The 57450-nt window shown below is 70.2% G+C and carries 49 protein-coding genes, 1 tRNA gene and 2 pseudogenes (1 of these 52 only partly in view); 26 read left to right on the plus strand and 26 right to left on the minus strand.

Annotated features, from left to right (window positions below; translation table 11 throughout):
• The first annotated feature begins 80 nt into the window (after nt 1-80).
• Together I4Q55_RS29000 and I4Q55_RS29005 are read left to right on the plus strand one after the other, a co-directional pair.
• The gene (locus I4Q55_RS29000) at nt 81-1010 is read left to right on the plus strand and encodes a dihydrodipicolinate synthase family protein (protein WP_206792006.1); all 930 of its coding nucleotides are present in this window, start codon (nt 81-83) and stop codon (nt 1008-1010) included.
• 101 nt (nt 1011-1111) lie between these two features.
• Nucleotides 1112-2494, plus strand: coding sequence for an MFS transporter (locus I4Q55_RS29005; protein ID WP_206792007.1), 1383 nt, complete (start codon nt 1112-1114; stop codon nt 2492-2494).
• 143 nt (nt 2495-2637) lie between these two features.
• On the opposite strand, the gene I4Q55_RS29010 is transcribed toward I4Q55_RS29005, so the two are convergent.
• From I4Q55_RS29010 to I4Q55_RS29025, 4 genes are all read right to left on the minus strand, one after another.
• A complete protein-coding gene (locus I4Q55_RS29010; RefSeq protein ID WP_307793343.1) occupies nt 2638-3477 on the minus strand; it encodes a S1 family peptidase in 840 nt (279 codons plus the stop codon).
• A 166-nt stretch (nt 3478-3643) separates the two neighbouring features.
• Nucleotides 3644-4297 carry a response regulator transcription factor gene (locus tag I4Q55_RS29015; protein ID WP_307793337.1) on the minus strand — a complete coding sequence of 218 codons (654 nt, stop codon included), beginning with the start codon at nt 4295-4297 and terminating at the stop codon, nt 3644-3646.
• A gap of 4 nt (nt 4298-4301) precedes the next feature.
• Nucleotides 4302-5864 carry a sensor histidine kinase gene (locus I4Q55_RS29020; protein ID WP_206792009.1) on the minus strand — a complete coding sequence of 521 codons (1563 nt, stop codon included), beginning with the start codon at nt 5862-5864 and terminating at the stop codon, nt 4302-4304.
• 54 nt (nt 5865-5918) lie between these two features.
• The gene (locus I4Q55_RS29025; protein ID WP_206792010.1) at nt 5919-6734 is read right to left on the minus strand and encodes an SGNH/GDSL hydrolase family protein; all 816 of its coding nucleotides are present in this window, start codon (nt 6732-6734) and stop codon (nt 5919-5921) included.
• Between the two features lie 89 nt (nt 6735-6823).
• Between I4Q55_RS29025 and I4Q55_RS29030 the strand changes: the two genes are divergently transcribed.
• Together I4Q55_RS29030 and I4Q55_RS29035 are read left to right on the plus strand one after the other, a co-directional pair.
• On the plus strand, nt 6824-7417 hold the full coding sequence (locus I4Q55_RS29030; protein WP_206792012.1) for a PadR family transcriptional regulator: 594 nt from the start codon (nt 6824-6826) through the stop codon (nt 7415-7417).
• Nucleotides 7418-7684: 267 nt separating this feature from the next.
• Nucleotides 7685-8260, plus strand: a complete 576-nt coding sequence (locus I4Q55_RS29035) for a GNAT family N-acetyltransferase (RefSeq protein ID WP_206792014.1) — start codon at nt 7685-7687, stop codon at nt 8258-8260.
• 124 nt (nt 8261-8384) lie between these two features.
• Here I4Q55_RS29035 and I4Q55_RS29040 read toward each other — a convergent pair whose 3' ends face one another.
• Both I4Q55_RS29040 and I4Q55_RS29045 read right to left on the minus strand, forming a co-directional pair.
• The gene (locus I4Q55_RS29040; protein WP_206792016.1) at nt 8385-10142 is read right to left on the minus strand and encodes a cell wall metabolism sensor histidine kinase WalK; all 1758 of its coding nucleotides are present in this window, start codon (nt 10140-10142) and stop codon (nt 8385-8387) included.
• A complete protein-coding gene (locus tag I4Q55_RS29045) occupies nt 10132-10818 on the minus strand; it encodes a response regulator transcription factor (RefSeq protein ID WP_206792018.1) in 687 nt (228 codons plus the stop codon). Before I4Q55_RS29045 ends, I4Q55_RS29040 begins: the two co-directional genes overlap by 11 nt.
• A 78-nt stretch (nt 10819-10896) precedes the next feature.
• Here I4Q55_RS29045 and I4Q55_RS29050 point away from each other — a divergent pair, with 78 nt between their 5' ends.
• The 7 genes from I4Q55_RS29050 to I4Q55_RS29080 all read left to right on the plus strand — a co-directional run bounded on the left by I4Q55_RS29050 (nt 10897) and on the right by I4Q55_RS29080 (nt 16327).
• Nucleotides 10897-11478: a hypothetical protein gene (locus I4Q55_RS29050; RefSeq protein ID WP_206792019.1), complete on the plus strand. Its 582-nt coding sequence runs from the start codon at nt 10897-10899 to the stop codon at nt 11476-11478.
• Nucleotides 11468-12541, plus strand: a complete 1074-nt coding sequence (locus I4Q55_RS29055; protein WP_206792022.1) for a peptidoglycan-binding protein — start codon at nt 11468-11470, stop codon at nt 12539-12541. The genes I4Q55_RS29050 and I4Q55_RS29055 overlap by 11 nt, the downstream gene beginning before the upstream one ends.
• Nucleotides 12538-13221 (plus strand): ABC transporter ATP-binding protein, encoded by a 684-nt coding sequence (locus tag I4Q55_RS29060; protein WP_206792023.1) that lies wholly within the window; start codon nt 12538-12540, stop codon nt 13219-13221. Before I4Q55_RS29055 ends, I4Q55_RS29060 begins: the two co-directional genes overlap by 4 nt.
• Nucleotides 13218-14390 (plus strand): ABC transporter permease, encoded by a 1173-nt coding sequence (locus I4Q55_RS29065; RefSeq protein ID WP_206792024.1) that lies wholly within the window; start codon nt 13218-13220, stop codon nt 14388-14390. Before I4Q55_RS29060 ends, I4Q55_RS29065 begins: the two co-directional genes overlap by 4 nt.
• Nucleotides 14391-14661: 271 nt before the next feature.
• A complete protein-coding gene (locus I4Q55_RS51005; RefSeq protein WP_206792127.1) occupies nt 14662-15042 on the plus strand; it encodes an HAD family hydrolase in 381 nt (126 codons plus the stop codon).
• 103 nt (nt 15043-15145) lie between these two features.
• On the plus strand, nt 15146-16057 hold the full coding sequence (locus I4Q55_RS29075; RefSeq protein WP_206792025.1) for a hypothetical protein: 912 nt from the start codon (nt 15146-15148) through the stop codon (nt 16055-16057).
• A gap of 63 nt (nt 16058-16120) precedes the next feature.
• Entirely contained in the window at nt 16121-16327 is a 207-nt protein-coding gene (locus I4Q55_RS29080) for a hypothetical protein (RefSeq protein WP_206792026.1), read from the plus strand.
• Nucleotides 16328-16531: 204 nt separating this feature from the next.
• On the opposite strand, the gene I4Q55_RS29085 is transcribed toward I4Q55_RS29080, so the two are convergent.
• From I4Q55_RS29085 to I4Q55_RS50655, 5 genes and pseudogenes are all read right to left on the minus strand, one after another.
• Nucleotides 16532-18124, minus strand: coding sequence for a flavin monoamine oxidase family protein (locus I4Q55_RS29085; RefSeq protein WP_206792027.1), 1593 nt, complete (start codon nt 18122-18124; stop codon nt 16532-16534).
• A gap of 227 nt (nt 18125-18351) precedes the next feature.
• Nucleotides 18352-18702: pseudogene (locus I4Q55_RS29090) on the minus strand (DNA-binding protein); the annotation flags it as partial.
• Complete coding sequence (locus I4Q55_RS29095) at nt 18690-18839, minus strand: hypothetical protein (RefSeq protein WP_206792028.1); 150 nt, start codon at nt 18837-18839, stop codon at nt 18690-18692. The pseudogene I4Q55_RS29090 and the gene I4Q55_RS29095, both read right to left, overlap by 13 nt.
• A 130-nt stretch (nt 18840-18969) precedes the next feature.
• A complete protein-coding gene (locus I4Q55_RS29100; protein WP_206792030.1) occupies nt 18970-20196 on the minus strand; it encodes a serine hydrolase domain-containing protein in 1227 nt (408 codons plus the stop codon).
• A 276-nt stretch (nt 20197-20472) separates the two neighbouring features.
• Nucleotides 20473-20631, minus strand: a complete 159-nt coding sequence (locus I4Q55_RS50655) for a response regulator (RefSeq protein WP_206792032.1) — start codon at nt 20629-20631, stop codon at nt 20473-20475.
• 918 nt (nt 20632-21549) lie between these two features.
• Between I4Q55_RS50655 and I4Q55_RS29110 the strand changes: the two genes are divergently transcribed.
• Together I4Q55_RS29110 and I4Q55_RS29115 are read left to right on the plus strand one after the other, a co-directional pair.
• Nucleotides 21550-21795 (plus strand): hypothetical protein, encoded by a 246-nt coding sequence (locus tag I4Q55_RS29110; protein WP_242546944.1) that lies wholly within the window; start codon nt 21550-21552, stop codon nt 21793-21795.
• Nucleotides 21796-22041: 246 nt separating this feature from the next.
• On the plus strand, nt 22042-25779 hold the full coding sequence (locus I4Q55_RS29115; RefSeq protein WP_242546945.1) for a glycoside hydrolase family 2 TIM barrel-domain containing protein: 3738 nt from the start codon (nt 22042-22044) through the stop codon (nt 25777-25779).
• Between the two features lie 627 nt (nt 25780-26406).
• Here I4Q55_RS29115 and I4Q55_RS29120 read toward each other — a convergent pair.
• From I4Q55_RS29120 to I4Q55_RS29135, 4 genes are all read right to left on the minus strand, one after another.
• Nucleotides 26407-26485: transfer RNA gene (locus I4Q55_RS29120), tRNA-Val, on the minus strand.
• 207 nt (nt 26486-26692) lie between these two features.
• Nucleotides 26693-27937 carry an exonuclease domain-containing protein gene (locus tag I4Q55_RS29125; RefSeq protein ID WP_206792034.1) on the minus strand — a complete coding sequence of 415 codons (1245 nt, stop codon included), beginning with the start codon at nt 27935-27937 and terminating at the stop codon, nt 26693-26695.
• A complete protein-coding gene (locus I4Q55_RS29130) occupies nt 27934-28638 on the minus strand; it encodes a DUF6218 family protein (RefSeq protein ID WP_206792035.1) in 705 nt (234 codons plus the stop codon). The genes I4Q55_RS29125 and I4Q55_RS29130 overlap by 4 nt, the downstream gene beginning before the upstream one ends.
• 353 nt (nt 28639-28991) lie before the next feature.
• On the minus strand, nt 28992-29336 hold the full coding sequence (locus I4Q55_RS29135; protein ID WP_206792036.1) for a hypothetical protein: 345 nt from the start codon (nt 29334-29336) through the stop codon (nt 28992-28994).
• A gap of 1231 nt (nt 29337-30567) precedes the next feature.
• On the opposite strand from I4Q55_RS29135, the gene I4Q55_RS29140 reads away from it, so the two are divergent.
• Together I4Q55_RS29140 and I4Q55_RS29145 are read left to right on the plus strand one after the other, a co-directional pair.
• Entirely contained in the window at nt 30568-31473 is a 906-nt protein-coding gene (locus I4Q55_RS29140) for a restriction endonuclease (protein WP_206792037.1), read from the plus strand.
• Between the two features lie 241 nt (nt 31474-31714).
• Nucleotides 31715-36001: a hypothetical protein gene (locus I4Q55_RS29145; protein WP_206792038.1), complete on the plus strand. Its 4287-nt coding sequence runs from the start codon at nt 31715-31717 to the stop codon at nt 35999-36001.
• Here the strand turns inward: I4Q55_RS29145 and I4Q55_RS29150 are convergent.
• Nucleotides 35985-37334: a hypothetical protein gene (locus tag I4Q55_RS29150; RefSeq protein ID WP_242546987.1), complete on the minus strand. Its 1350-nt coding sequence runs from the start codon at nt 37332-37334 to the stop codon at nt 35985-35987. The genes I4Q55_RS29145 and I4Q55_RS29150 overlap by 17 nt on opposite strands.
• 659 nt (nt 37335-37993) lie before the next feature.
• On the opposite strand from I4Q55_RS29150, the gene I4Q55_RS29155 reads away from it, so the two are divergent.
• From I4Q55_RS29155 to I4Q55_RS29165, 3 genes are all read left to right on the plus strand, one after another.
• The gene (locus tag I4Q55_RS29155; protein WP_206792040.1) at nt 37994-39931 is read left to right on the plus strand and encodes an ATP-dependent endonuclease; all 1938 of its coding nucleotides are present in this window, start codon (nt 37994-37996) and stop codon (nt 39929-39931) included.
• Nucleotides 39928-41589, plus strand: a complete 1662-nt coding sequence (locus tag I4Q55_RS29160) for a UvrD-helicase domain-containing protein (protein WP_206792042.1) — start codon at nt 39928-39930, stop codon at nt 41587-41589. Before I4Q55_RS29155 ends, I4Q55_RS29160 begins: the two co-directional genes overlap by 4 nt.
• Nucleotides 41590-41791: 202 nt before the next feature.
• Nucleotides 41792-42238 carry a helix-turn-helix domain-containing protein gene (locus I4Q55_RS29165; protein WP_206792044.1) on the plus strand — a complete coding sequence of 149 codons (447 nt, stop codon included), beginning with the start codon at nt 41792-41794 and terminating at the stop codon, nt 42236-42238.
• A gap of 130 nt (nt 42239-42368) precedes the next feature.
• On the opposite strand, the gene I4Q55_RS29170 is transcribed toward I4Q55_RS29165, so the two are convergent.
• The 8 genes and pseudogenes from I4Q55_RS29170 to I4Q55_RS29205 form a co-directional block, all read right to left on the minus strand.
• Entirely contained in the window at nt 42369-42632 is a 264-nt protein-coding gene (locus tag I4Q55_RS29170; protein ID WP_206792046.1) for a hypothetical protein, read from the minus strand.
• A complete protein-coding gene (locus I4Q55_RS29175) occupies nt 42629-43726 on the minus strand; it encodes a fatty acid--CoA ligase family protein (RefSeq protein WP_242546989.1) in 1098 nt (365 codons plus the stop codon). Before I4Q55_RS29175 ends, I4Q55_RS29170 begins: the two co-directional genes overlap by 4 nt.
• Nucleotides 43624-43839: pseudogene (locus tag I4Q55_RS51010) on the minus strand (AMP-binding protein); the annotation flags it as partial. The pseudogene I4Q55_RS51010 and the gene I4Q55_RS29175, both read right to left, overlap by 103 nt.
• A gap of 411 nt (nt 43840-44250) precedes the next feature.
• Nucleotides 44251-44865: a DJ-1/PfpI family protein gene (locus tag I4Q55_RS29185; protein ID WP_206792048.1), complete on the minus strand. Its 615-nt coding sequence runs from the start codon at nt 44863-44865 to the stop codon at nt 44251-44253.
• Between the two features lie 2 nt (nt 44866-44867).
• Entirely contained in the window at nt 44868-45563 is a 696-nt protein-coding gene (locus tag I4Q55_RS29190) for an alpha/beta fold hydrolase (RefSeq protein ID WP_206792049.1), read from the minus strand.
• Nucleotides 45560-46342, minus strand: coding sequence for an ABC transporter ATP-binding protein (locus I4Q55_RS29195; protein ID WP_206792050.1), 783 nt, complete (start codon nt 46340-46342; stop codon nt 45560-45562). The genes I4Q55_RS29190 and I4Q55_RS29195 overlap by 4 nt, the downstream gene beginning before the upstream one ends.
• Nucleotides 46342-47385, minus strand: a complete 1044-nt coding sequence (locus I4Q55_RS29200) for an iron ABC transporter permease (protein WP_206792051.1) — start codon at nt 47383-47385, stop codon at nt 46342-46344. The genes I4Q55_RS29195 and I4Q55_RS29200 overlap by 1 nt, the downstream gene beginning before the upstream one ends.
• Nucleotides 47363-48397, minus strand: a complete 1035-nt coding sequence (locus I4Q55_RS29205) for an ABC transporter substrate-binding protein (protein ID WP_206792052.1) — start codon at nt 48395-48397, stop codon at nt 47363-47365. The genes I4Q55_RS29200 and I4Q55_RS29205 overlap by 23 nt, the downstream gene beginning before the upstream one ends.
• A gap of 72 nt (nt 48398-48469) precedes the next feature.
• On the opposite strand from I4Q55_RS29205, the gene I4Q55_RS29210 reads away from it, so the two are divergent.
• On the plus strand, nt 48470-49417 hold the full coding sequence (locus I4Q55_RS29210; protein ID WP_206792054.1) for a GlxA family transcriptional regulator: 948 nt from the start codon (nt 48470-48472) through the stop codon (nt 49415-49417).
• A gap of 33 nt (nt 49418-49450) precedes the next feature.
• Here I4Q55_RS29210 and I4Q55_RS29215 read toward each other — a convergent pair whose 3' ends face one another.
• Nucleotides 49451-49903, minus strand: coding sequence for a sigma factor (locus I4Q55_RS29215; protein WP_206792056.1), 453 nt, complete (start codon nt 49901-49903; stop codon nt 49451-49453).
• An 87-nt stretch (nt 49904-49990) separates the two neighbouring features.
• Between I4Q55_RS29215 and I4Q55_RS51015 the strand changes: the two genes are divergently transcribed.
• On the plus strand, nt 49991-50275 hold the full coding sequence (locus tag I4Q55_RS51015; RefSeq protein WP_374194496.1) for a zf-HC2 domain-containing protein: 285 nt from the start codon (nt 49991-49993) through the stop codon (nt 50273-50275).
• Here the strand turns inward: I4Q55_RS51015 and sigC are convergent.
• Nucleotides 50158-50727, minus strand: a complete 570-nt coding sequence (gene sigC / locus I4Q55_RS29225) for an RNA polymerase sigma factor SigC (RefSeq protein WP_206792059.1) — start codon at nt 50725-50727, stop codon at nt 50158-50160. The genes I4Q55_RS51015 and sigC overlap by 118 nt on opposite strands.
• Before the next feature lie 77 nt (nt 50728-50804).
• Between sigC and I4Q55_RS29230 the strand changes: the two genes are divergently transcribed.
• From I4Q55_RS29230 to I4Q55_RS29255, 6 genes are all read left to right on the plus strand, one after another.
• The gene (locus tag I4Q55_RS29230; RefSeq protein WP_242546946.1) at nt 50805-51521 is read left to right on the plus strand and encodes a zf-HC2 domain-containing protein; all 717 of its coding nucleotides are present in this window, start codon (nt 50805-50807) and stop codon (nt 51519-51521) included.
• A 73-nt stretch (nt 51522-51594) separates the two neighbouring features.
• Complete coding sequence (locus I4Q55_RS29235; protein ID WP_242546947.1) at nt 51595-51819, plus strand: hypothetical protein; 225 nt, start codon at nt 51595-51597, stop codon at nt 51817-51819.
• 285 nt (nt 51820-52104) lie between these two features.
• Nucleotides 52105-53448, plus strand: a complete 1344-nt coding sequence (locus tag I4Q55_RS29240) for a PepSY domain-containing protein (protein WP_206792061.1) — start codon at nt 52105-52107, stop codon at nt 53446-53448.
• Nucleotides 53445-54056 (plus strand): DUF5134 domain-containing protein, encoded by a 612-nt coding sequence (locus I4Q55_RS29245; RefSeq protein WP_206792062.1) that lies wholly within the window; start codon nt 53445-53447, stop codon nt 54054-54056. The genes I4Q55_RS29240 and I4Q55_RS29245 overlap by 4 nt, the downstream gene beginning before the upstream one ends.
• Nucleotides 54057-54126: 70 nt before the next feature.
• Complete coding sequence (locus tag I4Q55_RS29250; RefSeq protein ID WP_307793338.1) at nt 54127-56037, plus strand: cytochrome c oxidase assembly protein; 1911 nt, start codon at nt 54127-54129, stop codon at nt 56035-56037.
• 8 nt (nt 56038-56045) lie between these two features.
• Nucleotides 56046-57450: the 5' portion of a cation-translocating P-type ATPase gene (locus I4Q55_RS29255; RefSeq protein ID WP_206792063.1), read on the plus strand. Its footprint extends 839 nt past the window's final position; 1405 of the gene's 2244 nt are visible here — the first part of the coding sequence; its start codon is at nt 56046-56048; the stop codon falls past the right edge of the window.

A 57450-nucleotide genomic window follows, 5' to 3' on the forward strand; every position in this document is an offset into this window, starting at 1 on the left:
GGTTGACGTCGGGGCAGCCGTGGCGCATCGTGTGGGAACGTTCCTGCAACCGTTCCCGTCGATGTCGGAAAGGCTCGAGAATGTCTTCGGAGCACACCCTTGACCTGCGCGGACTGGTGCCCGCCCCCGTCACGCCGTTCACCGTGGACGGCGCGGTCGACCACGCGGCTCTCGCGTCCTACGGCAAGTGGCTGGCCGGGTTCGAGGGGGTGAAGGGCCTGGTCTGCCTCGGGCACGCCGGCGAGGGCACCTTCCTGACCCAGGACGAGCAGGTCGCCACCATCCGCACCCTGGTCGAGGCGGTCGGCGGCACGGTCCCGATCATCGCCGGGATCACCGGCGAGGGCACCGCGGTCGCCGCCGAGGAGGCGGTGCGCGCGGTGAACGCCGGCGCGTCCGCCGGGCTGGTCTACCCGTCGCACGGCTGGCTGCGGTTCGGCTTCCAGACCGGCGCGCCGCAGGACCGCTACCGGGCGATCTTCGAGACCTCGGGGCTGCCGCTGATCCTGTTCCAGTACCCGGACGTCACGAAGGCCAGCTACGACCTGGCGACCCAGCTGGAGATCGCGGCGCAGCCGGGCGTGTTCGCCACCAAGAACGGGGTGCGCAACATGCGCCGCTGGGACACCGAGATCCCGGTGCTGCGGGCCGAGCACCCCGAGCTGCAGATCCTGTCCTGCCACGACGAGTACCTGCTGCACACGATGTTCGACGTCGACGGCCTGCTGGTCGGCTACGGCGGCCTGGCGCCGGAGCCGCTGCTGGAGCTGATCGCCGCGGGCAAGGCGCGGGACTACCCGGCCGCCCGCGCGGTCCACGACCGGCTGCTGCCGGTCACCAAGGCCGTCTACCACCGCGGGTCCCACATGGAAGGCACCGTGGCGCTCAAGCTCGGCCTCAAAGCCCGCGGTGTCCTGCCGACCGCGACCGTGCGGTCGCCGCTGATCGACCTGTCCGCCGAGGCCGAAGAGGAGATCGTCCTCGCGCTCAAGGCCGCCGAACTCCTCTGAACGTCTGCCGGGGCGGCAGCACGCTGCTGCCGCCCCGCGATCCGGTGACAATGCAGTCCCGAAGGACTCCGCGACGAGGCGGAGAGCGAGGAACGATCCCCATGACCACCATTGCTGCGGGCGGAGGGACGGCGGCGACCGCGACCGCGGCCCTCCTCGCCCGCCTCGAGCGGCTCCCGATCACCCGCCGGCTCCTGCTGATCCGCGTCATCATCGGCTCGGCGACCTTCTTCGACGCCTACACCGTGCTGGTCATCGCCTTCGCGATGCCTCAGCTGGTCACCGAATGGGACCTCAGCCCCGCCCAGGTCGGCGCCATCCTGTCGGCCGGCTACGTCGGCCAGCTCATCGGCGCGGTCACCTTCGGCTGGATCGCCGAGAAGTTCGGCCGGATGAACACGCTGCTGATCACCATCGTGCTGTTCGTCTCGATGGACGTCGCCTGCCTGTTCGCCTGGAGCGGCACGTCGATCCTCATCTTCCGGTTCCTGCAGGGCATCGGCACCGGCGGCGAAGTCCCCGTCGCCAGCGCCTACATCAACGAGTTCATCGGCGCCCGCAAGCGCGGCCGGTTCTTCCTGCTCTACGAGGTCATCTTCCCGGTCGGGCTGATGTTCGCCGGAATCGCCGGCTACTTCCTCGTGCCGGTCTACGGCTGGCGCGCCCTGTTCGTCGTCGGGCTCATCCCGGCGGTGCTGACCATCCCGCTGCGCCTGCTGATGCCGGAATCACCGCGCTGGCTGGCTGCCAAGGGCCGCGTCGAGAAGGCCGACAAGGTCGTCTCGATGCTCGAAAACGAGGCCGTGAAGCAGGGACACGTCCTGGCCGAGCCAGACGTCCGCCCGGTTGACCCGAAGGTGAAGACCCGCTCGGACTGGCGCGAGCTGTTCCACGGCATCTACCGCAGGCGCACCCTGATGATCTGGGTGCTGTGGGCGACGGTGTACCTGGTCAACAACGGCCTGGTCACCTGGCTGCCCACCCTCTACAAGCAACTCTTCCACCTGCCCTTGCAGACCAGCCTGGCCTATGGCTGGGTCACCTCCGGCGTCGGCGTGCTGGCCTCGGTGGCCTGTGCATTGCTGATCGACAAGGTCGGCCGGAAACGCTGGTACTCCTGGGCATTCCTGCTCGCGATCGGGCCGCTGGTCGCCCTCACCGTTTCCGGTGCCACCACAGCGATCCAGGTTCTGATCATGGCGACGCTCGCCTACGCGATCCTGCAGACGATCTCGTTCTCCCTGTACCTCTACTCCGCCGAGCTGTATCCCACGCGGCTGCGCGCGATCGGCACCGGCTTCGGCAGCGCCTGGCTGCGCGCCGGCTCCTCCGTCGGCCCGCTGCTGGTCGGCTGGATCGTCGCCGACCTCGGCATCCGCTACGTCTTCTCCGCCTTCGCCGCGGTCGCCCTCATCGGCGGAATCGTCACCATCCTGTTCGCCATCGAAACCGGGAACAAGGTTCTCGAAGAGCTTTCACCGTGACCGAGGACAGGCTCGGCGGTGTGGAACAGCTCGTCGAGACGGATTCCATCGGTAGCACTGCGGAAGACCCGTGCGGTGCTGGACATCCCCCGCGCACCGCACGGGCCGGGCCGCGCACCCCCGTGCGCAGGGCGGTGGCGAAGTCAGCCGCCGATGCCGGCTCCGACGGCGAGGAGGGCGGCGGTCACCGGCTGGAAGAACGTCACGCCGCCGGTCCGGCAGTTGCCGGAGCCGCCGGAGGTGATGCCGACGGCGGAACCGTCGCGGGTGAACAGCGGTCCGCCGCTGTCGCCGCCCTCGGCGCACACCGTGGTCCGGATGAGCCCGGTGACCCGGCCTTCGGGGTAGTTGACCGTGGCGTTCAGCGAAGTGACGCGGCCCTGGTGCAGGCCGGTGGTGCTGCCCATCCGGAGCACCTGCTGATTGACCTTCGCCGCGGCGGCCCTGGTGATGGCGACCGTCCGGCCGCCGCCGACGTCGACGACGCTGGGTGCCTCGGTCGCGGTGTTGTTGTACGTGAGCAGGGAGAAGTCTCCGGTGCCGGGGAACGTGGCCTGCTGGACGGTGGCGACCGATCGACCGTCCGGCGTCAGGGACCATTGCCGTCCGGCGGTGGCGCAGTGGCCGGCGGTGAGGATGCCGGGGTTCCCGTCGCTCGTGGTCACGTTGAACCCGAGGGAGCACCGGGCCCGGCCGGTGAAGATGGCGTCGCCGCCGCCCGCGAACAGCTTGAGGACTCCGGGGGTTCGCTCGACTCGGAACTGCTGCCCGCGGGTGGCCGCCATCAGGCGGTCCCACCTCTCGCCCTGGACGGTGCTGTCGGCCGTGACGACCGTTTGCCCGGTGTCCGCGTCGATCGCCCACGCGGTACCGGTCATGGCGCGCGCCGCGGCGCCGCTGTCCGCGGGCCCGGTGCCGGCCGCGTCCGCATGGGGGATGGCGATGGCGGCCGTGGCGGCTGCCACGATGGCGGCGGCCGCCACCAAGAGCTTGACTCTGCTCGGCTTTCGGTGCCGGGAAGGCATTTCGCAGACCTCCGTGCTCGGTGATCGGGTTCTCACCCGGCTCCACGCGGGGACTGGCCGAGGTGTTCAGCGGTACGGCGTTCCCGAGACGATCCGCCGGTGTCAAGTCGCCGGTCGTCTCGGATCAGGCAGCCGGCAGGATGCCCGCTTCGTGCGCGATGATCGCGGCGCGGACCCGGTTGTCGCAGCCCAGTTTCGCGAGGATCCGGCTGACATAGGTCTTGACGGTGCCCTCGCCCATGAACAGCTGGCCGGCGATTTCGGCGTTGGACTTGCCGAGCCCGACCTGGACCAGGACCTCCCGTTCCCGCTCCGCCAGCGTGCCCACGAGCCGGCGCGCCTCGCCGTCGTCGGTGGTCACGTACCGGTCGATGAGGTCCTTGGTGATCCGCGGGGACAGGACGGCGCCCCCGCGGGCCGCGGCCCGCACCGCCTGGATGAGCTCCTGGGGGCCGGTGTCCTTGAGGAGGAACCCGGCCGCGCCGGCGCGCAGGGCCCGCGTGATGTAGCCGGGCTCGCCGAACGTGGTGAGCATGACGACTTTGACCGCCGGTGCCCGGTGAGTCAGCTGCTCGAGCGCGGCGAGGCCGTCGACGCCGGGCATGCGGATGTCGACGAGTGCCACGTCCAGTGGCAGGCGGCAGGCGAGGTCGACGGCTTCGTCGCCGTCGCCCGCCTCGGCGACGACTTCGATGTCTTCGGCGTGCCGCAGGACGAGCCGGATCCCGGCGCGCACCAGGTGCTCGTCGTCGGCGAGCAGGACGCGGATGCGGTCCACGGCGTCAGGCCGCCGGCAGGGGGAACCGGGTCTTGTCGACCAGGACGTCGGAGCGGAAGCAGTAGCGTTCGATCATCGTGGCGCCGTCCTCGGTGTAGGTGAAGGTGTACGAACAGTCCACGCCCGGGAGCGTGGGAGGTTCCGCGCCCCGCGCGGCCCGGTGGGCCAGCGAGTCGTCCGGGCCGACCGAGTCGGTGACCTGGCCGCGGGTGACGCCGAGGCCGATCGAGTCGAACCGGTCGACCATGCCCGGTGCGTAGGAGAGCATCGAGAACACGACCACCAGGATCGCGACCGCCCCGGCCAGGCCCGTGGCCAGCACCACCGCCTGGCCGAGGCGGCCCCAGCGGTCGTCGGGTTCCTCACCGGTGCCGGGTTCGGCGCGGCCGGCGCCGGGTGGGGGGATGGCCAGCGGCACTTCGGCCGCCAGCCGGAACCCGCGGCTCGGCAGGGGACCGGCGGTGAGGGTGCCGCCCAGCAGCCGGACCCGTTCCGCGACGCCGACCAGCCCGAGGCCGGAGCCGGTTGTGCCGGTCCCACCGCGGCCGTCGTCGACGATCTGCACGCGGACCCGGGCGGGTCCGTGGTCCACGACGACGTGGGCTTGCGCGCCGGCCGCGTGCCGGTGGAGGTTGGTCAGGCCTTCCCGGACGATCCGGTGCACCGCTTGCCGGACCGGCAGTGTGCTTTCGGTCAGGTCGTCGCCGTGCCAGGTCAGGTCGACCTCGGTGCCGCCGGCCTGGGCCTGGCGGACGAGCCGGCGGACGTCGGAGCGGGTGCCGGTGTGGTCGATCGGCTCGGTCGCGCCGGCTTCCCCCTGACGCAGGATGCCCAATGTCGCACGTAGCTCGTCCATCGCGATCTGCACGGTGTCCCGGATCAGCCGGGCCGGCTCGGTGGCCTCGACCGGGCGTCCCGCGTCGAGCTCGAGGCTGCCGGCGTAGAGGGAGATGAGGCTGAGGCGGTGTCCGAGCAGGTCGTGCATCTCCTGCGCGATGCGGGACCGCTCCTGGAGCCGGGCAGCCGATGCGGCAAACCGGGTCTGTTGCCGGAGGACGTCGATCAGCCGTTCCCGCTGGGCGAGAAGCGCCTGCACGACGGTGGGCCCGACGACGCACAGCACCGCGACGAGCCCGAACCCGCCGAGCGCGAGCTGCCACTGAAGGCGCGACCCGATCAATATCAATCCGATCGTGAAGGGGATCAGCGCGGCTACGGCCAGTGCAGTACCCCGCGACCGGGCCGACCGGGTTCGCGCAGCCACGCCGTAGGACGTCATGGCCAGCGTGACTCCGGCGGCCGGGTACCGCCCCACCAGCAGCGCGGCGGCGAGGAGCGCGAGCACCGGAAACCGGCGGCGTGCGGCGGCGAGCACGATCGCGGCACCCGCGACGAACAACCCGGTGCCGGGTTGTTCCCAGGGGGCCGGAGTCCAGGTCACGGCGATGTACTGCGTGGCCAGGTAAGTGACCCCGCCGACGAAGACCAGCGAGGCCAGTTCCGGGCCGCAAGCCGCGGCTCGTGAGGTGAGCCGAAGTGCACCGGGCGAGAAAGGGAATCCCGTCATACCCGGTTCCACGTACCGCACGCCAACGGCGGTTCGCCGGAACGTGCCGAGTTGTCAGCGACACTCAGCTCTGTGGTCCTTGATGCGGTGGAGTTGAGGGTGTTTGGCCGTGCGCTGGTCCCCGGAGGACTGGCCGCGCAGGCGCCTGCCGAGCCAAGGGCCGAGAAAGGTGGCTGCCCAACGCAGTTCGGCGGTGGCGCGCCAGTGCGTCGACGGTGGGGCGGGCAACGGTGGTGCGGGTTCGTTCCAGGAATCGTCGCTGCCCGGCACCTGGAGGGCGTGCGCGACCGCGTCGGCGATCAGCTGGTGCCCCAGGGGGCTGCAGTGCAGCCGGTCCTCGCTCCAGAACCGGCGGTCGGCGACGGAGGGGTGCAGAGCGATTTCCGCGACGGCGACTCCGTGCCGAGCGGCTGCGGCCCGGATCCGGTCGTTGATGTCGAGGATGCGGGAGCGAACCGGTCGGGCGAGGGGGATGATCCTGGTGAGGTCGGGAAAGGTCACGGTCGCCACGCGGGCCCCGGATTCGGTGAGCGCGGCGAACATCGCTTCCAGGTGACCGGCCACCGTGGCGGTCTCGACTCGGAGCCGGAGCAGGTCGTTCACTCCGGCGACAACGGTGGCCAGGTCGGGACGCAGCGCCAGAGCCGGCCCCAGTTGCCCGGACCGGACTTCGTCCGCGCGGCGGCCACGGACGGCGAGGTTGGCGTACTGGAGATCGGGGTTGTCGATGGTGAGGCGTTCGGCGAGCCGGTCGGCCCATCCCCGGAGGCCCACGATGTCGTCACCGTCCCCGACGCCTTCGGTCTGGCTGTCACCCAAGGCGACGTAGCGCAGGTACTTGCCGCCGGGCACGGGTTCCTCGGGCCTCATCACGCCACCCTCCTAGTCATAATGTTGACTAATCATAACCATGGCTATGATGGCGTCGGCCCCCATGTCGACGACGAGGAGACGCGCCGGTGAGTCTGCGGCATGCTGTGCTCGCGGCGTTGCTGTCCGGCGAGTACAGCGGCTACCAGCTGGCCAAGGCGTTCGACGTGGGCGTCGCCAACTTCTGGTACGCCCGGCCGCAACAGCTCTACCTGGAGCTGTCCAAGCTCGAGAAGGACGGGTTGATCAGCGGCCGGGAGGTGGTCCAGCGAACCCGTCCCACCAAGCGGTTGTTCAGGGTCACCGACGCCGGCCTCGCCGAGCTGGCGGATTTCGCCGCCGCCGTGAGCAAGCCGTCGTTCATCCGCGACGACCTGCTGGTCAAGGTCCAGGCCGTCGACCACGTCGACGCGGCACCGGTGATCGCGCAACTGGAACAGCGAGCCGCGGCAGCCGCGGCCAAGGTGGAGATCCTCGACAAGATCCTGCGGCGGTTCCGCGGGGACCTCGACGAGGAGACCTACCTGCGTCACGGATCTCCGATCGGGCCCTACCTGACGTGCTTGCGCGGCCGGCGGTTCGAGCAGGAACACCACGACTGGTCTGTGCGGGCCGCCGCGCTCCTGCGCGACCGGGCGACGCGGGACGGTCAGCCGGCGCCCACCTCGGATCCATCCCGGTAGCGCGGCATGATCGGCGCTGGATGGCGCGCTCCGCGAGTTGCGGCGCCAACCTGGTGCTGCGCAGAGCCCGGAGGGCCGACCCCGGGACTACTGCAGGCGCAGCAGCTCGGACAGCGCCGATGATCGCGTCTTACATCTCCCCAGGGCAAGCGGGAGCCTGCTGCACCCGGTCACACGGGGCACACCGGTTACGGTGTCGGGGCATGGTGTCGCCGGCGGACCTCGGGGCCGCGGGCGTCATCGAATCCACGAGTGAAGGAGCGGCGGGTGGGTGTCGACGGGACCGTCCCGGGCGGGGGGCTGGTGCAGCTGGTCGAGGCGCGGCCGGACGAGTACTCCGGCTTCGCGCGGCGGCTTCAGCGTGCGTTCACCGATGCCGCCGTGCACGAGCTCGGCGTCGACCCGGACGAGCCGATTCCCTCGGACGAGGACGTGTGGCAGACGCTGCGCGAGCCGGGCGCCGAGGTGCTGCACGTGGTCCGGGAGGATCGTGTGGTCGGCGGCGTGGTCGTCTCCATCGACGAGCACACCCAGCTGAACTCGTTGGATTTCTTCTTCGTGGACGGCGATCAGCAAGGCCGGGGGACGGGGGTCCTGGCGTGGCGTGCTGTTGAGGCGAGGTACCCGGAAACGCGGGTGTGGACCACCTTTACGCCCTACTTCGAGCGGCGGAACATCCATTTCTATGTGAACAGGTGCGGTTTCGCGATCGTGGAGTTCTTCCACCCCGGCCACCCGGACCCCCATGATCACCGGGCCTCGCCGGGTGATTCGCAGGACGGGGACGGGACCGATCACATGTTCAGGTTCGAGAAGGTGATGAGCCCGCAGCGTTGCCGATGAGGCGACCGCGGCCGCGCCGGGATGAGTCAAGCTGCCGGTCCGTGGCAAATTCCAGGGTGGGGTTGTAGGTCAACTCAGCTCGTGCGGCTGAGCGCTGCGCGGTCGCTCGTCGAGAAGCGGCAGCTCACCGATCACCGCCTTGGCGTTCCGCGGGGCCGGACCGTGGTAGTCGCAGGGTGAACACCGCACCCGAGGGCGAGCTGACGGCGACCGTGCCGCCGTGCGCGGTGACCAGGTCCCGCACGATGGCCAAGCCCAGTCCGCTGCCTCCGGTCTGCCGGGCACGGGACTTGTCGGCGCGCCAGAACCGGTCGAACACGAACGGCAGGTCTTCGGGCGGGATGCCGGCTCCGGTGTCGGCGACTTCGAACACGACTTCGTCGCCGTCGGCCGCCGCGCGTACCGTGACCTGGCCACCCGGTGGGGTGTACCGCAGCGCGTTGCCCACGAGGTTGCCGATGGTCTGGCGCAGGCGTACCGGATCCGCGATCAGCACGAGGTCCGGGTCGGCTACGGCGGCGGTGAGGGTGACGTCCGGGGCGTCCGGGGCGTGCGCGACGACGACTTGGTCGACGAGGTCGGTGACTCGCATCGCTTCGGGATGGATCCGCAACTGCCCCGCGTCGGCGTCCGCGATGTCCCGCAGATCTTCGATGACGTGGTGGAGCAACGCTGTGTCTTCCAGCAGGGAGTGGGTCAGCGCGCGGTCCAGTGGGAGGTGTCCGTCCTCGGCTGCTTCCAGCCGGCCGCGGACGGCGTTGAGCGGATTGCGCAGTTCGTGGGCGATGTCGCTGATCATCGTGCGCCGTTGCTGCTCGATCTCTTCGCGGCGCTTCACCAGCGTGTTGAACGCCTCGGCCAGGTAGCCGATTTCGTCCCGGGAGGTCACGGGGGCGCGCTGCTCCCGGCGCACGGCTTCGGTGAGCGCGCGCAGCGGCCGGGCCAGCCGGGAGGTGACGGCCACCATGACGAGCACGGCCAGGCCGACCACCCCCAGCGTCAGCAGGGTGATGCGCGCGGAATTCGTGGCCGACAACGGGAACCCGGACTGGGGCTCTCCGCCGGGACCGAGCACGAACAGCAGTGCGGGCGGGGCGACGTACCCGGCCAGCTGTGCCCGGCGTGAGGAGTCCACACAGGACTTCGCCGTCAGGGTTTGGTTGCCTGTCATGGCGAAGCCGAGCGTGACCACGGCGGGCTCGGTGGCGCCTTGACGGTTCAGGCAGGTGGCGACCAGCGTGTTCAACTCGGCGAGCGCCCTGGATTCGGTCGGGGTGGGCTGATCCAGTGCGTCCGTGTCGCACTGGGTGCGGACGAAGCCGCCACTGGGCGGGCTGACGACCGGCCGTCCCGACGGCAGTTCCCGGACCTGTGCGGGAACTCCCGTGTCCTGCAGGCAGAACTGCGCCAGGGCGGCCGCGGTCTGCAGGCTGACGCGTTCGTCTGCGGTCAGGGCGTACGGTCCGACCACGCGGGAATCGATTCCGCCGGGTGAGGTACCGGGCAGCAACGCCGGGTCCACGTGGAGCGGGTCGACCACCGCGCGGGGTTGCTCGGGCAGCGCCACCGCGCCGCCGGCGGAGTCGGCGATCGCTGCCCGCGCGGGCGTCGTCAGCACGATCCGGCGGCCGGTTTTCGCCGCCAGCAGGCGGACGGTGTCGCCGGCGCCGCTCCAGGCCGGGTTACGCGACGCGTAGCCGATCAGCTCGTTGTAGATGGACGCGTCGGCGGACAACGCTCGCCCTTGTTCCCGGCGGATCGCCTCGGTCGTGCTTTCGGCCGCCAGCCATGCCGTCGCGGCGATGGAGCTGACGGCGATCAGTGCGGAGACCCCCGTCAGCCGGACGACCAGGCTGCGGTGGCGGGCGAACCTAGCCCGCATCGGTGAGCTTGTACCCGACGCCGTACACCGTCACCAAGCGGGCCGGGCGGGCCGGGTCACGCTCGATCTTGCGGCGCAGGTTGAGTATGTGCACATCGATGGTCCGCGTCGTGACGTAGGCGTCGGTGCCCCGGGTCAGCTCCAGCAGCTGCTCCCGGGTGAACGCGCGGTCCGGCTGGCCGGAAAGCACCTCGAGCAGCGCGAACTCCGCGTGGGTGCACTCCACCGGCCGGCCCGCGAGATGGACGGTGTGCCGCTGCCGGTCGACCACCAGATCCCCGACCCGCGACAGAAAGCCGGTCTGTGAACCGAATCGCGTCCGGCGCAGCAGTGTCCGCGCGCGTGCCACCAGTTCGCGGGGGCTGTAGGGCTTGGTCATGTGGTCGTCGGCCCCGAGGTCGAGACTGCGCAGCAGGTCGTACTCGGAGTCGCGCGCGGTCAGCACGAGCACGGGGACGTCGGACTCGGTGCGCAGGGTGCGGCAGACGTCGAGCCCGTCCATCCCCGGCAGCATCACATCGAGTACCAGCAGGTCGGGCCGGCGCGCGCGAGCGCACGCCAGCGCCTCCTGACCGTCGTGCACGACTTCGACGGTGTGCCCTTCACCTTCCAGGTAGAGGCGGATCACCTGGGCCTGGTGCGGGTCATCCTCGGCGACCAGTACACGGGAGGACATCGCCCCAACCTAATCGGAGAGACATCATTCGAACAGCGCCTTAACCGGATGCTGACGAGATCCGCCAAAGCTGTTCCCATGACGATGATTTCCCGACGGCTGAAGCTGGGCCTGTGCGTGGCGGCGGCGCTGTGCGCGACCGTGGCCTGCGGAGGCCCGCCTGACCCAGCGCCGAGTGTGGCCTCCTTGCCCACCGGCAAGACTTCGGCGAGCACCGGGGCGACCGCCACGGGTTCCACAGTGGACCGCCACCCGCGCCAGACGCTCAACACCACCGACGCCGAATGGTGGGGCTGGACCCAGGTGTACTGGAAGTGCCTCAAGGACCACGGTGTCCCCTACGTCGAGAAGGAACCGGGAACACTCGCGCCGAAAGACAACGACGCCACGATCCGGGGCCGGAACCCGGCCTACAACGGCGCCTTCGACCAGTGCGAACCCATCAAGCCGCTGCCCGCGCCGGAACTCTCACCCGACACCAACCCGCACTACATGGACGGCTACCGCAAGGAGATCGCCTGCCTCAACAACCGCGGCCTGAAGGTCACCCCGCTGCCCAACGGTGGTGGCTGGAACTACGACGGCCGGCCGACGATGTCCCAGGACGAGCAGGCCAAAGTGCAGTTCGACTGCCGCAAGGAAGCCTACCGTGCCGGGTAAAGCAGTGACGATCACGCTCGTGGCCGTGGTCGCGGCGGTCACCGGGGCCGGAGTCTGGTGGTTCGCCGAGCCGCCTGCCCAGCCGATGGCGGCGGCGCCGGCCACCCCCGGCACCACGCAGGTGCGCCGGACGGACCTTTCCACCAGTACTTCCGTGGCCGGTACCCTGGGCTACGGCCACACCCGGATGATCCGGGGAACCGGCTCGGGCATCGTGACCTGGCTGCCCGCCACCGGCGCGACGGTGGACCGGGCCGGTCAGCTCTACCGCGTCAACGACAAGCCGGTCACGCTGTTCTTCGGTGACACCCCGCTGTACCGCAAGCTCGACCGCCCCGACCTGGTCGGCAAGGACGTCAAACTGGTGGCGGACAACCTCAATGCGCTCGGGTACCGCATCGGCACGCAGCCGCGGGCCGGCAAGGGCGAAGCGGTCCTCACGCAATCCCTGATCGACGCGATCAAACGGTGGCAGACCGCCCAAGGCGTGGAGCCCACCGGTGTGGTGGACGTGGGAGACGTCGTCGTTTTCGGCGGCCCGGTGCGTGTGGGCGCGATCCAGGCGCAGCTCGGCGATCCGGCGACGAACTCGCTGTTCGAGGTGAGCGCCACGACCAAGTCCGTCACCGTCGAGATCGACGCGACCGATGTCGGCTCGCACAAGGCCGGGGACAAGGTGACCGTCAAGCTGCCCGACGGGAGCACCGCCGGCGGTTCGGTCAGCTCGGTGGGGACCGTGGCCAAGGGCGGTAACTCCGCCGACGGCAGCGGTGACGGCTCACCGGCCTCGCAGCGGGTGGATCTCGTCGTCGCCCTGGACGATCCGGCCAAGGCCGGTTCCCTGGACTCGGCGTCCGTGCAGGTCGCGTTCCCGGCCACGAGCAGACACGGCGTGCTCGCGGTGGCCGTCGGCGCGCTGCTGGCGCTGAAGGAGGGCGGGTATGCGCTGCAACCCCCCGGCGGCGCTCTGGTACCGGTCACGACCGGGCTGTTCGCCCAGGGCATGGTGGAGGTCAGCGGCGCCGGCGTGGCCGAGGGCATGATCGTGGTGACCGCGTCGTGACCCCGGTACTCGCCGTCCGCGGGGCCGGCATGACCTACTCGGGTGGGGTGCGCGCGCTCGACGGTGTCGACCTGACGATCCGGGCGGGCGAACTCCTCGCGATCGTGGGGCCGTCCGGCTCCGGCAAATCCACCCTCCTCACCGTGATGGGTACGCTCGACCGGCCGACGTCGGGCACTGTCGAGGTGGACGGCCAGGACGTCGCCGGCCTGTCCGACCGGGAACTGTCCGCGCTGCGCGGCCGCCGCATCGGCTTCGTGTTCCAGCAGTTCCACCTCATCGACGGCCTGAGCGCGACCGCGAACGTGGCCACCGGCCTGCTGTACGCCGGGATACCCCACCGTCGCCGCCGGGCGCTGGCGCTGGCCGCACTGGAGCGCGTCGGCTTGGCCCACCGCGCCGATCACCGGCCGAATCAGCTCTCGGGCGGCGAGCGGCAGCGGGTGGCGATCGCCCGCGCCGTGGTCAAACAGCCGGCGCTGCTGCTCGCCGACGAGCCGACCGGCGCCCTGGACACCGCGACGGGGGCGGCCGTGCTCGAGCTGCTGGGCAGGCTGAACGCAGAGGGAACGACCGTCGCCGTGATCACCCACGATCGGGACATCGCGGCCAGGCTGCCTCGACGGCTGGAGCTCCGCGACGGCCGGCTCGTCCGTGACACCGCCGGCGGTGTGCGGTGAACCTCCGTGATCTGCTCTCGGTCGGCCTGGTCGGCCTGCGCACGCGCAAGGCCCGCGCCGCGCTGTCGGCGGTGGGCATCTCCATCGGCATCGCCACGCTGGTCCTGGTGACCACGATCCCGGCGTCGAGCCGGCAGGCGCTGGCCGCCCAGCTTTCCGCGCTGGGCACCAATGTCCTCGTGGTGTCCTCGCCCGTCCAGCTCCGGCCACCGGTGCCGCTGCCACGGGAATCCACCGCCATGGTGCGCCGGATCGGCCCGGTGACCGAAGTGCAGGCGGTGGGCAAGACCCCGGCCCGGATCACCCGATCCGACCACTCGGACCCCGCCGAGGTGACCGGAGTAACCGTCCAAGCCAGCGACCTCGGGTTGCTGTCCGCGGTCCGCGGACACGTCCGATCCGGGCGGTTCCTCGACGCGGCCACCGAGCGCTTTCCCACGGTCGTCCTGGGCGCCGTCGCCGCATCGCGGCTGGGGGTTCCCGACCTGGCGCGGCAACCGGCCCCGCAGGTCTACATCGGCGGCAGCTGGTTCACGGTGATCGGCGTGCTCGATCCGCTGCCGCTCCACCCGGAGCTGGATCGGTCGGCGCTGGTGGGGTGGGCCGCGGCGCAAGCCTTTCCGGGGTTCGACGGCCACCCCAGCCTGCTCTACGTCCAGGCCGCCGAGTCCGCCGTCGAGGACGTGCGCTCGATCCTGCCCCGCACGGCCAACCCGGAGCGGCCCGACGCCGTGCAGGTGACCAAGCCGTCCGAGGTGCTGGCCGCGAAACGGGCCACCGACACGGCGTTCTCCGCACTGCTGCTGGGACTGGCCGGAGTCGCGTTGCTCGTCGGCGGCGTCGGGGTGGCCAACACGATGGTGATCTCGGTACTGGAGCGCCGCAGCGAGATCGGTCTCCGCCGGGCCCTGGGCGCCACCCGTGGCCACATCCGCAGCCAGTTCCTCACCGAGGCAGTGGCTCTGTCCGGTCTGGGCGGCGGACTCGGCCTGCTCCTGGGCATCGGCGCCAGTGCGGCCTACGTGCTCCGCCAGCAGTGGCCGCTGGTGCTACAACCGGAGACCCTGGCCGGTGGATTGGCCGGCGCGTTGCTCATCGGCGCGGCCGCAGGGGTCTACCCGTCCGTGCGAGCGTCCCGGCTCACCCCGACGGAGGCGTTGGCCCTGTGAGAGCCGGGCATCGATCACGGCGTAGACCCGGATCGAGCCGCTGCTGCCGTGTACATCCCCGATCGGAGCGCACCCAGCGATCAGCGAGGCGCCGGAACACCTCGTCGGTTTCTCCATCGGTCGCGGCACTGGCCGGGCGGGAAGGGCGGAACCTGCCATCGTGTGAACCGGTCGGCGCGCTCGACCGCGGCCTGCGCATGGGTGGCGAGCCGCGACGGCTTTGGGAGGCTGCGAAACAGGAGCGGCAAGACGGCGCTGAGGCGGGCCCTACCTGTTCGCCGCGCGCCGCCTCGGGCCGGCCCCGGACCGCTGTGTGGCGGTCGAGGACTCCGCGTCGGGCATCCGCTCGGCCCACGCCGCCGGGATGACCGTCCTCGCCGTCCCGAACCCCGCTACCGCGCGGGACCAGGCGGTGCTCGAACTGGCTCACCACCAAGCGTCCGGCGCCCGGATTGCCGCCAAGACGCTCGCCACGTTGCTCGGTTCCGAGCTGAACGACCTTGAGTCTCAGTCTGGGGCAGGTTCGCGCGGGCCGGTCGCCACCACCAGGCACTCGTGTCCGTGCCACAACCGTGAGCACACGCCGGTGAGGCCGTGGTGGGTAACGGCCGGATTGCCCGGGCGGGCCGGTCGGCCGCGGCCGGTTAACTGAATCGTGACAGACCGACGCGGGCGGGGTAAGAGAGGCCGCGGATGCTGGCCGCATGACCGAAGCCGGGGTACGGCCGAAGACCGCCGATCGATCGAGGACCTCGATGAGCCGTGAGCTGATCGAGCTCGCCGCGCTGTTCATCGCCACCGGGCTTGCCGATCTGTTCGTCAGCACGTTGGAACACAACCGCGTCGGGCCGGTCATGCTGTTCGCGCTGGGCGGGCTCATGATCGTCACCGCCGCGTGGCGCCGGTGGTGGGCCCACCGTCCGCGACCGAAGCCGGCGGGCGGCGGCGCGGACGGAGGTCCGCCGCGGAGCGGGGTGGCGTGGCGGGTGCGCGCCACGGTGCGTGACGTGCCGGGGAGCTTGGCGGGGGTGACGGCCGCGTTGGCGGCGCACCGCTACGACATCGTCTCGTTGCAGGTGCTCGCGGTACCGGACGGTGTGGTGGACGAGTTTCTCGTCCGCGCGCCGGCCGGCGCGACAGCGGCGGACATCGCCACGGTCGCCGAACTGGGCGGTGGCCGGGACGTACGGGTCGTCCCGGCGGACGTGTACGAGTTCGTCGACCTGCCGACCCGCGTGCTGACGATGGCGGCCGCGGAAGAACCGGACCTGATCCGGTTGCTGCTGGCGGTACTGGGCGATTGCGGCATCGAACGGAAACCCGCCGGCCGTCGCCGGAAAGGGGCCGGTGAAGGCATGAACGGAACGGTGATGTGGCTGCCGGACATCGAGGGCGGCGTGGTGGTCGTTACCCGGTCGCTGCTGCCGTTCACCCCGGCGGAGTTCGCCAGGGCCAAGGCAGTCCTCGGTCTCCAACGCCGTCTCGCCGCGCAGCCGGCCACCGGGACGGGCAGCCAGCCGGGCACCGCCAGTCCGGCCACCTCGAGCGTCGCCCGCGCCGGCCGTGCGGTGTTGGCGATCCTGGGCGGCATGGGCGTGCCGGTTCCCGTCGGCACGGGGACCGTGTCACCCGTGGCAAGATCCACGTTCGCGAAGAACTGGCGGTAGGCCCGGTTCCACCCCGCGTAGTCCGCGTCCGCCGCGCCGGCCGGGCGTTTGAGGTAGGCCTTCATGGTGATCACGTCGCGTGGCGTCAACCCGACCGTGGCGAGGTTGGCGACGATCCGGGCCAGCGTGTTCCACGCCTGGCCCTCGGTGATCGTGACCCCGGCCGGCAGTGTGCCGCCGGGGAACAGGGAGAGGTCCAGGTACCGCTCCGGCGTGCCCGCGGGCGCGGCCGGGTTGGCCGCGGCCGGGCCGAGGCCGCTGCTCGTGTAGACCGCCACCGCGCCGCCGACCACGACCCCGTCCGCGATGGCCGGGTTGCTGTTGCCGGCCGGCAGGTTCACCCGGGTTTCGGTCGGGCGCGGCACCTTCGGGTGGCCGGTGGCCGCGGTCGCGGGTGTCGCGCCGGCGCCCAGTGCGGCCGCCGCGCCACCCGCGACGAGACCGAGCCTGCGGCGGGAAATGCCCTTCATGTGCCTACCTTTCCGCGATGACGCGCCGGTGGATGTTGGTGACCGCGTAGCGGGCCGAGTCGATGGCACCCGCCTGCCACGCGATGAAGTAGGAAAGCCAGTCGCCGGCGAAGTAGACCCGGCCGGCGGGTTGGTTGAGCAGCGCGTACTCACCGGTCGTGCGGGACGGCCAGCCGACCCAGCCGCCCTCGATGTCCGGGATCTTCTGCCAGGCCACGGAGAACGCGCTCGCCAGCTCGGTGCGGTACTTCTCGCCGTGGATCTTCACGCCCTGCGCGACGGCCCGCGTCGTGCGGTCGAGGGGGGAGAGGGAGCCGTAGGCGGTCGCGTTGGCGCCGGTGTTGTAGTAGCCGACGACCACGCCGCGATCACCGTGGTAGCCGTAGGACGGGTACCAGACGTGGGCGAGGTCCAGGTCGGTTTCGGTGATGCCGCCGTAGATCCGGTCGTCCTGCTCCCACCAGCGGCGGCGGTACTCGAGGCCGATCTTGCCGACCGGTGTGGCGACCGGGTACCGCAGTGCGGCCGTGACCTTCGGGTCGAGGTTGGCGGGCACCCGAGCCATGACGTGCGGCGGGAGCGCGGCGACACAGTAGTCGGCGCGCACGACGTTTTCCTTGCCCCGCTTGTCCTGGTAGACCACTTCGACGCCGCGCGGTCCGTCGGTCAGCTTCGTCACCGCGGCGCCGAGCCGCACCTTGTTGCCCAGCAGGCGGTACAGGGCCATCGGGATCGCGTCCATGCCGCCGACCGGCTGCAGCATGGTCATGGCCTGGTCGTAGCCGAACTCGAAGGAGAAGTACCGGCCGACCTGGCTCGCGAGCACGGCGGACAGCGACGGCGGCGGCCCGAGCACCGTGCCGGCCTGCTCCGCCGCGCCCGGTTCCACCGAGTAGCCGCGGCGGCTGGTGCCGGTGTAGGCGTAGCCCGCTGCCTTGTCGCCGATCGAGCCGAAGCCGGACAGGAACGTGAGCAACCGGTCTTTGTCGTCGGAAGACAGCCGCTGGTCGAGCGTGCCCTGGTCGAGTGCCTTCGCCAGCAGCTCCGAGACGTATCCGTACACGTCGGCCTTGGCCGTCCGGTACTGCTGGGGCGCGACCCCCGACTGTTCGTTGTAGATGAGCGCGTTGGCGTTCTGGTTGACGAAGATCTCGAGTGGCACGCCGAGTTCGCGGCAGTAGTCGAGCGTGATGTGGGACTGTGGCAGACGTGCCGGTCCGGCGTTGAGGTACTGGCCCTTGGCGAAGCGGGCGGTCTGGGTGTTGCCGTCGAGGTCGGTCACGCTGGTGCCGCCACGGACTGTCCAATTGCGGCCGCCGACGCGGTCCTTGGCTTCGAGGACGGTGCAGTCGTAGCCGGCCTTGCCCAGCTCGTAGGCGGTGACGAGCCCGGCGACGCCCGCCCCGAGGATCACGACCTTCTTGCCCCGCTTGCCGTCCGGGAGGTCGCCCGGGGTGGGTGGCCGGTAGTCGGGAGCCGCGAGCGCCTCCGGTGCGGCGACGAGCCCGAGTGCCCGCATCGACTCGAACATCACGCCCGCGCCCCCGGCCATGCCGATGGAGCGCAACAGCGTGCGGCGCGTCACGTTTGCTGTCATGGAACTCCTTCTCGATGGTCCGAAAAGGAGCCTTGTTGACGTTTGAACCATTTCCGGTGACGGTCTCATGTCGTACTCGTTGGTAAGTACCCGGCCGAGGGGTGGATCAGGTGATCTCCGCGACACGGAGGTGCCACTGTGGAACCGGTTCTGGAAACCGATGTCGGCGAACGCCTGTCGTCGCGGCTGCCGGCGTACGGGCCTCAGCCGGAGCGTCGCTGGGTCGTGATGTCGCGGGGGCTGCCGCGCCGGATGTTCTTGACGTACTGCACGACCGGCCGGGTGATCTCGCGGTACGGGGATTCGATCACCTTGAGCGGGAGCTTCATCCCGCGTTGTTCCCATTGGTTCTGGAGTTCGCGGGTGTCGGCGTCGTCGACGTTGACGGTGATGGCGCTCAGCGTGTCCGGCCGGGTGGCCCTGGCGAAGGCGATCGCGCGCTGGCTGGGTTTGTGCAAAGTGGACACCAGGACGATCGCGTGGACGCGGCTGGGCAGCAGCTCGCTTTCCTCGTCGGGCTGGAGTTCTTCGCGGACGTGGGTGTAGTGGCGGTGGATGGCGCGCATCACCACGTACAGCGGACCGCTGGATGCCGGCGACCAGGCAGCCCCTGCCGCGTGAGCTCGGCTTCGGCCGCCGCCTGCGCGTCGGCGCCGGAGGTCGAGACGACGATGACCGACAACAGGAACGGCAGCACGGTCAGCAGGTGCGTCACGACGACGAGGGCGACGGCGCGTGGTCTTGAAAGCGGAAGCTTGGCACCTCCCTTGCCGGATTCGCCGATTCTGCCGGGACGAGGTGACGCCTGCCCACCACGGCGCCGAGCGCCGTGGTGGGCGGTGCGGTCAGCCGAGGCAGGCGCGGACGGCCGTGGCGAGGTTCGTCGCGCGCGGGTCGTCGGGGCAGTAGTTCCAGAGGTTGGTGACGTAGCCGAAGCCGGCTTCGGCGTCGGGGTCGGCGAAGGCGATCGAGCCGCCGGAGCCGGGGTGGCCGAAGGAGCCCGGGCCGAGCATCGGCAGCGGCGGGCAGGCGCGCCAGAAGCCGAGGGACATGTTGAAGGAGCGGTTGGCCGGGATGTCGAGGCCGGCCGGGATTCCGTACATGGTGGTCTTGTCGGTCTGGATGGCCGTCATCGTTTCGACGGTCGACGGGGTGAGCAGCCGGAGGCCGTCGACGTCGCTGACGGTGGCGGCGTACATCCGGGCCAGCGAGTGGGCGTCGGCGACCATGTTGGCGGCGGGGAACTCGGCCGCGCGCCAGGCCCGCGTGCGGAAGTAGCCGGTGGCAGGGTCCATGGCCCCGCCCAGGACGCCCGCCTTCATCTGGATCGCGTCGGGAGTCCACATGGATTCGACCCACTTGGTGACCGTGTCGGCGTCCAGTCCGGTCGTCGCGATCATCCCGGCGAGCAGCTCCTCCACGGTGAACGGGGCGGCGTCTTCGAACCGCGCCACGCGGGGCTCGTCTTCCGCCGGCAGCCCGATCCAGGCACTCAGCCCCAGCGGCCCGGCCACCTCCTCGGCGAAGAACGTCCCGAGGGACTTGCCGGTGATCCGGCGCACGACCTCGCCGACCAGGAACCCGTAGGTGACGGCGTGGTAGACGTGCTGGGTGCCGGGCTGCCACAACGGCTTCTGCGCTTCGAGGGCGCGGATGACCGGGTGCCAGGCGCAGGCCTGCTCGAAGGTCAGCGGGCCGTCGACGACGGGCAGGCCGGCCTGGTGCGACAGCAGCCAGCGCACCAGGATGCCTTCCTTGCCTGCGGCGCCGAACTCCGGCCAGTACCGGACCACCGGGGCGTCGAGGTCCAGCTGGCCGCGCTGGACCAGCAGGTGGGCGCAGATCGCCGCGGCGCCCTTCGTCGTGGAGGCGACCTGGGCGATGGTGTCTTCCCGCCACGGCCGGTCCGCCTCGCGGTCGGCGAGGCCGCCCCAGAGGTTGACGACGGGACGGCTGCCGACGTAGACGCTGCAGGCCGCGCCGATCTCGCCAGGGGTGTCGAAGTTCGCGCGGAACGCGTCGGCGACCTTCCCGAAGCCATGCTCGACGTGGCCGCCCTGTTCGATGGTCATGCTGTGGTCCTTTCCGGGATGCGAAGCTGCGATGACGATCTCCGGCCGCCCTGACACGGGGCAGCCACCGCGCTGACACGGCTCAGGAGAGTTGCGGCGGTAGGCCGCGTAGGCGACGACGAAGATCCCCGCGCACCGGCGAACCAGCGCAACGCCGACGACGATCACGAGCGAGATCAGGTTCGCGACCAGCGAGGTCAGCACATGCGCCCACAGCACGGCCGAGGTCGGTGAACAGCCGCAACGCGGTGTAGGCCATGCCGGGGGCGATCGTGATCAGCCGGTCAGGATGATCACCGGCAGGTGCCGGCCGGCGCGGACCCCGCGCAGCAGGTCCAGCCCGTTGCCGTCGGGCAGTCCGAGATCGAGCACCATCAGGTCGGCGTCGTGCTCGCGCAGCGCCGCGGCGGTCGACCGCGTGTCGCTCGCCGTCACGACCTAGAAGCCGTCACGACCTGGAAGCCGTCGCGGCGCAGGTGGGCCCCGGCCATGGCGACGGACGGGGCCGACCGGCGCATCGGCCGGTCCGAAGAACTGCTTTCCCGGTCGGCACGCCGCCTCCAGCTCTCGGAGCCGCGGCTGTCGCCCGAGTAGTGGACCTCGATCAGCTCCTCGTGTTCTGCTCCGGCGCGGGCCGGCGGAGGTCGACGCGGACCTCGGGGCAGGAGCGGGTGTGCTGCAGGGTGTTCTCCACCAGTTCGGTGACGAGCTCGCTGCGGCCGGTTTCAGGTGGGGCGGCGGATGGCTTCTACGGCCGTGTCGTAGAGGTCGAGCATGTCGGCCTGTCCGAGCAGGCGTGACCATGCAGCCGGGTGATCTGGCCGGCTGGGCCTCGGCCGGCGTCGCTGCCATCGCTGCCGTGGTGGCCATCGTCGCGGCGGTGGCGGCGGTCCGGCAGGCCGGTGAATCCCAAAAGTCTCGGCGTGCGGCCGGGAAGCGAGCCCAGATCGGTGACCCTCCGGGCGGCGTACCAGGCGGCGCTGAAGGCGTTCGGAGCCGCAGACCCGCCGACGGAGGAAGTGGCGCACAACCTGGAGATCGTGCTGCGCAACCGGTGACCGCCCCTCTTCGAGCCGATTCGACGGCCTGCTCGGTTGCGGCGTAAATTTCACGTCCCGCGCGGTCTCGCCGTCGGGGAGTGGCTGCCGGATCGGCTCGGTCACGCTCGCCGATATCGAGACGGCACAAGGGATCCATGGCGATCCCGGGCTGCGGCGACGTCCGGGGGATGATCACCTGTCGCCGTCGGGCGCAAGACGTCGTTGACCTGCCGCCGACCGGGTTCGTACCATCCCTGGCGACCCCATCGAGCGAACCGGTTCGACGCCGACTGCTCCCGTGGAGAGGGCACCGATGTCCAGCTCACCGCACGAGGTTCCGAGGTGCCAGGCGAACCGGCCGCTCGCCCTGCTCGTCGTCCTGGCCGGGGTGCTGATGCCGGCGGCGCGGCGGCGAGCACCTTCACCCTCGGAGCCCGCCGTACGGACACCGCCGGTCGCGCGCGGCAGGGGCTGGCGAACCAGGCCGGTGGCGACCTCGGGCCGAACCCGCATCGTCGAACGGCCCAAGGTCATCTACAACGCCACCACCCGGACGTAGTGATGTACCTGCACATCGACAACACGAGCTACTCCGATCAGCGGGTCGGGGTGCCCGACCGTTGACGAGCCCGCGCCCCAGCCGGATGTCGCGCGGTCGGCGACCTCGAACCCACCCCCGCCGATCCCGGTGCCGCTGGTGGTGCCCGCGTTGGGCGATGTCGAAGCACGGCCCGGACCGAACCGGCAGCGGAAGCTGCGGACCTGACGCCGCCATCACAGTTCCACGCACTCACGGGAGACGATGATGATCGACCCGCAGGACCAAGGACGATCCGTCCGCCGGCGCACGGTTCTCGGCGGGGGGCTCGCCGCTCTGGGGGCCGTGGCCCTGCCGGGCGGGATCGCGTCGGGCACGCCCGGCGCGGCACGCGAAGCCGCTGCGGCGTGGGTGGATCCGCCCAACGGCTACCCCGAGTGGAACAACAACATCGGAATCTTCGAGGTCAACTCGGAACCGCCGCACGCGACCTCCATGCCGTACGTCGACCTCCAGCAGGCGCTGGACGCCGACCGCACCACGTCGCCGTACCGGCTCGACCTCACCGGGACGTGGCGGTTCAAGCACGTCGCCAAGCCCGCCGACCGTGACCTGAACTTCCACCGCGCCGACGTCGACGACACCGCCTGGCCGACCATCCCGGTGCCCGCCAACTGGCAGCAGCACGGCTACGACTTCCCGATCTACACCAACTTCACCTACCCCTGGTGGGGCGCGAACGGGCAGAACGAGAACGCCCAGCCGCCGTTCTCGCCGACGCGGTTCAACCCGGTCGGCCAGTACCGCCGGCGGTTCGACCTCCCGGCCGCCTGGCAGGGGCGGCGGGTCCACCTGCACTTCGAGGGCGTCAAGTCCGGGTTCTACCTGTGGGTCAACGGAACGAAGGTCGGGTACCGCGAGGGCTCGTACACGCCGGCCGAGTTCGACGTCACCGACTACGTCCGGGCCGGCTCCAACCTGGTCGCGGTCGAGGTCTACCGGTTCCCGGACGGGGACTGGATGGAGGACCAGGACATGATCCGGCTGTCCGGGATCTTCCGGCCGGTTTTCCTGTACTCGGTGCCCGCGGTGCACCTGCGCGACTTCACGCTCACCACCCCGTTGCGGGACAACTACACCAACGCCGACCTGGCGGTGAAGGTCGCGGTGCGCAACCGCGGCGCGCAGCAGCCGGGGACGTACTCGGTGGAGGTCCGGCTCTACGACGCCAACCGGCAGGCCGTCTGGCCGTCGCCCCTGCGGGTACCGGTGAACGTGGGCGCGGTGCCGGTCGGGCAGGACGCGACGGCGCAGGGTTCCCAGGCCGTCCAGGGCCCGAAGCTCTGGTCGGCCGAGCACCCGAACCTCTACACCGCCGTGCTGCAACTGCTCGACCCGTCCGGCGCGGTCACCCAGACCGCGTCGGCACGGGTCGGCTTCCGCGAGTTCACGCTCTCGGGCGGCCTGATGCGGATCAACGGTCAGCCCGTCTCGTTGCGCGGCACCAACCGGCACGAGACGAACCCCGACCGTGGGCAGGCGTTGACCCGCGAGGACATGGTCACCGACATCAAGCTGATGAAGCGGCTCAACATCAACGCCGTCCGGACCGCGCACTACCCCAACAACGCGGTGTGGTACGACCTCGCCGACGAGTACGGCATCTACGTCATGGACGAGGCCAACCTGGAGACCCACGGCGTGCGGGACAACTACCCCGGCTCCAACTCCGCCTGGACCGCGGCCGTCGTGGACCGGGCCGTCCAGATGGTGCACCGCGACAAGAACCACCCGTCGGTCGTCATCTGGTCGCTCGGCAACGAGGCGGGCGGCGGCAGCAACTTCGTGACGATGCGCAACGCGATCCGCTCGGCCGACCCGACCCGGATCGTCCACTACGAGGGTGACAACCGGCGCGAAGTCAGTGACATCCGGTCCCGGATGTACGAGAGCCCGTCGACGGTCGAGGGCCGCGCCAGGGACACCTCCGACACCCGCCCGTACGTGATGATCGAGTACTCGCACTCGATGGGCAACTCCACCGGCAACTTCAAGGAGTACTGGGACATCATCCGGCGCTATCCGGTCCTGCAAGGCGGGTACATCTGGGACTTCGTCGACCAGGGCCTGCGCCGGCCGATCCCTTCGGGCGGCAGCGGGACCTACCTCGCGTACGGCGGCGACTGGGGAGACAACCCCAACGACGGCAACTTCTGTGCCAACGGCATCGTCACCGCGGACCGGCGGCCGGCCGGCAAGGCGGCCGAGGTCAAGCGGGTCTACCAGGCGATCACCGTCTCGGCGGGCGCGGACGTCACCAGCGGGGTCGTCAAGATCACCAATGAGAACCTGTTCACCAACGTCAACGAGTTCACCGGCCGGTGGGCGCTGGTCGCCGACGGCACAGCCGTCCAAAGTGGAGCGCTCACCGCCGCGCAGCTCGACATCGCGCCGTTGACGAGCAAGACCGTGCAGCTGCCCCTGCAGCGGCCGACCGCCCTGGCGCCGGGGGAGGAGCACTTCCTCGAACTGTCGTTCACCCTTACGACCGCCACGGCCTGGGCCGAGGCGGGGTACGAGGTGGCTCGGCAACAGCTCCCGGTGAACTTCTCCAGCCCGCCCGTCGTGCCGACGCCGGTGGCGGACGTGCCGGCGTTGACGGTCACCGAGGCCGGCGACCGCGTCACCGTCGCGGGCACGGACTTCACCGTCGTCTTCGCCAAGGCGACCGGCACGATCAGCTCGTTCGACGCGATGGGCATGCGGCTGGTCAACTCCGGCCCGGTGCCGAACTTCTGGCGCGCACCCACGGACAACGACCGGGGCAACGGCCAGCCCAGCCGCAACGGCACCTGGCGGCGTGCCGGCCTGGACCGGACCGTGACCGGGTTCTCCGTCAGCAAGCCGTCGGACCGCGCCGTCCGGATCGCGGTTACCGGCACCCTGCCGACCAGCACCACGTCGACGTACACCACGACGTACACGGTGTACGGCAACGGGGAGATCAAGGTGGACAACACCCTGCACCCCGGGGCGACCAGCCTGCCGTACATCCCGGAGGTGGGCACGATCCTGTTCCTGCCCGCGGCCCTGGAGCAGGTGCGCTACTACGGCCGTGGGCCGGAGGAGAACCACTGGGACCGCAACAGCGGGTCCGACGTCGGTGTGTATTCCTCGACCGTCTCGGGTCAGTGGACCGGTTACATCCGGCCGCAGGAGAACGGCAACAAGACCGACGTGCGGTGGGTGGCGTTGGTCAACGGCAGCGGCCGTGGCCTGCTCGCGTTCGGCGAACCGCTGCTGGAGGTGAACGCGTCGCACTTCACCCCGGAGGACCTGTCGACCGGCACCCGGCACGACTACCAGTTGACGCGGCGGTCGGAGGTCGTGCTGCGGCTCAACCACCGCCAGATGGGTGTCGGCGGCAACGACAGCTGGGGCGCGCAGCCTCTGGACCAGTACAAGCTGTTCGCCAACCGGGACTACTCCTACACCTACCGGCTGCGGCCCCTGCCGGAAGTCGGCCAGGCCCTGGCGCTGTCCCGGCGACCGGTGGAGACGGCGGGCGGCGGCAGCGGTCCGCAGACCGGCGTGTACTACCGGCTGGTGGCCCAGCACAGCGGCAAGGCCGCGGACATCAACGGCGCGTCCACCGCGGCCGGCGCGCTGCTGATCCAGTGGCCGGTGTCCAGCGGCCTCAACCAGCAGTTCGACTTCGTCGACTCGGGTGGCGGCTACTACCGGATTCGGGCGCGGCACAGCGGCCTGGTGTTGCAGGTCGCGAGTTCGAGCACCGGCGCCGACATCAGCCAGCAACCCGATTCCAACGCCGCGAGCCAGCAGTGGCGCGTGGTGGACCAGGGCGGCGGCACGGTGAGCTTGGTCAACCGCCAGAGCGGCCTGGCGATGGACGTGTTCACCGCGTCGACCGCCGACGGCGCCCGCATCTCGCAGTGGACCCCGGGTGGCGGTGCCAACCAGCGCTTCGCCCTCCAGCGCGTGTGAGCCGGTAGTCCGGGTGCGGACCGACCACCCCGTTCCGAACCATCGCTCGACCCGCGTCGTCAGGTGAGGGCTTGAAGCCCTCGGCGATCAGCCACACGCCCAGTGAGAGCTCCCACAGTGCGATCGGAAGTGCCGCGAGCCTGTGGGTCGGATCAGCCTCCCGACACATCGAATCCGTGTCGTCGTGTGGAGGGGGTCATACCGCGATGCGTGAACTGATGGACAGCCACCGGGTGCCCTTTGTGCTCTGCGCGCCGGAAGGGCATCCGTGGCGGCCGGTCGAATTTCCGGATCCGGTTCTGGCGGCCGGCGTGGGACGGCAACGAACTCGACGCCGCTGGGGCGGGAGGGCGGCGCCCGCCGATCCTGCCGACGCTGACCTTTCACGAAGCAGAAGATGAAGGGCATCGCCCGGGTCTACGACCACGTGACCACGGCGATGGTCGATCAGGTCCCGGAATCCCTGGAGGAGGGCTGGTCGCGCGGTGGCGAGCGCGGTACGGGAGGTGACCGGACGCGGGGTCCGGGGGCGTGCCCCGGCGGGGGTGTGGGGGCTCGGCCCCCACAGGGCACGACGAAGAGAGCCCTGCTCGCGTGTTCCGCAAGCAGGGCTCTCCTGCGATCGAGTGCGCGATACTGGGATTGAACCAGTGACCTCTTCCGTGTCAGGGAAGTGCAATATCTGGCTTGACCATGCGAACTGCGCACTGCCGCAGGTATGGGGCTTGGATCGCTTTCCGGAGGGGCGGGCTCAACGTCGTTGCTTCAGGTTGCCGTCGCCGGGCGATCGCCAGGCAATCCAGCGATACCTGGATAACAATGCCCGCGCCGGTGACCAACGCCTCGAGTTGGGCACCTCAACGCCGGGCCACACCTCATGCCGATTTCGACGCCCGTAGCCTCACCAGACCGTTCACCCGATGAGCCTAGCGAGCGCTTGTAGGAAGGCTCCCTCCGAGACGACCGGAACTCCGCATTCGCGGGCTCGTTTGGCCTTGCCCGACATCGAGTCCGGATCAGCGGCGGCGAGAACCCGCGTCTGCTTGCTGACCGATCCAGTGACGCGGACGCCCGCCGCGGCGGCCTCGGCCGCGATGTCGGCGCGGTCGCGCTTCATGTTCCCCGTGAGGACCACCTTGTCGCCCGGCCGCAGGACGAGTCCGCCCACCTTCCGTTCCTGCCCCGGTGCCGCTCCAGTCACCGCGTCGCGTTCGTCGTCGAGGATGGTTTCGACGACCGCCGGATCGAGTGCCAGCAGGATGGCAACCGTGAGGAGGTCGTTCCGCTCTTCATCGGTAACGATCTGATCGGCCCAGGCTTCGCGGGCCAGGTCGCGAAGGTAGCTCAGGTGCAGGGCCATGACTTCGTTTTTGTGCAGGCCGAGGTCGTGCGCGATCTGGACGAGCGCGTCGCCTTCGGTGGCCGAGATTTGGCGGTCGAGCAGGGCGTCGTCGAGCATTGCGTAGTAGGCGTCGACCGCTGGTTCGCCGTCCCGGGGCATCCGCTCGACGAGCCGGGCCAGGAAGTGCGGTTCGACGTGCCCGATCGCCGTGCGGTGCACCACCGGGGTGCGACGCCGGTCGAGGTGTGGCCAGGGCCACCTCGTGGCGTGCAGCTGGGCGTCGGTGACGCGCACAGCTTCCGGAGCGTGCCGCAAGAGGAATCGGAGCAGATCACCGGCTCCTCGCGCGTCGTCGAGGGCGGTGTGCCAGGAGCGGTCGGCCAGTCCCGCGGCCGCACAGCAGTCGATCAAGGACCGTCCGGAACTCAGCCGTGCCCGGCCGGCGGCTCCCATGGTGCACAGTCCCGCGTCGGGTTCGAACGGCGTGTCGATGCCCAGCCGGCCGAACTCGGCGCGTAGGTGCATCGCGTCGAACGTCCAGTTGTGTGCCACCACCACGCGACCGCTCAGGCGCTCCACGAGGTCGCCGACAATGTGCTCGAAGCGAGGTGCTTGCCGCGCGTCGGCCGCCCGGATGCCGTGGATGGCTTGCGGGCCCAGATCCCGGTCGGGATTGACGAGCGTCACCCACTCGTCGGTGATGGTCCCGCGCGGATCGACGTGGACGACCGCGATCTCGGCGATGCGGTGGTGCCAGCCGGTCAGGATCCCGGTGGTTTCGGTGTCGATGACGGCGTAGCCGTGCGCGGTGTTCACAGCGGCAGCCGGTTGGTATTAGCGGACTGGACGGCCGCCAACCATTGCGGCGGCAGCGGCTCGGGATCCCCGTGCTCGGCCCGGACATAGCGGCGCCGGTTCTTGACCTGCTCGGTTTCCGCCCAGACGGACACCAGCCATCGCAGTGTGCGAGCGATTGAGAGCACTTCGGACACCACCGGCGTACCGGGCGCAGCCGAGATATGGGCAACACCCTGCAGTGAAGCGAAGTCCCGGAACTCGGTGTCGTCAGGCAGGTCGTGGGTCCACTCCAAGGCAGTGATCGTCTTGCTGCTCTCGCGCGTGGTCTCGACGGTGCGGCCGAACTGCCGGCGTCGCTCGACCGTTTCGCGGAAGGCGTCCACCGGCGAGAACAGCTGCCGCTTCAACCAGCCGTCTTCGACGTCCACTTTCGCCGTCGTGGTCAGCCGCTCCAGCCAGTTCTGCAGGTCCTGTGAGTGAACGGCCGCGATCGCCCGCCGCTCGACGAAGGTTAGGATGCGTCGCGCGACGTCCTCGGAGCCGAAGGCTTCGTCGGCGGGGACGATCCAGGCACCGGTCGGCTCTCCGGCCGGGCTGACGTGCCAGGTCGCCACCGACTCAACGTCGTCATTGCCGCTCCCCACGCACAGCACGGCGCTTCCCGGCGCCCACAACGCCGCCAGTTCCTCGAATGGTTCCACCTCGACCGGGTCCGCCACTGACCGCCTCCTTCATCGACCAACATCAAGTCGTCGAGACGCGGCGGTTGTTACACGACGCCGATCGCTGTGATGAGGTTGCGACGCAGCGACGGCGGAAATTGTGCGGCTGGGTGCTGCTCGAGTGTAGGTGGTAGGCCACGGCCATCGGCGGCTTCGACCTGCGGGCGACCGGCCACGACAACCGTCCCCTGTGCCGTGCCACAACTCGATCTTGATTCGCTGCCGTGTTATCCCCGTGACGGTGATGCGATGCTCGTCGACCGTGTAGTTTCGACTGACGTATTTGATCCGCAGGCATATCCTATGCCGAGATGGTGCGAGGAGCTCACGGGTGCGTGAATGGGCCTGGGTCAGCGCTGGCTGCTTTGGCCTGTGTCGGGGCCGATGTGCACGGGGCCGACGTCGATCCGGACGTCGAGTAGACCGGCGCCGAGGATGAACAGCGTGACCAGTACGGCTATGCACACCAGCAGCCGAAAGGTGGCACCCGGACTGACGAGGATCCGATCGGCGAGATGCAGCAGGCCATGCCGCTCGTCGTCCGTTCGTCGACCACGTCGGGGCAAAGTGTCTTCGACATAGGACAGCTGTTCGGCTGAGGGGCCGGAGGGTTCGCGGTTGGACTGCCGCCCGTGCGGAGGTGGACGGTCGTCGTCCTGTCCTGGAAACGGCTCCCGATCAGCGCCTGTCGTCATCTCTGCAGTCCTCCTCCTGCGTACTCCCGTGGATGTCCGCGGCCAGATCAGCGAGGCTCCGTGACAAAGGCCGAGGTGGGCGGTCTGTCAGGGACCCGTGCATCGATGGTGTTACCGGGGCGCGGTGGCCTCGCCCAACTGTATGGCCCTGACCTGGGCAAGGACACCTTCAGCGGTGACCGAGCGACAAAGAGCTCTCGTTTTACGGTGTGCGGTCAACCGACGTCACCTCGGCCGGTGAGGACCTGGCTCTCGATCTTCACCAAGCGTGCGTTCCTGATTAGCCGCCCGGACTCCGGGCGACGTATCACCTGAACTTCGCCAACCACATCGTGGTGAAGCTGGAGATCGTCGTCGACAAACGCGGTAACACGGCATGTGTCTCACTGGGGCTGGCGGCATCTACGTCGACGCCGCCCGGGGTCCGGGCGACCGAAGCACCCGGTCCGGGGCGATATCCGGCGTCGCCTGCGCGACGCCGATCTTGCGATCGCTGCCTGGCCGACATCGCTGGTCAGCAACGGCTTTCTGTCACGAGATCAAGTGAGATTCAGGGGTCCGCGCGAGTTTCGACTACCTGGGGTGACCTCGACGCTCCCGGCCTCGAGATAGCGGCCACAGCCTGCGCGATCGCCAGCCAGTTCAGGATCTCGGCCGGACCGGAGGAGACGCTTTGGCCGTTGCTGGCGGACCGGCCATCGCGACCCAGCGCCGCAGTCCAGCCGGGGCGAGCCCGTGACCTGGCGGAGTGGCTTCCGGAAGCCATGCGAGATTGCAGTGTCGAGCTGTTGACCGACGGCAGAGCTAGACCACAGGAAGCTTTGCGCTTCGATCTTATCGACCGGGCACTCTGACTCCATGCCCGCCGGATCGCTGACGATGGGCTCTTCCGCCGATGTGCTCAAGAAGACTGATGTGGCACGCGGAGCGTTTGAAGTCGACCCTGGCGACAGTGTTTGTCGAGTTCCAGGCCTGGTTGACCCAAGGCAATGCGTCCGCGACGAGCCGGTTGGGCTACTCTGAGTGGCCCAACTGACCATCGGCCACCGGTGTGGGAGGTGCCTCGTGCTCAGCAGATTGGACAGGTCGCTCCGGTTGGAAGATGTGCTGCGCCGGGTGTCCTGCGATCTAAGTGTGCGTCGGGTTGACTCGTCTAAAGACAGTTTCGAGGGGAAATATGTATAATGGCGACGCTCACGCGTCGGGTCCGCCTCCGCCACTGCCGAAGCGGATGAATGCGGTTTGGCGGTTGTTTGATGCGCCAATCTATCGTGATTGGCTGTTCTGGTTTACTGTGGCCTGGGCAGCATTCTCCTTCGTTGCAATCTTTACTGCGGGCAAGTCGAGCGGTATACCGGTATGGCTGAATGCACTGCTTGCGTCCACATTCTTCGCTTTGGTGTGCGGCATTTTTCCGGCTTGGATCCGCTTGTTCATCCGGCGTTGGGCATACAAACGTCGCCTGCAGGTGAAGACGAAAAATTTTGAGAACATGTCGAATTCGCAGGTCGCGGATGTAACCCTGGCGGATCGGGCTGTAGTTGGTGAAACGGCTCCGTCAACTTCGGTAAAGGGCTTGGGTGTCACTGCGGCAGATCCTGCGCTCGTTGACAGGCTCCGACCCGGCGCTGCGCTGTCGTCGACCACATTGCACGTGTCGTCGTACGCACCTTTGGACTGGAGTCGTATAGACGCGGATGGCTTCGAGCGGCTGCTTGTTCGTCTGCTGGAACAGTCCGGGTCGTATGTACGCATCAAGCGCCTTATAAATGTAAACGCGGCAGACTCGGGTTGTGACATCGAAGCTTACCGTCGGGTCGACGACGAGCTGGCGCGATTCGACAAGCAGGACGAGCGCACCATGGTCCAGGCCAAACACTGGCCCCGGCGAGGAGTGAGTGCGTCGGAGATTGCGGACCTTGTGCATGCGAAGCTGCCGCTCTGGGGTGATGGTGAGCCGGTTCGGGTGCTGATCGTTGCCACGACTGGAACCTTCACTCAGGATGCTCTCCGTTGGGTCAACAATCATAACAGGGCGGCAAAGCGACCTGACGTCGTGTTGTGGTCGAACAACGAGCTTGAAATGCTTCTCCGCAAGTGGCCCACCGCTGCAGCAGGCCTCGGGCTTACTCCCTGAAGGGCTTGTCGTCGTTCATGCCTTCTCGCATGCTGGCACGCGGCGCCGTTGCGAGGGGCGGACGTTCCTGGTCATCTCGGTCCGGAAACCAGACCCGTCTGCGGGACGACGTCATCACGCGACTGGAAGGGGGCCTCCGCGGGGTCGGCCTCGCGTGTGCGTGGACGACTGGCCGGCCTGGCCCGCCGTCGCCGAATCGCAAGTTCTGTCGGGTAACGGTCGTTCGAGGCAGACGGGGAGCATGGGCGAACACAACCGGTGGCTGATCGCCATCGCGATTCCGGACGCAGCCGACTCGGCGGCGTTCCAGGACGGCCTGGCGGCTCAGCTGGCTGAGGTCGAGGCGTGGTGGTGCGCACCGGAACTCGGTGACCGTGCCTTCGCGGTGCGCCGCATTGAAGGGATCGCCTCGCGACGGGACTTCGAAACCGCCGTTCACGATGTCGGGCTGCGTCGGTTGGCGGCGTCCGATGTCGCGCTGGTGTACATCACGGGGCACGGCAAGCGCGGCCCGTCGGGGCGCCACTACCTGCTCCTGTCGGACACCCCGCATGGGCGGTTGCCCGGGCACGCTTATCCGACCGCCGACGCGGTGACGGCTGTGCTTGACTCGGATGTCCGCCACGTGCTGGTCATCGTCAACTCGTGTTTCTCCGGCTCGCTCGAAGCCGAACTCGCTGGGCTACGCCAGGACCTGACGGCCGAACGTCGGGGTCTCACGTCGGTGAGCGTGTTCGTCAGCGCCGACTTCGACGAGATGCCACGGGTCCGTGAGTTCGCCGAGCTCCTCGGGCGGCTGCGGGAGTGGCTGCGGACGAAGGCCGAGTACACCGCGCCGTTCCTCACCTTCGACGAGTTCGAGAAGGAACTCGTCGACGCGGCCCGCCGGGCGCCCCGGCTGCTCGAGCCGCGCCGGGTGTGGCGGGCCGGGCCCAGCGACGAGCCAAGTCCCTGCCTGCCCAACCCGGGGTACCGGCCGCCGGACGACGTCGTCTCCCCGGCCCGCCGGCAGGTCGCCACCAGCGCCGGCGAGCTGGACTACTGGCTCGACCGCGCCAGCGGGCGCCTGTCCGGCGACGATCCCGGCTGGTACTTCGCGGGCCGGCGGCAGTTGACCGGCCAGGTCGCGGACTTCCTCCGTGAAGGCCAGGGGACCCTGATCGTCACGGGAGCGGCGGGCACGGGGAAGTCCGCGATCATCGCCCGCGCGGTGACCCTGAGCGACCCTGCGTTCCTGGCCGACCCCCGTTACTCCGAAGCGGTCGCGTCCGCGCCGCCCGAGACGGTTCCGCCTCCGGGCGCGGTCGATGTCGCCGTGCTGGCGCGGAACAAGAGCGTCGACGAGGTCGTCGACCAGCTGCTCGCCGCCTTCGGCCGCGCCGGCTCGGGCTCGCGGGAGTCCCTGCGGGAACTCCTGGAACGCGAGGACACGGTGCGCACGATCGTGGTCGACGGGGTCGACGAAGCCCGCACCCCGGCGCTGCTCGTCGTCGACGTCCTCGGCCCGCTCGCACGCCTCACCGCCCGGGACGGCCGGCACCGGGTCCGCCTGGTCGCCGGTGTGCGCAGCAGCAGGCGGACGGGCCCGGACCCCGCGGAACCCGAGCTGGTCGACCTGCTACGCCAGTCCGCCGACGACGTCGTCGAGCTACGGACCGACGGCGCGGAGACCGAAGGCGCCATCGCCCAGTACGTCGAGGCCCTGCTCGGAGAAGAGGAGCCAGCGTACCGGACCGCCGTGGCCTGGGTCGTCGCGAACCGGGTTGCGCCGTCGTTCCTCGACGCGCGGCTGGCCGGCCAGCGGCTCCACGAAGCTTCCGTCCCACAACGTATCGACGACCGGCAGTGGCTGGCATCCCTTGACGAAGGCACGGTCGGTCTGCTCCGGCAGGACCTGCTCGACGGGCGAACGCCGCAGTACTCCGCCGACGAGCTGCTCGCGGTGCTGCAGGCCGCGGCGTTCGCGCGAGGCGCGGGCATCCCGTGGGCCGACGTCTGGCCCGCGGTCGCGGCGGCCGTGCTGGGCCAAGCGGACGCCGAGGAAGACCTGGACGGAGCGATCGCCCACGTCATCGGCGGCCGCCTGTGCGGCTACCTTGCCCGTGACAGCGAGGACGGGCGCAGTGTCTACCGCCCAGCGCACGAACGGCTGGCTCAGGTGCTGCGGGAAGATCCGGAACGGATCCTGGACAACGTTCCGCCCTCGGAAGGGCGCGTGCTGCACGGCCGGATCGCCGAACGGCTCAGCGACCTCGCGCGCCGGGCGCCCGGGCTGCCGCCACACCCGTACCTGCGCCGGCACCTCGTCGACCACGCCGCGCTCGGCGGCGTGCTGGACGACCGAATCGTCTTCCCGGCCTTCCTGCCGTGGGATACTGGCGGGCACGTGCGGGGCCTGCTGGGCTTGCCCGCCACCGACGCCCTGGCCGAGGCTGCGCTGTCCGCGTGGGGGCGTATCGAGCCGTTCCTCGGTGACGCCGACCAGCCTTCCCGGGCACTGGGCCTGCGGTTCTCTCAGCTCGCCACCGGCGCGGCGAGCGCGGTGGGCCCCGTGGCTGACGCGAGCCGGATCATCGCGCTGCGGCCGCGGTGGGCGCATTGGACCGTGCTGGGTAATGTCGTCGCCAACCTGCCGTCGCCGGCCTTCGCGTTGGCCGCCTTCCCCGGCCCGGACGGGAACGCGTTGCTTGCCATTGCCTCTTACGACAGCACGGTCGGCGTCCGGGACCCGGACACCGGACGAGCGGTCGGCGAGCCACTGCCGGGTGACGCGACCGCGCTCGCCGCGTTCACCGGGCCCGGCGGCCGGTCCCTGCTGGCCGTCGGCGGCCGCCGGGGCGCGATCCGGGTGTGGGACCCCGCCACCGGGCGGGTCATCGGCCACCCGCTGACCGGCCACACCAGCTCGATTAACGCTGTGCACGCTCTTCGCGCCTTCGGCCGGACGCTCCTGGCGAGCGCGAGCCAGGACGAGACCGTCCGGCTCTGGGACCTGGCTACCGGGCTCCCGTTCGGTGCACCGCTGACCGGGCACACCGGCGGGGTGCGCGCGGTGACGTCGTTCTCGACGCGCGAGGGGAGAGTCCGTCTGGCCACCGGCAGCTGGGACCAGACGATCCGGGTCTGGGACGTCGGCAGCGGCCGCCCGGTCGGGCCGCCGATGACCGGGCACATCGGCGCGGTGAACTCGGTGCTTGCGCTGCCGGTGGAGGGACTGCTCGCCAGCTGCGGCGCGGACGGGACCGTGCGGGTCTGGGGTCCCGAGGGGACCGAACGGCGGATCGAGGGCCACGGCGGAGGCGTGCAGGCGGTCGCCGGGTTCACCGCCGACGGCCAGGACCGGCTGGTGACCGTTAACGCTGACGGCACCTTCCAGGCTTGGACCACCTGGGGCACCCCGGTGGGGGAGCCGATGCCTGGCACCACGGATCGGAACACCGTGCTTACGACGTTCACCAGTCGCGCCGGGCGGCTGGTGCTGGCGACCGGCAGCCGGGACGGCACCGTGCGGCTCTGGGATCTCGCCGCGTCGCCCGCCGCGCCGTCCAGGGTGTCGGCCGCTGCGCCGGCCGAGGGGGTCAACGCCGTCGTAGAGTTCCGTAACCGTGTCGGAAGGCGGCTCCTAGCCGGCGCCGGTTACGACGGCGCGGTGCGCGTCTGGGATCCCGGCACCGGCGATCTGGTGCAGACCCTGAGCAGTAACCGGGGCGTGGCCTGGTCGGTCGCCGCGGTGCGCGGCCGTGACGGCCGCACGCTGCTGGCTTCCGCCGCCGACGAGCATACGATCCGGCTCCGGGACCCCGGATCGGGCGAGCTCGTGCGGAAGCTGGTCGGGCACACCAGTGGGGTCCAAACCGTTATCGCGGTGCCCGGGCGGCCGTGGCTGGCCAGCGGCAGCCGGGACGGCACCGTGCGGCTCTGGGACGTGGACACCGGCGCCGAGGTCATGCCGGCGATGAGCGGGCACGTTGACTGGGTCAACGCGCTCGTGACGTTCCGGACCCCGTCCGGGCAGCAGCTGCTGGCCAGCGCTGGCGACGACTACACCGTGCGGATCCGGGACCTCGCCACCGGGGCGGTGGTGCGGGAGCTGACCGGTCATCCCAGTGCGGTCAAGGCTCTGGCCGCGGTCACCGGCCCGGACGGGCAGGTCGTTCTTGCGACCGGGAACCACGGCGAGAACGAGGTGCGGCTCTGGGACCCGTCGACCGGTGAGCAGCTGGGCTCGCTGCCAGGCCGTCACACCGGACCGAACATCCTGCCCGGCCACCTCGGCGGGGTGAACGCGATCGAGGCGTTCACTGGCCCCCAGCGGCAGGTGCTGCTGGCGACCGGCGGCGACGACCGCACCGTTCGCGTGTGGGACCTGCACGCCCGGCGCGAGTTGATCCGGCTCGTGGTCGCGGCGCCGGTAGAGACCTTGCACATCGTGCGGGCGAGCGTGTCCGGCGGGCGGCAGGCGGCGGGCTACCTGGCGATCGGCGGGCCTGCCGGGGTCGGGGTCGTCGAGGTCACTCCTGCGCCATGACGAGCTGCGCGACCGCCGAGCCGCCACCGACGACCTCCACCCGGTAGACGCCGGGCGCGGGCAACGCGACGGCCACGGCCACTTCGCCGTCCCGCCGGTGCGGTGAAGGGTGGTCGATGACGACGCCGGTGTCGGCGTCGGCGACGGTGCATTGGGCTTCGTGGGGTTCGGCGCCGTTGATGGTCGCGGTCCACTCCGTGCCGGGGGTAACCACGTCGGGCAGTGCCAGGCCGATGTCGCCGGCGCCGAGCCTCGGCCCGAGGTCGGCCTCGGCGTTGAGGAGGACGTCGCGGACGAAGTCGATCGCCTCGCGCGAGCGGGCCAGCGAGCCGTGCTGCTGGGCGACCGGCACTGCGACCGCGTTGGCTGGCAGGGCCGAGTTGCGCGGCACGGTGCCGTCGCCCCGCCCGTCGACGCGCAGCAGCGCGCCTTCCTCCTCCCGCCGGAACTCGCCGTCCGGGTCCAGGCGGAAGGTGTAGGGATGGTGTTCGACCGTCCCGCCTGCCAGCCTGAGGCTGCTGATGGTGGGCTGTTCGATGCCGATCAATGCCCGGTGCCCGGGCAGTGGAGTGGGCTGGCGTTCGAAGGCGGCGTGGGCCAGTTCGGCCGAGCCGCCGAAGCGTTCGACGTCTGCTGGGGTCAGCCGCCGGACGGAGTCATCCTCGTCAACACAGCGGTAGGTCGGCAGCAGGTCGTGGACCCCGGGCAGGCTGGCGGCCAGCTCGCGCAGCCGCCGCTGCGGCAAAAGCCCGCCCTGCCCAGAGCCGAGAATGACGGCGGCTTTTGCGGCGCCGTCGAACGGCGTGCCGAGGGTGATGACCGTCCGGACCTCGTCGATGGCGCCGGAAATCCCGGCCAGCTCCTGGCAGAGCAGGCCGCCCATAGAGTGTGCGACGAGCACCAGCCGGGCGTCGATCCGCCCCGACCGGGTCCGCCAGGCGGCCAGGTGCGCGACGGCAGCCTCGGCCAGCAGCTTGGCGTTATGGGCGACGGGCAGCCGCCAATCGTAGGCGAACTCGAGTACGGCTGCCGGATCCGCAACGGTCGTCTGAATACGCTTGACGAGCGAGGTGTACGGCTCGAACCCGGCCAGCCACGGCGCGAAGGCGGGGAAACGGAGCAACCCAGTGGCCTTCACTCGCCCGGTGCGGCCTTCGAGCTCATCCGGGGTGACCCGAAGCGGGGCCAGACCATCGCCGAAGCTCCAGGCACGCACGTACCAGCCGAGTCGCCGCAGCCCCCAGAGCACGACGCCAGTCTCGGCGTCGACCAGTTCACTGCCCATGATTCCCGGCACGACGACAACAGCGTCCCACGTCACCTGTTCTCGCATCTCCACCACCAGGGCAATCTAACGGCTGCGCGGCGGTCTGCGGCCAGGTTGTTCCGTCATGAGGCGCCTTGATGGCTCCTAACTCCCATGAGGGTGCACCTAATCGACTTCGGTTGGGGGAGGCGACGACGGGGCCAGCGGTCGAGGGTGTCGATATCGGCGGCGCGGCGGCGGTCGGCGGCCGCTTCGGCGCGGGGGACGTACGCCTTCTGCCGGTGTTCCTCCGCCGTGCCGGCTCTCTGGTGGGCGCCAGGTCGTGCTGGTCGGCCACGGTCGTGGCTTGGGCCGCGCGCAACAGGCGCTGCGGGCCTCCGGCGACGCCGCTTGGACCCGGTTCTCCGCGTCCAGTCGTCGGTTCTCCGAGCACTTACCCGCCGACGCCGATTTGGTCAGCTTAACGCTCAGATTCTGGGAGTTCGGTGCAGCAGGGCTACGGCGCGGTAACGAGTCGGTGCTGATGATCAGAGCCAACACCATCGAGTGAATTTCGCCAGAAGTGCTAACGAAGTGCCGTCAACCTCTAAGCGCGTCCAGTTGACCGTCCACGGCCTACTCGCTGGTAGCTGGCGTCTTGGAAGGGATGCTGAGAACGTGGGCAAATCCGAATCGGTCGCCAAGGCATGTGGTGACTGCGTACTTCGCATGTGGATCCGCGTCTAATGAGAATTATTACCTTAAGGCTGAGCAACTTCCAGTCTTTCGGCCCGGAGCCGACGACGGTCGCGCTGGAGGACGTCACTTACGTTCTCGGTCCGAACGGGGCGGGAAAGACGGCGGTGCTGGAGGCGCTCTCGCGTTTATTCAGCCCGCTTGCGGCGCAACGCAGGGTATGCCTCGACGACTTCCACGTGCCCGTCGGTCAGAGCGCGGCCGATGTGCGGGACGGCAGCCCCACTCTATGGCTCGAGGTGGACTTCGAGATCCCGGAGTCGGGAGCCGATGGCCAGCACGCCTCGGTTCCACCAAGTTTCTCGCACATGGCGATCGAAACCGCCGAGGGGATTCCGCGGATCCGCGTCCGCCTCACCGCTGAGCTCGCGCCGGACGGTGTCATCGACGAGCGAATCGAGTACATCCTTGAGGTGGACGAATCGGGCGAGCCGGTCAAGCGGGCCGACATGTCGCGCTACGATCGGGCCCACGTCGAGGTGCACTACCTCCCGGCGCGGCGTGATCCAACGGAGCATGTCGCCTACACCAGCGCGTCGTTGATCGGCCGCACACTTAGAGCGACCGACTGGACGCGAGAGCGAGCGACGCTCGGCGAACTCACGAAGGAGATCACGACGGCGCTGGTCGCCAACACGACCGTGTCGAGCATCGGAGTGCAGCTCGCGGACGAGTGGCGCGGACTGCATCGTGGCGTCTTCTTCAAGGACCCGGCCATCGCCTTCGGACGCGGGGACCTGGATGGAGTACTCCGCCAGCTAACCCTCACGTTCTCCCCGTCCCACGACGGGGAGCCACTGCCGTTCGAGCGGCTGAGCGACGGGCAGAAATCACTGCTGTACATCTCGCTGGTACTTGCTTGGCACAGGCTGGCGCGGCGAGTAGTTGCAGGTGAGGAGGCATCGATCGATCCCGATCGTCTCCGTCCGCCGGTGCACACGGTGATCGCTCTCGAAGAACCCGAGAACAGCCTCGCTCCCCAGTATCTAGGTCGCATCATCCGTCAGCTGCGCGGCGCGTGCGGCGAAGGTGACGTGCAGGCTCTGATCGCGACACACGCACCGACGTTGCTGCGCCGTGTCGATCCCGGATCGATTCGGTTCCTGCGCTTGGACGCGAACCGCCGGACGACGGTGCGCCAGATCGTCCTGCCCGAAGACGACCAGGCTGCCGCTAAGTACGTGCGTGAGGCGGTCGAGGCGTTTCCCGAGCTGTACTTCGCCCGGTTGGTCGTACTGGGCGAAGGTGACAGTGAACAGGTCGTCCTGCCGCGGGTTCTGGCGGCGAAAGGTATCGCCGAAGACGACGCGTCGGTTGCGGTTGTGCCGCTTGGCGGGCGTCATGTTAACCATTTCTGGAGACTGCTCAACGAGCTTGAGATCCCGCACGTCACGTTGCTCGATCTGGACAGTGGTCGCCATCAAGGCGGCTGGGGGCGCGTGCGCAACGCGTACAAGCAGATCAACGCGATCAAGCCGGGGACCTACACCGACGAGAAAATCGAGGATATTCCGGCATGGAAAGCCGATCAGGCTTTCCCTGCGTACAACGATCCGGACTATCCGAACGGGTGCGGTCCGATCCAGGCTCTGGAGGCGCGCGGAGTGTTCTTCTCGAGCCCGGTCGACTTGGATCTGATGATGCTCGAGACATACCCCGAAGCCTACGGCGTCGAGGCCGGCGAACCGGATCCCCAGGTGATCGTGGCGGTGCTGGGGAAGAGCCACGTCAATGAGCACCGTCTCGGAGAAGGACTTCTGAAGCTCTTCGACACCTACCACACCAAGTTCGACCTCAGGAGCAAACCTGCGACTCATCTCTCTGCGCTCGCGACCTTGACCGACGAGGCGTTGATGGAGCAGCTCCCTGGGGTGCTCATCAGGCTTACGGAGCGCGTTCGCGCGCGGCTCGCGGAGTTGCCGGAATGATCCGCGTGCAGTACTGGCAGCCAGCGGGCGGACTGGTCCTCGAGCCCAACGCCTTAGCCGCCGTCAAGGCGACCGGGCAGAACGTCGTCGTTGCCGCTGGGCCTGGAGCAGGCAAGACCGAACTCCTTGCTCAGCGAGCCGACTTCCTGCTACGTACGGGGCAATGCCCGTACCCGCGCCGGATCCTCGCGGTCTCTTTCAAGGTCGACGCCGCTCGCAACCTGCGGAGCCGGGTACGGCTGCGTGCCGGCGCGCAACTCGCCGCCAGGTTCGACAGCTTCACCTTCCAAGCGTTCGCCAAACGCCTGATTGACAACTTCCGGCCGGCCTTGGCGGGGTCGAACGCCCTCGCACCGGACTACCGCATCGACGCCTATGACCGGGTCCCGGGCGAGCGGATTACGTTCGCTGACCTGGTACCGCTCGCGCTCGAGATCCTCGGGGCCAACCGGTATGCCCGGGGCGGTATCCGTCAGACGTACAGCCACGTGTTTCTCGACGAGTTCCAGGACGCAACCAAGGAACAGTACGAGCTGGTCAGGGTGGCCTTCGGTGAGTCGGGGGCGGAATTGACCGCGGTCGGTGACGTCAAGCAGCGGATCATGGCATGGGCCGGTGCGCTGGACGGGGTGATGCGGACCTACGCTGACGACTTCGCGGCCCAAGCTCTCCCGCTGCACCAGAACTTCAGGTCGGCGCCAGTCCTGCGGCGGATGCAGAACCGCATGATCGCGGAGATGGATCCAGCCGCGGTCAGCCCCGCCGAAGACCTCGCCGGGGACGAGGGCACCATCGATGTGCTCGCCTTCGACAACGAATTCGACGAGGCCCTGGCGGTAGCCGACCTGATCGAGGGCTGGCTTGGTGACGGAGTCTCACCGAGCGAGATCGCCGTCCTGGTCCGCAACCTTCCCCACTTTGTCGCCGCGGCGCTCAGCGCGGAACTGACCAAACGCGGCATCGCGGTTCGCAACGAGCAGGAGAGCCAGGACCTCTGGGCGGAGCCGGCTGCGTCCCTGGTGTTCAACTTCATCAGGGTCGTCGCGGATGACCGGCAACCCGACGCCTACGCCGAGCTGATGCGGGTGGTCAACCGTTCGAGCGCTTCCGAAGACGAAGCGTCACGCTTCGACAGCCGGCTAAAGCGGCTGCTGCGCAAGTCGAGGGCCGAGGTTCGCGATCCGGCGTTCGACGGAGCTGCCTCGGCATCTTGGATCGCCTTGGTCGCCGAGTTTCTCGACCTGGTTTCCCGTCCGGTTCTGATCGCGCTGTCGCCGAGCTACCAGCAGTCTGATCGTCTCGGCGACGTCCTGAGTCAAGCGCTCGAAGCTTTCGGTAAGGCACTCGCCGTCGACGGGGACGCCGTTGAGGCTCTGAAGCGGCTGTCCGAATTGGACGCTGTAAAGATCGTGACTGTCCACAAGTGCAAGGGGCTTGAGTTCGAGAAGGTCGTGGTACTCGGCGTCGAAGAGCAGCTCTTCTGGGGAGATGACCCCACAGAAGTCATGTCCGCGTTCTTCGTAGCCGTCTCTCGTGCCAGGAACCATTTGGTACTGACCTGGGCCAAACATCGCGAACGTCCTGCCGGCTATACGAAGAAGTGGTACGAGTACAGAACAAAACACCAAGAGTTCATCGACTTCGCTGACGGTGACTAGCGTTCTTCGAGTAGCGGCCCGAGGGCGGGACAGTAACGCTGAAGCGTTCATCGCGACCGGATGTCAGGCCGAGAGTCGCCTGTGAAGACAGTCCAGCTGGTACCGCCCCAGTCTGCGGGGGCCTGTGGGCTCCAGAAAGTCGGTTCGTGGATCTGACCTGCGGTGATGGGCGCGTTCGATGGGCAGAGCATGATCGCCAGCCATGGCGCTGCGGTTGCTCTACTTGATCTTCCTCCGGTTGGTGAGCCTACTGGTGTTTGTTGGGCGCTCATCGGCGTCGAAGGACGTCGAGCTGCTCGTGTTACGCCACGAGGTGGCCGTGCTGCGCCGAGGCAATCCGAAACCTCGCCTGAACTGGACTGACCGGGCTGTTCTCGCCGCGCTGGTTCGGCTGCTGCCCCCCGGGCTGCGGGCACACCGGTTGGTCACCCCGGGCACGATCCTGCGCTGGCACCGGCGCCTGGTCGCCGGGAAGTGGACCTACCCACACCGAGCGGGCCGTCCGCCCGTCGACGAGGCGCTCACCGAGCTGATCGAACGGATGGCCGGGGAGAATCACCACTGGGGGCACAAGAGGATTCAGGGGGAGCTGGTCATCCGCTGCTGCTCCGCCGACGTCGGCGACGCCGAGCGCGGCCGCGGCGAGTGATACGAGCGGCGGCATCCCGGCTTGGGTGTGGATCCTCATCGCCGTGGTGGTCGTGGCGGCCGCGGTCGTCGTCGGGCTGCGGCTGCGGCGGACCCGGGAGTAGCGCGTGAGGGCCGGGCATGCCCGGCCCTCACGACAGCTCAGACCGGCGTCCCGGCCGCGCGCGCAGCGCCCGCCGATCGATCTTGCCCGCCGGGCCCAGCGGCAGCGACGGCAAGACCAGCAGCCGCTCCGGAAACTTGCGTGGCTCCAGGCCGTGCAGTTCGAGGTAGGTCACGAGTTCGGGCAGCGTCAGCGGTGTATCCGTGGCGATGCAGGCGCAGAGCCGTTCGCCGAGCATGGGGTCCGGTACCGGCACGCAGGCGACGTCGCGGACCGCCGGGTGGGTGATCACGATTCCTCGATCTCCGCGGGGCTGATGTTCAGGCCGCCGCGAATGACGACGTCCTTGAGCCGCCCGGACACCACGAGATAGCCGTCGGCGTCGAGGTGGCCGAGATCGCCGGTCCGGACCCACCCGCCGGGGGCGCGGTAGCGCGCGTTCAGCTCGGGCGCGCCGACGTAGCACAGCGGTGACATCGGGCCGCGCGCGAGGATTTCGCCGGTCTGCCCGGCCGGGACGTCGGCGAGCCGGTCGTCGACGATGCGGACCTCCGCCACGCCCGGGCTGGGGCGCCCGGCGGTCGTCGCCCGTTCCGGTGGGTCGTCGAGCGCGGTGTGGCAGCTGACGCCGTCGGCCGAGCCGTAGAGGTTGAGGACCGGGCACCCCAGTGCTTCCCGGCCGCGTCGCGCGGTCGGCTCGTCGAGCACCGCGCCGCCGACGACCGCGGCGCGCGGGCTGGAGGTGTCGGTGCCGGCCAACTCGGGCCGGTCGGCGAGCCGGCGGAGCATCGTCGCGACGCCCAGCAGGTGGGTCGGGCGGGTGCGCTCGATCAGCTCGAGCGTGCGGACCGGGTCGAACTTCGGCTGCAGGATCAAGGTCGCACCGAGTGTCGCGAGGGTGACCGAGGTCCCGCTGCTGCCGAACGCCGACGCCAGCGGCACGAGGAACAGGTTGCGCATTTCGGCGGGGTCGCCGTCGGACAGGCCCGCCATCATGGTGCCCCGGCCGCCCGAGAGCGCGTTGTGCGAGTAGGCGACCATCTTCGGCTCGGCCTCGGAGCCGGACGTGACGAGGATGCGCGCGGCTGAGCCCGGGTCGAGGCGGACCGGCCGGAAGCCGACCGCGTCCGCCGCCAGCAGGGCGTGGACCGGGACGCAGCCCCGCGGGGTTTCGGTGCCGACCGCGACGACGCGCGTAGTTCGGGGAGCTCGGCGGCGAGTGTGCGGATTCCCTCCGCGCAGCCGTAGTCGCCGTGCCGGACGACGGTGACGACGGCGACGGCACCGGAGCGGGCAAGGAGGCTGGCCGCGTCTCGTTGACCTCGGCCGACGGGGTAGGGCAGGGAGACGGCGCCGAGTGCGGCGATCGCGAGGTCGGCGGCGCAGGCCAGCCGTCCGTTGGGCAGCTGCACGGCGACGACGTCGCCCGGGTCGACCCCGAGCCGGGCGAGGCCGGTCGCGAGGCGGCGGGCCATGTCGTCCAGTTCGGCGTAGGTCACGTCGCCGTCGGCGTCGATGACCGCGATCTTGTCCGGCTGGTCGGCGGTAGGCCGGTGTCGCGCGGGTGCGGGGCACGGTGGTCACGAAAGCCTCCAGGGGTCTCCAGAGCGGGACAGCCGTGGGTGTCGCGGCCGAGGACGGCGGCCATGCGGGGATCCGCCGGCAGGGCCGCAAGATCTTCGGTGACGTCGACGTCCGGAGCGGGCCGGGCTGCCGTGCGGCCGCTGCGCAGGAGTTCCGCCGCCGCGCCGCAGGTCGACGGCTTCGGGATCTTCGGCTCCGGCGCCCGCGAGGTACTTGCGAGACTGCGAGCAGTGCGGCTTCGGCGACGCTTCCGGCGTAACGGTGGGCGCCAGCATGCCGCCGAGGCTTGCGGCCACTGCCTCGGGTTCGGGATCGGAGGGCACGGCCTACGCCGGTCCGGCGCCGCGGGCGAACGGATCCCACGTCGGGTCGGTGTGCACCTCGAGTTCGAGGTAGTTGGCGACTTCTTCGGCGACCTCTGCGCCGTGCAGGTGCCGGATGAGCGCGGCGGTCATGTCCATGCCGGCGGCCACTCCGGAGGACGTCCACCGGTTGCGGTCTTCGACCCACCGCGCCTGCCGGACCCACTCGATGTTCTCGCCGTGGGTCGTGACCCAGTCGAACGCGCGCTTGTTGGACGTCGCACGGCAGCCGTCGAGGAGGCCCGCGGCCGCGAGCACGGCCGAGCCGGTGCACACGGACGTGATGAGCGATGCGCGGCCCGCGTAGCTGGCCAGCCAGGCCAGAAACAATGAGTCTTGCACCAGCGACCGGGTGCCGCGGCCGCCGGGGACCAGCACAATGTCGGGCTCGGGCGGGGTGTCCCGGCTGTCGGTCACCGACACCTGGATCCCCGGCGAACTGGCCACCGGGCTGCCGTCCGGACCGACGAACCGGACCTCGAACAGCTCCGGCGCGGCACCCAGCAGGTCGACCGGGCCGAACACGTCCAGCAGCTGAAACCCCTCGAACAGGATGACGCTGACGCACCGTTTCGCCATCGTCACAACCTATCCGCGAGTGCGTGCTTGGTCGCTTCGAGATTCAGGACGTGCAGGTCGTGCCCGCCGCCGGGCACCACTCGGACGGTGTAACCCCCACGCTGCAACCGGTCCTGCAGATCGGGCGGCACGACCCGCGAGGGGTCGGCTACGACGACCAGGGACGGGACCACAGGTTCCTCCGGGGGCAGCAGCGTCGCCAGCGGGAAAGCCGGCGCTTCCAGGTGAGCGAGGTCGAACAGCTTCACCGCACGCAGGGCCTGCTCGACGTGGGCACGGCTGAAGCCGGGCAATAGCGGCGCGAGCTCCTCGACGCTCATCCAGGATCCGTCCGGACGCTGCGGGGGAGTGATCTCCAGGTCGTCCGGGATGATCCACCCAGGATCGAGGTAGACGGCCTGCTTCGGGGCCAGCCGCTCGGCCGCGAGCGTCAGGGACCGGCCGCCGAGCGAGTGGCCGATGACCAGATCCAGCCCGGTCGGCAGCGTCTCGACCAGGTCGCCGGCGAGGTCTTCGGGCGTGTAGCTGTCGGCGCGTTCACTCTGGCCGTGCCCGCGCTGGTCGACGAGCGTCACCGTGTAGCCGTGGCCGGCGATCCACGGCGCCAGCTCGAACCAGGTGCCGCTGTCACCGGTGAGCCCGTGGATCAGCGCGGCGCGCTTCGGGCCGTCGCCGACGTCGGTCGTCCACAGCTTCATGTTCGGTCCTTCCCTCCGAGGGGTGCGGTCAGCAGGTGCGGGCGTCCGGTGAGCGGGTGCCGCATGAGCTGGGACCGGACGCCGAACACCTCCGTGGTCAGGTCGTCGGTGAGGATGTCCCGCGGTGGACCCGACGCGACGAGCCGGCCGGCGTGCAGGACCGCGGCGGTGTCGGCGTAGGCGAGTGCGTGGTCGAGGTCATGGAGGACGGCGACCCGGGTCAGGTCGAGCGTGGCGAGGAGCTCGAGGAAGTCGAGCTGGGCTCGCGGGTCGAGGTGGTTGGTCGGCTCGTCCAGCAGCAGCGTCGACGCTTCCTGCGCGAGGGCCCGGGCCAGCAGGACCCGTTGCCGTTCGCCGCCGGACAGGGTGCTGAACGCCCGGTGCGCGAACTGTGCGGCACCGGTCCGCTGCAGCACCTCCGTGGTCGCTTGCCGGTCGGCCGCGCGTTCGGCGGCCCACCACGGCAGGTGGGCGTGGCGCCCGGTGCCGACGACTTCTTCGGCAGTGAGGCCAGTGCCAGCGTCCTGGAACTGCGGGACGACCGCCCGGAGCCGGGCAGCTTCCCGCGGCGGTACCGCGCGGACGTCGCGGCCGCCGATCAGGACCGTGCCGCCAGTGGGACGAACCGCCTGGTAGATCGCGCGGAGCAGCGTCGTCTTCCCGGAACCGTTCGGCCCGACGATCGCGAGGAACGCACCGTCCGGGATGACCAGGTCGACGTCCCGCACGATCGGGTCGCCGCCGAGCTTGACGGTCACGGATTCGAGGTCCACGCGCATCAGCGGGCTCCTTCCCGCTGCATGAGGAGCAGGAAGAACGGCCCGCCGACCAGCGCCGTGAAGATCGTGAGCGGGAACTCCTGCGGGGCGCCGACGGTGCGGGCGACGAGGTCGACCGCCACGAGGAACACCGCGCCGAGCAGCGCCCCGACCGGGAGAACACGCCGGTGGTCGGCGCCGACGAGCAGCCGGGCCGTGTGCGGCACGATCAGCCCGACGAAGCCGACACCGCCAGCGAGCCCGACCGTGACCGCGGTGCACAGGGCGGCTACCAGCAACAGCAGCAACCGGACCCGACGCAGGTGGACCCCCACCGCGACCGCGCTGTCATCGCCCAGCGACAAGGCGTTCAGCGCGCGTCCCTGGGTCAGCAGCCACAGGACACACACCAGGATCACCACGACCGGAACCGGCAATGAATCCCACCGCGCCCCCGAGACCGAACCGAGGGTCCAGAACAGGATTCCGCTCAGCTGACCGGGCTGGGCTTGCAGCTGCACGAAACTGGTGGCCGCCGCGGCGACGTAGCCGAGGGCGACACCGGCCAGGACGAGCCGGTTGTCGGTGAACGCCCCGCGCCGCTGGGCGAAGGAGAACACGAGCGCCAGGACCAGCGCCGCCCCCGCGAACGCGCCCGCCGGCACGCCGAGGCCGAGCAGCACGCCACTGCCGGCGACCATGACGAGGACCGCCCCGAACGACGCGCCCGAGGAAACGCCGATGACGTAGGGATCGGCGAGCGGGTTCCGCACCAGACCCTGCAGGGCGATCCCGGACACGGTCAACCCGGCCCCGGCCGTCACCGCCGCGATCACCCGCGGAATGCGGTACTCCCACACGATCGTGAGGTGCAGCGTCGACGCGGGGTCGCCGATTCCGGCCTTCGCGAGCAGAACGCGCGCGACGTCGCCGACCGGCACCGGCACACTGCCGACACACACCCCGAGCACCGCGACCGCGACCAGAGCGAGCGCGAGTGCCGCGACCCAGGTGCCGGTCGATACCCGGGCGCGGCGCGGGTCAGAACGCGTCAGGGTGGGCAACTCGAGCCACCTTCGCGACCGCGGCGGCGTTCGCCGGACCGAAGTACAGACCGTCGTGGACGACGACGTGGCGCTTCGCCTTCGAGGCCGCCCAATCCGGGTGCGCGGCGAACGTCTTCGCCGCCAGGGCGTTGGCGTCCACACTGGAATCCCCGAAGATCACGAGGACGTCCACTGTGGCCGCGGCGAGCTGTTCGGCGCTGACCGTGCCGGACGCCTCGTGCTTCTGGCCGGCGAAGGCGTTCTTCACCCCGGCCCGGCTGAGCACGTCGTCGACGATGCCGCCGGTCCACACCGCGGGCGTGCCGTCCGCGGTCGCCCCGGGGCTGACCACCAGGCCGGTGACGGTCGTCTTGCCCTTGATCGCGTCCGCGGTGCGGGCGAGCTGCTGCTTCGCGTCCTCGATGGCGGCCGCGGCCTTGTCTTCGACGTGGAAGAGCTTGCCCAGCAGGCGGAGGAAGTCGAAGCTGCCTTCGATGCCGATGGTCTCGTAGTGCTGTTTCTGCTCGGCGGTGGCGCCGGGATCGCCGTTGGCGCAGTTCGCCGGGTTGACCAATGTGTTCGCGCCCGCTGAGGCCAGTTCATCGCGGGTGGCGAAGCCGGAGTTCTTGTCGAACCCGCCCGACCACGTCGAGACGACGAGATCCGGCTGCAGGGCGAGCAGCTGCTCCGCCGGCACGTCGAAGTTCTGGTTCAGGGTCAAACCGGCCTTGGGCAACGCCGCGACCTTCTCCGCCAGCGAAGGGACGTCGGAGACGCCGTAGGACTGCATGTTCGCGATGACGTGGCCGTCCAGGCCCAGCACCACGAAGGACTCCGCCTCGGCGACCGACGTGCCGTTCAGGATCACCACGCGGGAGGGCGTCTTGGCGAACGTCTCGGTCCGTCCGCAGTTCTCGATGGTGACCGCCGGGCCACCGGCGTTCGACGCGGACGAGACCGGCGTCGAGCAGCCGGCCAAAACCGTTGCGGTGACGCCAATTGCGGCCGCCAGAACTTGTTTTCTGCTCATCGGTTCCCATCCTCGGAAAGACGCGTTCCGCCGGCAAGCGGCAGGACTGCACGATTGCGATAGATTTCTGCCATGACGCTCGCGACGGAACACCGCATCGCCGTCCTCGCGCTGGACGGGGTGGCGCCCCTCGAAGTCGGCATTCCGTTCCAGGTCTTCGATTGCCGTGGCCTGCCTTACGAACTGGCGCTGTGCGGCCGCGACCGCAGTCCGGTCGCCACCGACAGCGGCTGGGAAATTGCCGTCACACACGGCCTCGATGCAGTGGTCGCGGCGGACACCGTGATAGTTCCGGCGTTTCGCGATTACTTGGCAGGGGCGCCGGACGACGTCGCGGCCGCGCTCCGGGAGGCGCACCGGCGCGGAGCCCGGATCGCGTCGATCTGCACTGCCGCGTTTGCGCTCGGTTCGGCCGGGCTGCTCGACGGACGCCGCGTGACCACGCACTGGCGGTGGGCCGAGGAGTTCGCGAAGCGTTACCCGGAAGCGGAAGTCGACCCGGCCGCCCTCTACGTCGACAGCGGCGACATCCTCACGTCGGCGGGCGTCGCCAGCGGCATCGACCTGTGCCTGCACCTGCTCCGCCGCGACCACGGCGCCGCCGTCGCGAATGCCGTGGCCCGCGACATCATCGCCGCCCCGCACCGGGAAGGCGGGCAGGCGCAGTTCATCGACCGGCCGCCGGTGACCACGGACCGGACCGGGCTCGGCGCAACGCTGGAATGGGCGTTGACGCGCCTTGCGGAGCCGCTCACGGTGGCCGATCTGGCCGCCCACGCCCGGATGTCAGCTCGAAGTTTCGCCCGGAACTTCGCGGTCGAGACCGGGACCAGCCCGATGAAGTGGCTCAACTCCGCGCGCGTGAACCAGGCACGGGAGCTCCTGGAGACCACGGCCACGAGCGTCGACGACATCGCCGTCCGGTGCGGCCTCGGCACCCCGGCCAACTTCCGGCAGCACTTCCGCCGGGCGACCGGGACCACGCCGAGCGAGTACCGGCGGGTGTTCGCCACGGGTTGAGCGGCGTCGAAACCGTCGCGCTGCAGGAGAAAATCACACGGCGTTGTCGCGCTCGGTCCGGGCGGCGAGGAGGTCTTCGCGGGCTCGGGCGACGCGGGCGCGGATGGTCCCGATGGGGCAGTCACAGACCTCGGCGGCTTCGGCGTAGGAGTAGCCGAGGAGCTGCGTGAGGGTGATGGTCTCACAGCCGCGGGGACGGGTGGAGCGAGCGCGGAAGTGGTCGGCGACCACGCGGCGTGCGATGGACAGCAACCAGGTCCGTGGGGCGGAGCGGCCCGCGAACGTGGGCAGAGCGGTGATGGCTCGGATGTAAGTTTCCCGGGTGAGGTCGTCGGCGGCGGAGGTGCCGGCGAGATGAGCGGTGAACCGCCAGACATCGGCCTGGGTCGCGCGAATCCACGCTTCGAGGGCTCGGTGGTCGCCGCGGGCGGCGTCGAGCGCGAGTGCGGTGATCCGCTCGTCGTCGCGGTCCCTGCCGGTAGTCATGAAGCGAACCGTATTGGGCGCCCTCTCCCCTCGGGACCGCCTCTCGGGTGGTGAGCGCACGCGCGAAGAAGACATCGGACCCGGGAAGTGCTCTCGGCCGTGACCGACGGTGAGGCGGCACCCGGCGAGGAGACCGCCGCCGAGCTGCACCTCGCGCGCTGCCCGGCCTGCCGGTTCGCCGCCATGGGCATGGTGGCGTTGACGCGGTGGCTCCGGGTCCGTCCTGTGCTACGCCTCCGTGGCGTGAACCCGGCTTATCCGCCGACGGCGTCGGGCTCGTCCCGCGCGGTCAGGAGGTCTTCGCGGGCGCGGGCGACCCGGGAGCGGATAGTGCCGATGGGGCAGTCGCAGACTTCGGCGGCTTCGGCGTAGGAGTACCCCAGCAGCTGGGTCAGGACGATCGCTTCGCGGCGTTCCGGGTCGAGGCCGTCGAGGAGCAGGCCCAGCTCGACGAGGTCTTCGAAGCCCGCGTTCGCCCGCCGGGCCGACTCGGCTTCGACGGCGGTCTCCCAGTCCTGCCCGCCGGACCGGGGGCGCACGGACCGCGCGCGGAAGTGGTCGACGACCACGCGGCGGGCGATGGACAACAGCCACGTCCGGACGGACGAGCGTCCCGCGAACCGCGCCAACGCTGTGACGGCCCGGGCGTAGGTCTCCTGGGTGAGGTCGTCGGCCGGCTCGGCGCCGGCCAGGTGGGCGACGAACCGCCAGACGTCGGCCTGGGTCGCGCGGATCCAGGCCTCGAAGGCTCGCTGGTCGCCGCGGGCGGCGTCGAGCGCGAGTGCGGTGATCCGCTCGTCGTCGCGGTCTCTGCCGGTGGTCACGAACCGACACGCTAGCCGATACCGGTGGGAACTCCAGCGGCCCGGTGACCGACTATTGGAGTGTGAACTGCTCTGACTTGCGTGAATCGCTCTCGGCCCGGATCGACGGGGAGCAGCCCGTGGTGGCCGACGACGTGCTCGATCGTCACCTGGCCGGGTGCCCGGAGTGCCGGGCCTGGCAGGAGCGAGCGATCGCGTTGCGCCGGATGACCCTGATCCGGGAAGCACCGGCGGTGCCGGACCTCACGGCGCGGATCCTGGCCGAGGTGCCCGCGCCGCGGCCGCAGCCGTGGCGCCTGCGGGTGGCCCTGGGCCTGGTCGCGCTGGTGCAGAGCGGCCTCGGGCTGGCCGAGCTGACGGGGGTCGACGTCGGCCACGCCGTGCACGGCGGGCTGGCCGCCGCCCACCTCGGCAACGAAAGCGCGGCCTGGAACGTCGCGGTCGGCATCGGGCTGCTGTGGGCGGCGTTGCGCCCGTCGGCCGCGGCCGGCCTGCTGCCCGCCCTCGGCGGGTTCGTGGTGGTGCTCGGCATCGTTTCCGGGTTCGACCTGTCGACCGGGCAGGTGGCGGCCGGCCGGGTGGCCTCCCACGCGCTGGTCGTCGCCGGCGTCGCCCTGCTCTTCGCGGTGCGACGGCAGCACGCGCGGCAGCCCGCTCCGCCGTCGGCTGACCGCGTACCCGCGCCGGAGGACGGTCGGACCGGCCGATCCGACGACGAGGTGGCCGGCGGTCCGCCGGGACAGCCGCAGCAGCGCCGCTTCCCCCAGTTGCCGACCGGCCGCCGGGCAGCCTGATAACGGCGGGAACCGAACCGGCCCGGCAGCCGACTACCGGACAAGACGATCGAGCGATGAGGAGCTGGTGGTCATGTCCGAGCAAACTGCCGGGATGCGGCACGTCGCGACCTTCTGCGGTCAGTGCAACTGCGGGTGCCCCGAGCTGTTCCTGGCCGACGGGGCGCCGCCGGAGCGTGCGGTGGTGATCACCGACGACTTCGGGCAGCGGATCGAGATGAGCCGCGAGCAGCTCGCGGTGCTCGTCGCCGACGTGAAGTCGGGCGTCCTGGACGCCGTGCTCACCCCGGCGGGCTGAGCGGGCCGGCGGCGGCTCCGGAAGCCTCAGGAGCGGAAAACTCCCAGCGGCGCCGCCGGCCCTGACGCGAGGACCGGTTCGCGGCCCCGGCCGCCACCGGGTGATCCCCGCGCTCCAGTGGTCGGCGGGCCGCGGGACAAAGTTCCCGCGAATCGACCGGAATACGGCCCTTGGCTGAAAACCCTTTCTCGACGGCGGCCGACCCGTGAGCCGGTTCACCCGGATGCCGGGAACCAGCGGCGCTCACAGGGCGACTTCTGCTGGAGGGCGGCTGAGAGGAGCCTGATGACCATCGACCAGCGTGACGAACCGGCAGCGGCCGATTCCGCCGTGGAAGCAGATCAACGCTTCGGGTGGCCGGCGATCCGCCCGCTGTTGCTGCGCCTGCACTTCTACGCCGGCGTCTTCATCGGCCCGTTCCTGCTCGTGGCCGCGATCACCGGGCTCGCCTACGTCTGGGCACCCCAGCTGGAGCGGAGCGTCTACGACCACGAGCTGCACGTGCCGGCGGCGGCCACGACCGTTCCGCTGGACCAGCAGGCCGCGACGGCGAAGGCCCTCGTCCCGGACGGCACCCTGACGGGTGTGCGACCCGGGCCGACGCCGACCGACACGACGCAGGTCATCTTCAACCGGCCCGGCCTGGAACCAAGCTTCCACTGGACGGTGTTCGTCGACCCCCACACCGGCGACGTGCGCGGCCAGCTGGAGACCTACGGGTCCGGGCAGGCGATGCCGGTGCGGAGCTGGATCGACGTCCTGCACCGCAGCTTCCACCTCGGCGATTTCGGCCGCTTGTACAGCGAACTGGCGGCCAGCTGGCTGTGGGTCGTGACGCTGGCCGGTTTGGCGCTCTGGTTCGGCCGGTGGCGCCGCAAGCGCGCCGCGGCTCCCAGCCGGCGCGCCAAACTGCTGACCTGGCACGGCCGGACCGGCCTGGTCCTGGCGATCGGGCTGCTGTTCCTGTCGGCCACCGGCCTGACGTGGTCGCAGTACGCCGGCGACAACATCACCGAACTGCGGGCCCAGCTGGACTGGACCAGCCCGTCGGTGTCGGCGACGGTCCCCGCAGCCTCAGGCGGGAAGGACATCGGCTTCGACGGCGCCCGCGAAGCGACGCTGCGGGCCGGGCTCACCGATCCGGTCGAGGTCCGCCCGCCGGCCGGGCCCGGCAAGGGTTATGTGGTGGCGCAGGTCGGCCGGAGCTGGCCGGTGCAGGCCGATTCGATGGCCGTCGACCCGGCGACCGGGACCATCACCGACACCCTCAGGTTCGCCGACTACAACCTCGCGGCCAAGCTCAGCACGTGGGGGATCGACGCGCACATGGGCTTCCTCTTCGGGATCTGGAACCAGATCGTGCTGACGGTGCTGGCGGTCGCGCTGATCTGCGTGATCGTGTGGGGCTACCGGATGTGGTGGCTGCGCCGGCCGACGCGCGGCGAGGCCAGGGTCGGGCGGCCACCGGCAAGGGGCACTTGGCGGCGGGTACCCGGGAAGGTGCTGGCGCCGACGCTCGTCGTGGTCGCCGTCGTCGGGTACTACCTGCCGCTGTTCGGGTTGTCACTGCTGGGTTTCCTGATCGTGGACGGCCTGCTCGAAGCACGCCGGCGAAAGGTGGCCGCATGATCACGGCAGAGGGTCTGCGGTGGATCCTGACGGCGATGTTCGTCCTCACGGGAGCGTTCTGCGCCTACCGCTGCCTGCGGCAGGGCTCGGCCGCGGAGCGGACCGGGGACGTGTTGCACGTGGTGATGTGCGTGGCCATGGTGGCGATGGTCTGGCCGGCGACGATGAGCGTGGCCCGCTGGCCGCAGATCGTGTTCTTCGCCTTGGCCGCGGTGTGGTTCGTCGGAATTGCGGCCGTGGGTTCGTCCCACGGGGACCACGGCGGCCGGCGCGTGGCGATCTACCACGTGGTGATGATGGCCGCGATGGCGTGGATGGTCTTCGTGATGCCTCGAGCCATGAGCGGTATGACAGGCACAGGCGGCACGATGGAGATGCCGGGGCACGCTGGGATGCCGGTGCCCGTGCCGGGCACCGGGACCACCCCTGCGGACGTCACGTCCGTCGCACTGGTGCTCGTGGTCGTCTTCGTCGTCTCGGGGCTCGTCTTCTTGTCCCGGGCGATCGACGATGCCCGCGCCTCGCGGCCCGCGTTGCGCTCGCTCGGCGGCGGCGCCAACGGCGTCATGGCCTTGGGCATGGGACTGATGTTGCTGACCATGGCTTGACAGTCCTGAATGGACTGTGCGCTGGCTCACAGGCGGGAACCGGGGCCGGGATCCGTCCGACGGCTGAGGGGTGAAGACGTTCCGGCTCCGCGCCGTGATCGTGACGGCGGCGGTGGCCGGGCTCGCCCTGCTGCTGCTCGTCGTCGCCACCGCGGGTGATGTGTACGCGCCCTTGGGCAACGCCGACCCGGGACCGTTGACGACCTACGGGTTCGCGGTGGTGCGGTTCGTCGCCGACGCCGCAGCCGCGGGGTGCTTCGGCGGGCTGGTGTTCGCCGCGTTCATCGCGCCCGGCCGCCGGGGCGGTTCACTGTCGGCCGACGCGTACGCGGCGAGTCGCTTCGCCGCGGGCTGTGCGGTCTGCTGGCTCACTGCCGCGGTGGTCGCGGTGCCGTTCTCGGCGGCGGTGGCCGCGGGCCTGCCGGTCGCCCGGGTGCTGCGGCCCGAGGTGTTCCTGCCCACCCTGAGCGCGACCGAAGAGCCCAAGGCGTGGCTGTGCGTCGCGGTCGCGGCGGCCGTGGCGACGGCACTGGCGTGGTCGGCGATGGCCTGGCGGACGGCCGTCGCGGCGGCCGTCGCCGCCGGTGTGGGGTTGCTGCCGCTGGTCGCGGTCGGGCACGTCTCGGTGGGGGCCGGCCACGACCTGGCGACCAACGCGCTGTTCTGGCACGTGCCGGCCGCGAGCGCGTGGCTCGGGGCGCTGGTCGCACTGCTGGCCCGGCTGCGCCGCGGCCCCGAAGATCTCGTACTGCGCCGCTACCACCGGCTCTCGCTGACCTGCTTCATGGTGACCGCGCTGTCGGGTGCGGTGTCCGGGCTGGTCCTCGTCCGGCCGGACGGCTTGGTCAGCCGGTACGGACTCGTCCTGGTGATCGAGACCGTGCTCGTGCTTGCGGCGGGAATAGGCGTGGCCGCGTGGCGCCGCCGCCGGGCTGGTGTCCGGTTCGTCGTGGCCGAGCTGGTCCTGCTGGCGCTGGGCACCGGCGGATCGGCGGCCCTGACCGCACTGGTCCCGCCCGCCTTCGTGAACCACCCGGCCACCGTGCAGGAGACCGTGCTCGGCTACGGCCTCAACGCTCCGCAGACCCTGGCCCGGCTGGCCGGGGACTGGCGACCGGACCTGCTCTTCGCTCCGCTCGCACTGCTCGCCGCGACGGCGTACCTGCTCGGCGTCCGGCGGCTGCGGTGCCGGGGCGACCACTGGCCGCCGGGCCGGGTCGTGGCCTGGCTCGCGGGCTGGACGATCGTCGTGGTGGTGACGTCCTCGGGACTCGGCGTCTACGCGCCCGGGACGTTCAGCCTGCACATGGTCACGCACATGGCGCTCAACATGTTCGCGCCCGTCCTGCTCGTGCTCGGCGGTCCGGTGACGCTGGCGCTGCGCGTCCTGCCCGCCAGCGGCGACGTCCCCGGCGCCCGCGAATGGATCGCGTCCCTGCTGCACGCCCCGGTCACACGGTTCTTTGCCCACCCCGCCGTGGCCGCGATCCTGTTCGCCGGGTCGTTCTACGCGCTGTACTTCTCGGGCCTGTTCGGCGAAGCGATGCTCTACCACTGGGCGCACCAGCTGATGAAGGTGTACTTCCTGGTGACGGGCTACCTGTTCGCCTGGGTCGTGGTCGGCACGGACCGGACGCCGCGGCCGCTCCCACACCTGGTGCGGCTGGGGATGCTCTTCGCGGTCATGCCGTTCCACGCGTTCTTCGGCGTGATCCTGATGAGCAAGCAGACCGTGCTCGCCTGGACCTACTACCACTACCTTGCCCTGCCCTGGGCCGGAGATCTGCTCGCCGACCAACGCCTCGGCGGCGGAATCGCCTGGGCCGGCGGAGAAATCCCCATGGTCGTCATGGTCGTCGCCCTGCTCGTGCAGTGGGCGCGCGACGACGAGCGGAAGGCCCGCCGGGCCGACCGCCGCGGCGAGGCCGACCTGAACGCCTACAACGCGATGCTCGCGGAACTCGCGGCTCGCCGGAACTGAGGAGAACGATGACCACCGCCACCCCGGTCACCGGGGACGTCCGCACGGTCGACCTGGCCGTGACCGGAATGACCTGCGCGGCCTGCTCGGCGCGCGTCGAACGCACGCTCAACAAGCTCGACGGCGTCCGCGCCTCGGTCAACTACGCGACCGAGCGCGCCACCGTGCAGATCCCGGCCGCGCTCGGCGACGACGTCCTGGTCGAACGCATCCGTAAGGCCGGCTACGGCGCCCACGTCCGCGGCGAGGACGACGAAGACCTCACGCTCAAGCGGGTGCGCGACCTGCGGCGGCGGCTGATCGTCGCCGCCGTGCTGGCCGTGCCGCTGTGCGACCTGTCCATCACCCTCGCCCTGGTGCCGTCGCTGCGGTTCCCCGGCTGGCAGTGGCTCTGCCTCGCCTTGGCCGTGCCGGTGGTGTTCTGGGCCGCGCTGCCGTTCCACCGTGCGACGCTGCGCAACCTGCGCCACCGGTCGTCCAGTATGGACACCCTGGTGTCGCTGGGGGTGCTGGCGTCGTTCTTCTGGTCGGCGTGGGCGACGCTGTTCGGCGGGCACGAGCCGGGCTACTGGGTCGGCTTCGGCCCGACCGCGGCCGGTGCGGACGCGATCTACCTCGACGTCGCCGCCGGGGTGACGACCTTCCTGCTGGCCGGCCGCTACTTCGAAAGCCGGTCCCGGCGCAACGCGGCCGGGTTGCTGGCCGCGTTGGACGCGCTCGCCGTCAAGGACGTGCGTGTCCTGCGTGACGGGGGCGAACTGATGGTGCCCATCGGCGAACTCGCCGTGGGGGACCGGTTCGTCGTCAAGCCGGGCGAGGTGTTCGCAGCCGACGGCGTCGTCGAGAGTGGACAGTCCACTGTGGATGTCAGCGCGGTCACCGGTGAGCCGGTGCCCGCCGAGGTCGGCGCGGGCGACCGGGTGATCGGCGCGTCGCTGAACCGCGAAGGCCGGCTGGTGGTGCGCGCCACCGCGGTCGGCACGCACACCCAGCTGGCCCAGATGACCGCGCTCGCCGAGCAGGCTCAAGCTCGCAAGGCGTCGGTGCAGCGGCTGGTCGACCGGATCTGCGCGGTGTTCGTCCCCGTCGTGCTCGTCCTGGCGCTGCTCACCCTCGCCGGGTGGCTGCTGACCGGGCACCCGGCGAGGGACGCCTTCACCGCCGCCGTGTCGGTGCTGATCATCGCCTGCCCCTGCGCGCTCGGCTTGGCAACGCCGACCGCGCTGATGGCCGGAGTAGGCCGGGGCGCGCAGCTGGGCATCCTGATCAAGGGCCCGGACGCCCTGGAAGCCAGCCGCACGGTCGACACCGTGGTGCTGGACAAGACCGGCACGGTGACCACCGGCCGGATGACCGTCACCGCCTGCCACCCGGCACCCGGCCGATCCCGCGGCGACCTGCTGTGGTTCGCCG

The organism is Amycolatopsis sp. MtRt-6 (genome assembly GCF_017308975.1).
Classification (GTDB): domain Bacteria; phylum Actinomycetota; class Actinomycetes; order Mycobacteriales; family Pseudonocardiaceae; genus Amycolatopsis.

Coding starts and splice junctions, on each gene's coding strand:
- I4Q55_RS29000 (WP_206792006.1), top strand. CDS start 81: ATGTCTTCGGAGCACACCCTTGACCTGCGCGGACTGGTGCCCGCCCCC.
- I4Q55_RS29005 (WP_206792007.1), top strand. CDS start 1,112: ATGACCACCATTGCTGCGGGCGGAGGGACGGCGGCGACCGCGACCGCG.
- I4Q55_RS29020 (WP_206792009.1), bottom strand. CDS start 5,864: ATGACGGGATTCCCTTTCTCGCCCGGTGCACTTCGGCTCACCTCACGA.
- I4Q55_RS29025 (WP_206792010.1), bottom strand. CDS start 6,734: ATGAGGCCCGAGGAACCCGTGCCCGGCGGCAAGTACCTGCGCTACGTC.
- I4Q55_RS29040 (WP_206792016.1), bottom strand. CDS start 10,142: ATGCGGGCTAGGTTCGCCCGCCACCGCAGCCTGGTCGTCCGGCTGACG.
- I4Q55_RS29045 (WP_206792018.1), bottom strand. CDS start 10,818: ATGTCCTCCCGTGTACTGGTCGCCGAGGATGACCCGCACCAGGCCCAG.
- I4Q55_RS29050 (WP_206792019.1), top strand. CDS start 10,897: ATGACGATGATTTCCCGACGGCTGAAGCTGGGCCTGTGCGTGGCGGCG.
- I4Q55_RS29075 (WP_206792025.1), top strand. CDS start 15,146: ATGAGCCGTGAGCTGATCGAGCTCGCCGCGCTGTTCATCGCCACCGGG.
- I4Q55_RS29080 (WP_206792026.1), top strand. CDS start 16,121: ATGGTGATCACGTCGCGTGGCGTCAACCCGACCGTGGCGAGGTTGGCG.
- I4Q55_RS29085 (WP_206792027.1), bottom strand. CDS start 18,124: ATGACAGCAAACGTGACGCGCCGCACGCTGTTGCGCTCCATCGGCATG.
- I4Q55_RS29100 (WP_206792030.1), bottom strand. CDS start 20,196: ATGACCATCGAACAGGGCGGCCACGTCGAGCATGGCTTCGGGAAGGTC.
- I4Q55_RS29110 (WP_242546944.1), top strand. CDS start 21,550: ATGTCCAGCTCACCGCACGAGGTTCCGAGGTGCCAGGCGAACCGGCCG.
- I4Q55_RS29115 (WP_242546945.1), top strand. CDS start 22,042: ATGATCGACCCGCAGGACCAAGGACGATCCGTCCGCCGGCGCACGGTT.
- I4Q55_RS29135 (WP_206792036.1), bottom strand. CDS start 29,336: ATGACGACAGGCGCTGATCGGGAGCCGTTTCCAGGACAGGACGACGAC.
- I4Q55_RS29140 (WP_206792037.1), top strand. CDS start 30,568: ATGAATGCGGTTTGGCGGTTGTTTGATGCGCCAATCTATCGTGATTGG.
- I4Q55_RS29145 (WP_206792038.1), top strand. CDS start 31,715: ATGGGCGAACACAACCGGTGGCTGATCGCCATCGCGATTCCGGACGCA.
- I4Q55_RS29150 (WP_242546987.1), bottom strand. CDS start 37,334: ATGCGAGAACAGGTGACGTGGGACGCTGTTGTCGTCGTGCCGGGAATC.
- I4Q55_RS29155 (WP_206792040.1), top strand. CDS start 37,994: ATGAGAATTATTACCTTAAGGCTGAGCAACTTCCAGTCTTTCGGCCCG.
- I4Q55_RS29160 (WP_206792042.1), top strand. CDS start 39,928: ATGATCCGCGTGCAGTACTGGCAGCCAGCGGGCGGACTGGTCCTCGAG.
- I4Q55_RS29165 (WP_206792044.1), top strand. CDS start 41,792: ATGGCGCTGCGGTTGCTCTACTTGATCTTCCTCCGGTTGGTGAGCCTA.
- I4Q55_RS29185 (WP_206792048.1), bottom strand. CDS start 44,865: ATGGCGAAACGGTGCGTCAGCGTCATCCTGTTCGAGGGGTTTCAGCTG.
- I4Q55_RS29190 (WP_206792049.1), bottom strand. CDS start 45,563: ATGAAGCTGTGGACGACCGACGTCGGCGACGGCCCGAAGCGCGCCGCG.
- I4Q55_RS29195 (WP_206792050.1), bottom strand. CDS start 46,342: ATGCGCGTGGACCTCGAATCCGTGACCGTCAAGCTCGGCGGCGACCCG.
- I4Q55_RS29205 (WP_206792052.1), bottom strand. CDS start 48,397: ATGAGCAGAAAACAAGTTCTGGCGGCCGCAATTGGCGTCACCGCAACG.
- I4Q55_RS29210 (WP_206792054.1), top strand. CDS start 48,470: ATGACGCTCGCGACGGAACACCGCATCGCCGTCCTCGCGCTGGACGGG.
- I4Q55_RS29215 (WP_206792056.1), bottom strand. CDS start 49,903: ATGACTACCGGCAGGGACCGCGACGACGAGCGGATCACCGCACTCGCG.
- I4Q55_RS29235 (WP_242546947.1), top strand. CDS start 51,595: ATGTCCGAGCAAACTGCCGGGATGCGGCACGTCGCGACCTTCTGCGGT.
- I4Q55_RS29240 (WP_206792061.1), top strand. CDS start 52,105: ATGACCATCGACCAGCGTGACGAACCGGCAGCGGCCGATTCCGCCGTG.
- I4Q55_RS29245 (WP_206792062.1), top strand. CDS start 53,445: ATGATCACGGCAGAGGGTCTGCGGTGGATCCTGACGGCGATGTTCGTC.